The organism is Psychrobacter sp. bablab_jr014 (genome assembly GCF_016464015.1).
In the GTDB taxonomy this organism is placed as follows: Bacteria; Pseudomonadota; Gammaproteobacteria; order Pseudomonadales; family Moraxellaceae; genus Psychrobacter.
The window spans coordinates 57,672-115,342 of sequence record NZ_JACDXT010000048.1 but is presented as its reverse complement, the minus strand read 5'-3'; the positions used below and the strand labels follow the sequence as shown (position 1 = coordinate 115,342).

Here is a 57,671-nt window from a genome sequence, read left to right as displayed (position 1 = left end):
GAATTTATGATAGAGCTAAAAGATGTGAGCGTGCGCCGCGATGGGCGCGAATTGTTTTCGGGCGCAAGTTTTCAGCTGCATCCCAAACAAAAAGTCGGGCTGACAGGCAATAATGGTACAGGCAAATCGACCTTGTTTGCCTTATTGCTTACGCACATGGGCATCAAAGACACTGAGGTGACCACCGACAGCGGGACGCTGAGTATCCCCGACAGCTGGCACGTGGCGCACATGGCGCAGGAAGTAGAAGCCAGCGACCAAACGGCCATTGATTATGTGTTAAGCGGCGATGAAGAGTGGTATAGGATTAATCAGTCATTAAGTCAATTAGATACCCTAAGCGATACTGAGATTGGCACGTTGCACCAGCGCTTTGATGAGATTGATGGCTACCGCACCCCAACCAAAGCGGCGCAAATCATGGCAGGCTTGGGCTTTAATGTGCAGCAGCACGAATTGCCTGTCTCAGGATTTTCGGGTGGCTGGCGCATGCGTCTAAACCTTGCCAAAACCTTGATGAGCCGCGCCGATTTATTACTGCTCGATGAGCCGACCAACCACTTGGACTTGGACGCAATTTTGTGGCTGGAGACGTGGATTAACCAGTTTGATGGTTTGGTCATTGTCATCTCGCACGACCAAGCGTTTTTGGACGCCACGGTTGGACACATTTTGCACGTGGAACAACAAAAAATCACCTTATATACAGGCAACTATCAGCAGTTTGTGCGCACGCGCAGCGAACGCCTTGCCCAGCAGCAACAAGCCTTTGAAAAGCAGCAAGCCACCCGCGCGCATATGGAAGACTTTATTCGCCGTTTCCGTGCCAAAGCCAGTAAAGCCAAGCAAGCACAAAGCCGTATTAAGCAGCTCGAGCGCATGAGCGAGCTGTCACCTGTCATGGCGGACAATCCATTCTCGTTTCAATTTTATGAGCCGACACACATGAGCAGCCCGCTGATTACACTCTCGCAAGCGGCTGTTGGTTACAGTCAAGATACGCCGCTACTGCGCGGTATCAATGTTGAAGTCACGCCCGATACCCGCCTTGGGCTGCTCGGTATGAATGGCGCGGGCAAGTCAACGTTGATCAAGGCACTGGTCGGTGAGCTGCCACTGATATCAGGGCAGCATCGCGTCTCGGACACATTAAAGCTCGGCTATTTTAATCAGCATCAGATGGACAGCCTTGATGCGGACGCAACCCCGATGCAGATGCTGCGCCGCTTGGCAGGCACGACCTCGGACGCGGATTTGCGCGCCTTTTTGGGCAGCTTTGATTTTCGCGGCGAGCGCATTGATACGCCGAGTCGTCTGTTCTCAGGCGGGGAGCGGGCGCGTTTAACCTTAGCATTGATTGTTTGGCAGCGCCCTAATGTCTTAGTACTCGATGAGCCGACCAACCATTTAGACTTACAAATGCGTCAGGCATTGACCTTGGCATTGCAAGGCTTTGAGGGCGCAGTGGTCTTGGTCTCGCACGACCGTGAATTAATCGCCAACGTCTGCGACTCGTTGTATTTGGTGCATGACGGCAAGGTGGATGACTTTGAGGGCGACATCAGTGACTACAGCAAATGGCTGGCCGATAAGCGTAAAGAAGCGAACAGCAGTGACAAACAAATCTCTGTTTCACATGAAACATCAAAAAAAACCAGCAACGCAGACACCCCAACCGTACCCAGCGCCGCACCTGCAGACAACAAGCCTGCACTCAGTAAAGAAGAGCAGCGCAAACGTGCCGCCCAGCAGCGTAAGCAAACCGCGCCGCTACGCCGTCAAATTGAAACGCTAGAGAAAAAGCTGAGCACACTTGAGAGCAAACAAGCAGAAGTCGAAGACAAACTGTCAGACACCACGCTGTATGAAGAGCAAAATAAAAACGCCTTACTCAAGCTGCTCGATGAGCAAAGCCAACTACAAAAACAGCACGACGCGGAAGAAGAGGCGCTGCTGATGGTAATGACGGAGCTTGAGGAGATGGAAGCGGGGTTTTAACAATAAATTTTTGTACGGAGTAAAATATTAAAATTTGTCGAAAAAAGCTTGCTAAAATCTTAAGCTTTTGTAAAATATGCCTGGAAAATAAACATTTTTGAGGAAATTTTATGTTAAAAAAGTTTGCTATCGCGACCGTATGTGCGGCAATGATGCCATTGACTGCTGCCAATGCAGACTTGGGTTCAAATTTTAAAACTGCCGATACTGGTCGCTCTATTGAGCAAATCTACAAAGAGTGTGGTCTTGGTGGCGCGTTATTCGGGAACTCAAGCCCTATTCTAGCCATCATCTCAAACGTGACTTGGGATTTGGGTACAACAGCAGCGACTTCTGACTCAATGTCACCAAATACGTGCCAAGGCGGTAATGTCCGTGCGGCAGTATTGATTAAAGAAGCATTCCCAAGTGTCGAAAAAGACCTAGCCGCAGGTCAAGGCGCGCATTTGTCAGCCCTACAAAACATTGCTGGCTGCCATTCAGTAGCTAACATTCGTAAAGAATACGGCGCATACGCGCAAACTTCAGCGTATAGCAACGCGACACAAGACCAAAATGCTGAAGCCCTATACGGCATCGTATCAAACAGCTGCGCCATCTAAGGATAGCGTACGTTATCACCACGATGGACGCTTAGCGTCAGCATGGCGATAACTGGATGCTAGGGCGTGTCTTCAATGCAAACGTCTGTGACTAAATGGGCTAAAAACGGCTAAATCTTGCCAAACATCGTCAAAAGTTTTGTGAATATATCTATATTCTCTGTAATTTTTTCCTTGTTTGACTACGATTTATCTCACTTTTATCACCATTTTTAAAATGAAGACACGCCCTAAAAAAACACGTAATCTTCGCGTTTACGTGTTTTTTTATGCGGTATATACCGCAGCTTTTATGACGATGGGGCGTTATGTCAATACAACAGGTGGGGTTACGCAGGGCGCGATTGTACGCGGGCGTTATTGTTGCAGTGCATACTTTGGCGGCACATGCAGCCGTGCCTAGAGAGGCGCCGCGTCAAATCAGCGATGCAGCACATACAAAAAATGCGCCAGCGGTTATTCATGAGCGCATTGTGCCTGATGCGCCTACGGTATCCATGATATCCAGCGTTCGCGAGCAAAAGCTACACGCACTGGCGACGCATCCACAGTGGCAGCATCTGTTATTTTATAAACATCATAAAGCAGAGGTCATTTCGGATAATTTCTATCTGACGCAGCCAAAGGCGCAACCAACAAAGTCGCTAAATCCTTATGATGAGCTGGTTGCTACGCTACAGGCGGCAAATGATAAGGCAATCCTCTGCCATTATCCTGCACGCTATCTGTGGCTCAGTCATCAGCTGCCTGATTTTCAGGTTGATTTGGCAGCGTGCCTTGATTTGCCCAATGCAAATCAACAAGTCAGCCTTATGCTGGTCAGCAGCTATCTTAAAAACCCTGCCTCGTCTTTCGGTCATGTGTTGGTCAAAACCCGCGATGCCAAAGCACCCTCTAGCGACAGTCATCAGGCAGCAGTCCAAGGCGGCTTATCGAGTGAAGACTTATTAAACGATACTTACAACTTTGGTGCGCGCATTCCCAGCAATGAAAATGGCGTGATGTACGCCTTAAAAGGGCTGTTTGGGTTTTACGATGCGGGATTTTCTAAGACCGAGTTTTTTAAACAAGATGCCGTATATTCTAAAAACGAGCAGCGCGACATGTGGGAATACGTGCTCAATCTTGATCCCTTTCATACCCAGCTGTTGAATTATCATTTGTATGAAGCCCAGCAAGCGCGGTTTGATTATTACTTTATTAAGCAAAACTGTGGCTACCGCTCAGGCGAGATTTTGGAGCTGGTCAGTGACATCAAAACCACCGAGCGTTTGGGCGCATGGTACGCACCAGATTATGTGTTTGATCAATTGGTCGAATACCAAAGCACTGATGAACCACTAATTGCAGCGGTACGCTATCTGCCATCAGAGCAAACCCAGCTGCGCGCCACATTCGTGCAGCTGCCCAAAAAGGTACAAACGGCAATTAATGCCTTTATTGACAGTGAAGACATCAGCACACTTGCAGCGCTGAGCGAGAAAGAGCAGGCACTGGCGACTGATTTTTTGATTTTGCACCGCAACTATAAAATATCTCAAGACGATACGCCTGAACATCGCGCCGTTAAAAAGGCACTGTTAAGCCAGCGTTTTTTATTGCCTGCCGATAATACTTTGGCGACGATGCCTGTCCCTGACAAACCCTCGCCCGCGCTTAGTAATAAGACCACGCAAACCACCGTCAGCATCGGCAGCGATACTGCCAAGCTTGGCATGTCATTATTCGTCAAAGACCCGCTCAACACCTACACCGACATCGACAAACGCTTTGAGACCATGCAGCTCACGCTCGGCTATGATTACGATGCCAACGATGTGGCAGTGACTGACTTTGTATTTTTAGACATGCAGCAGATAGAGGACGTGGCGCAGCCGCTGCATGGCGAACCCAAATTGTCTTGGCAGCTCAAGACAGGCGCGCGCGAAGATGTGTTTACAGGCGCGCATCACAGCCCGTACGCCACAGTGGGTATTGGCGCAGGGATTAAGTTTGATGATGATATGCTTGGCTATGGCATGTTGAACACCGCCGTACATGACCAAGAGTCGCATGCAGATGTGGGGCTAGAGCTTGGACTGCGCGTCAAAGCACACGACCGCGCCGCTGAGCTGTCGTATCAGCTGACCAAGCGTGCGTCATATCCTGCGGCGCAGCTCACGACGCTGACATTGCGCCAGCAGCTGAGCAAAAACAACGATGCGCGATTGATCGTGATGCATGGCGAAGATACTTATGATTCAGATGGGGTCTCTGCCAGTGCCGCATGGCATCATTACTGGTAAATCGAAAAAAGATCATATCAGTCATAAAAAAAGGGAAAGTCCATCGCTTTCCCTTTTTGCTTGGTGTTTCTACTATTTTCTATATCGACTATTCTCTACGGTATTTGCCATCGCCGTAAGAGAGGATTTTCATGGTCGTGGTGCAGAGCTGACAGTTGATTTTATTCGCGGCTGCTTTTGATAAGTCGAGCACGCGACCATGTGCGTAAGGCCCTCTGTCGGTGATTTTTACAATAACGCTTTCTTTGGTCTTTTGGTTGGTGACTTTCACCTTGGTACCAAAGGGCAGGGTTTTGTGTGCGGCAGTTAACGCATTCATGTTAAAGATGCTTCCGCTGGCGGTACGCTTGCCATGAAACTTGCTGCCGTAATAACTGGTATTGGCGGCAAAAACGCTGGTGCTCATGACGAGCGATAACACGACAGCCATAGATTTAATAAAATAAGACATTAAATACCTTTTGTGATAAACAAAACAGACAAATTGTGTTGTCTATATAAGTGGTACACATCATTGATTAGGAACAGGTATGTATGCTACAAGACTAAGTTTGTTGTATTCTTGCAGCTTTGTAAAAAACAATTAAAATCAAAGTCTTACAGGAAATATTGTGTCTTAGAATCAAACATTGCTTCAATAAAAAACTTACGTTTGCTATTTTTTGTATCACTATCTTACCCATAACGCATGTGTATTTTAGCGACTAAAAGCATAACTTTAGCGTTGATACCTGAGTACGACTTCTCAAACCTACCTTCATCGTATCTCCAGTACATTGTAGCTAGCGCCACGTTTTGCTTTAAAACTCTGAGCTTTAGTATTCCTGTGCAGGGTCTTTGTATAAGCTTCTATAGTGGTGACTACCAAAAGCCAAGCGCGCCTGCTAGGATAAGTTATCAGTCAACAAACGGCGCAAAGGGTAGTATTGATCAGTTTGACAAGTGTCAATTAAAAACAAAGATTCTGACGGACACATGCACCCTTTCACACGTTTAAGGTTGTCTATAAATAGAATAAATCAGTATCTACTTTAAGGAAAAATAACATGGCAGAAAAAAACTACTACGAAATCTTGGGTGTCAGTCGTGACGCCAATGATGGCGATATTAAGAAAAAATACCGCAAGCTGGTGCGCCAATATCATCCCGATGTCAGCGATGCGCCCGATGCCGACGCTAAAATCGCTGAGATTAACAACGCCTATGAAACCTTGCGTGATAAAGACAAACGCGCTGAATATGACGCGATGCTCGATAATCCTTTTGCGCAGCAAGGCGGCTTTGGTGGTCAGGGCGGCTTTGGTGGCAGCGCAGGACAACAAGGCGGTTTTCGCTGGGAAGACATCAAAGACCAGTTTGGTGATGGCGCGGCATTCGGCGGCGGTGACTTCCGCTTTGACGATATTTTTTCAGCCTTTGGGCGTGGCGCACGTGGCGGCAGTACGCAAAATCAAGGCGGCTTTGGTGGTGGGGGTGGTTTTGGTGGTGCGGGCGGTTTCGGCGCGGACACCCAAGGGCAAGACCAGCACGCCAGCATCAATGTGGACTTGGCGTCGGTCTATTCAGGCGATGACTACAGCATTAAACTAAACGTCCCTGTACGCCAGCCCAACGGCAGCATCAGCCACGAAAACAAAACCCTAAAAATCAAAATCCCCAAAGGTATTACGAGTGGCAAGCAAATCCGCTTAAGCGGGCAGGGCGGTGCCAGCATGGGCAATGGCAAAAATGGCGACTTGTTTTTAAAGGTTAACATCACACACGCCGACAATATTCGCCTAGAAGGCGCGGACGTGTATCAGACCATCAACATCACGCCATGGGAAGCAGCGCTCGGCGATACCCTGAACGTCAGCACGCCCGCGGGCACACTTGGGGTGCGTATTCCAGAGAACAGCAAATCAGGCAGCAACTTGCGTCTAAAAGGCAAAGGCATTCCTGCAAAGAGCGCAGGCGATTTGTATTTGACCTTAAACATCGTCAACCCAAAAGTACAGAGCGAGGCGCAAAAACAAGCTTATGAAGCGCTCAAGGCGGCGTTTGCTGACAGCAGTATCAGCCGCTAAACGGACGGTATCACAGACCACACCATAAGGATAAACGCGTCATAACAACAAAAAGAAATAAGGATAACGACTATGAAACACTCTACCGAGTTGACCGACCTTGTCATGACCTTGGACGAGCTGGTTGCCGCCTGCGGGCAAGAGCGTCAATGGGTCTTGGCATTGATTGAAGAAAACATCATCGAGTATGAAGTCCCTGAGCAGCAGCAATTTAGCGGCTATCAGCTCAGCACTGTGCGCCGCGCCTCACGTCTGAGTCGCGATTTTGATGCCAGCGTACCTGCAATTGGCTTGATACTCGATTTGCTCGCTGAGGTTGAGACGCTGCGCGAGTTTAAGCGCCAGCAACTTGCCCAGCAGCATTATATTGAGATTGATATGTCTGATCATTAAACGTATACTTTACGCTATATCAATGTTATCTGGGTTCTGCTAATAGGTCACAGCACTAATAGCCATAAAAAAAGGGTCGGCTTATGATGAGCCAACCCTTTTTTCATTTAAATACCGCAGTCAATAAACGACTTAACGAGAATATTTTGGATCGGCCGCAGCGGTAAATAAGACATCCGTCGATGAGTTCAATGCCGTCTCTGCCGAATCCTGAATCACACTGATAATAAAGCCGATAGCAACGACCTGCATGGCAATGTCGTTGGGAATGCTGAACAAGCTACAAGCGAGTGGAATCAGCAGCAATGAGCCGCCTGCAACACCCGAAGCACCGCATGCACTGACGGTTGCGACTAGGCTTAGTAGTAATGCTGAAGCAAAGCTAACTTCGATACCGAGCGTGTGCGCCGCCGCTAAGGTCAAGACGTTGATGGTGATTGCCGCGCCAGCCATATTGATAGTCGCACCCAGTGGAATGGTTACCGAATACGTGTCTTCGTGCACGCCAAGCTTTGCCGCAAGGTTCATGTTTACAGGAATGTTCGCCGCTGAGCTGCGGGTAAAAAAGGCAGTAATGCCTGATTCGCGCAAGCAAGTGAATACCAGTGGATATGGGTTTTTGCGGGTCTTTGCAAAGACAATCAGCGGATTGGCAATCAAGGCAATAAACAGCATACAGCCAACCAAAATAGCAAGAATACGCGCATAACCTGCCAAAGCGTCAAAGCCCGTTTCGGCGATGGTATTGGCAACCAAACCAAAGATACCAAATGGCGCTAAAGCAATGACCCACTTGACCACTTGTGAGATGGCATCAGAAAAGTCAATAACGACTTTTCTTGCCGTTTCACTGGCACTACGCAAGGCAAAACCAATGACAATCGCCCAGGCTAAGATGCCCATATAGTTGGCATTGGCAATGGCATTGACGGGGTTTGCCACCAAGTTCATAAGCAGCGTGGTCAAGACTTCTTGCACGTTGGCAGGGGGCGCTTGTTCTACAGTGCTGTTGACCAACACCAAGTCAGTTGGGAATAAAAAGCTGGCTGCAACGGCGGTCAATGCCGCCAAAAATGTGCCAAAGATGTACATAATCAGCACGGGCTTAACATACACCTCGCCACCTTTTTGATGCTGACAAATCGCTGCCATCACCAAAATAAACACCAAAATTGGTGCCACCGCCTTTAGCGCGCCGACGAACAGCGTTCCAAGTAGTCCGAGCGCCACGCCGACACTTGGCAACAGCCAGCCCACCAGTACGCCAAGCACCAACCCGATAATAATCAGTGGCACCAGTCCTATTCGTTGGTACATTGCTATTAATGAACGCATCAATCCACCCTCATCCTTATTGATAATCCGATAATGTCAAAACAGCATGATAAATGGGCGGAGATGGTAGCATTTTTTTGCTGCTGCGCCTACTCACGCATGCTTATCGGCAGTAGAATTGTGGGTTTTTGATGAGATACAGCGAGGTAGAAGGAGTATTGATAACGGTTGGTTTTTGCGACATAAAACAAAGGGTTATGAGAAGAAGTGCTATAAGCGAAAATGCTCAAGGGTCGCCCCTTGCTGCTGGTAATGCTTATATTTGTCGCGCCCCGTTGCCACGCTGTTATCATCAGGACGGATAATTTCTAAAATACGGCTGATGCCTTGCGGCGGATGCGTACTGGTATCGCCAATCGGTGAATCATTGAGATTCAGTACCAAGCCTTGAAACTCAGGGGGAAGCGCCTGACACAAATAGGCGATGGGTACTTGCCGCGCCTCAGTTGGTATAGGCGCCTCTTGATTGTCCATCAGCTGATGCGGAATAAAGCTGTCCGCCTGCTGTGTCCACAGTAGGGTATCGAGCTGGGTTAATAAATCGCGATCACTGGCGACAATCGCCAGCGGCGCGCTGCTTTGCTGTAGCACCTTTTGTGTCAATTGACAAACAAAGCCCAAGATATCTTGGGCTTTATTGTCGTTTAATAAGTAAAAACTGACCTGCATAGCAGTTTAGACCGCTTCAGCATGGTTTTTTAGGTACTGCATAAATAGCGGTACAGGACGACCTGTCGCGGCTTTTTGTGCGCCTGAGTTCCACGCGGTGCCTGCGATGTCTAAGTGCGCCCAAGGTTGACCATCTTCGACAAAGCGCGATAGGAAGCACGCAGCAGTGACCGAGCCTGCGGCGCGGCCGCCGATGTTTTGCATGTCCGCGATGGGCGAATCGAGCTGCGTCTGGTACGCGTCATCCATCGGCATGTGCCATACCAAATCGCCCGATTGTTCACTGGCGTTCTCAAGGTCGAACAACACGTCTTCATCGTTGCTGTATACGGCTGAACGGTGATGCCCAAGCGCAATAATACACGCACCTGTTAGTGTTGCCACATCAATGATGGCAGCAGGCTGGTAGTTTTGCTGTACGTAGCATAAGGTATCGGCAAGTACTAAACGACCTTCGGCATCGGTGTTTAGGATTTCAACCGATTTACCATTCATCGCGGTGACAATATCGCCAGGACGGGACGCATCGCCTGAAGGCATGTTTTCTGCGCACGCCAAGGCGCCAACGACATTAATGGGCAAGCGCGCTTCGCACAAGGCTTTGATGGTACCGATAACCGCGGCTGAGCCGCCCATGTCAAATTTCATCTCATCCATGGCTGCACCTGGCTTGATAGAGATACCGCCTGAATCAAAGGTCACGCCCTTACCCACGAGTACAATCGGCGCGTCATCTGAGGTGTCTACGGTTTTGGTGGTGTCTGCGTCTTTGGCTTTTTTGCTCGGTAATTTACCCGCTAAGGTTTTTAGTGCGCCAGTTTTCACCGCGTTGGTGGTGATACCTGATTTGCCGCGATATTCTAAGATGACCAATTTGCCTTCTTTGCTTGAGCCTTGGGCAACGGCTAAGAAACAGTTCATGCCAAGCTCAGCCATGTCGTGCTCGTCCAATACCTTGACGGTTAATAGGTCAGGATAGGCTTTTTCAAGCGCAAGCGCTTGGTCGGCCATATAGGCAGGGAAGCAAATATTACCTGGCTCATTCGCCACGTCACGCGTCAGGCTTTGACCTGCAAACACGGCTTTGGCAAAGTCGACCGCAGGCGCGTAACGCTCATCAGCAAGCAGATAAATTGCAGTGAGACGCGGGGTCGTTTGCTCAGATTTGTATTTGTCAAAGCGGTAGCTGGCTGCCAATAGCTCTAACGCAAACTGCTGCACGCGGGTGCTGTCAAGAGCATCATCGAGCGCGATGGTCAGTGCTTCAACGCGTTTTTGCGTGTTGTCATAAATGGTACGCGCGATTTTTTGTAAGCCTGCTTGGTTGAGTTTGTCGGCATTGCCCACGCCTACGAGTAACAATTGAATGGGATTTTGCTTGGTGGTTTTTTTGTCTCCTGCCAAGGCATAATCGACCACGGTTTCGCCCGCTTTGCCTTTAAAATGAGAGACCTCAATCAATTGCTCAATGCGCGTTTGATAATCGCCAAGCGAGCCGCCCAAGATATTTTGTTCCTCATCGACCAACACCACAAGGCATGAGGCATCTTTTGGCGTGGGTTTTTTCAGTATTTTTTTGGTGTGCGTTAGCGGCAGTTGGTTGGTTAAACTGATATGCATATTGTTATCCTTTTTTATCAACTTTATAAAAAACGCCTTATGTTAAGGTGTTGGCTGCTAATAAGTAGTCTTTGCCTATAAGGCGCGCAAATATGACGAACAGTGTAGCATATCAGATGGCAAAGACGCTGTCTGCAAGGCTTGGGTAATGTTTGCAAACACTTTCGCCCGCCATTTTTTACAAAAACGTGCTAGCATTAGCGGTTATTTTTTGGCCTTTTGCCTTGGTTTAACGTGAGCTTTGTCCGATGATATTACGCCGCTATATGACCCGTCAGGTTGCGTCTACCACCGCCCTTGTTTTGGGATTTTTGGTGGTACTCATGCTGGGTGGGCGTTTGATACGTTATTTTGGTATCGCGGCAGAAGGCGGGCTGGATATCAGCCTGCTGTTTGTGATTATCGGTTATAACTTACCGTATTTTTTAGAGCTGATTTTGCCGCTGTCGTTCTTCATTGGTTTGATGCTGGTGTTTGGACGACTGTATGTTGACCAAGAAATGGCCGTAATTAATGGCAGCGGACTGTCCCGCGGCAAGCTTGCGCGCTTAATGACGCCACTGATTTTGGTGCTTTTTGTGTTTGAGGCAGGCTTGTCAGTCGTTGCGAAACCTTGGGGTGTGGGCGCTTCAGAAGCGGTATGGCAGCAACAAGCGCTGAGCAGTGCCTTTGATTTGATTCGTCCGCGTGAGTTTATTAGCAGCGGCAATTACCATCTGTATGTCGGCAGCTTAAGCGATGATAAAAAACAGCTGCAAGATGTGGTGTTGATTCAAAATAAAGACAACAGTGTAGAGACAGCAAACAACAGCGCCGACGGCGAGCAAACGACGGTTGATGAAGCGACGATTAATGACAATCTACCGCGTGCTCTGACCACCAGTATTGATAACGTGCCCTCGATTCGTAAAGACATCATTACGCTTGCCAAGCGCGCCGAGCAGGTTGAAGGCAGCGAGAATGGGCAGGCGCAGCTCGACTTGTTTCAAGGTCGCCGCTACGAAGTCGCCGCCAACAGTTTAAAATACAACCAAGTCAGCTTTGACCGTTATCGCATCACTTTGAACGAATCTCCCAAAGAAGTAGTAACCGAAGACAATATCGAAACCCAAGCCATCATGCCGCTATGGCAAGCCGCGACCCGTGGCGAGTCGGCACGCGATGATACGGCGGTGATGGCCGCACAAGCTGAGCTGGGCTACCGTTTGGCCTTGCCGTGGTTGATGATTATTGCGTCCATGCTTGCCGTACCGCTTGCCCAAGTCCGTCCGCGGCAAGGGCGCTGGCTACGTTTGTTCCCCTCGATTTTATTGTTCGTCAGCTGTGCGCTCGGCATCATTTCTCTAAAAAATGCCGTAGCAAAAGGCAGTGTCAGTGTGTGGTCGTATGCGTGGCTGGTGGTCAGCTTTATGCTGCTGGCACTATATCTGAATTGGGGCAGCCGTATTCAACATCGTGTACGTTTTCGCACGTCAAAAGACGCGGCGCAGCAAGGAGGAGCACGCTAATGCCATGGTCTGAATTGCCTGCACTGCGCGTATTGTCGCGTTATGTCAAATGGAATGCGCTGGCCTCAATTGTGGCAGCAGTCGCAGGTCTATGGGCGCTGCAAGTGGTGTTTGCTTATTTATCTGAACTCGATTCGCTTAGCGACAGCTATACCATGGGCGATGCTATGCGCTTTATTCTGTATCGTTCGCCGTACTTTTTAGAGCAGTTTATGCCGACAGGGGCGCTGCTCGGTGCGGTGGTTGGCTTGGGTCTGCTGGCCAATAAAAGCGAGCTGGTGGTCATGCGTGCCGCTGGCGTGAGTATTTATCGTATTGTCGGCTGGGTCTTACAGCCTGCGCTGGTATTTGTGGTGCTCGCCTTAGCGCTCAATCAGTTCGTGCTGCCACACAGCAATCAGCTGGCAAATGACATCAATAGTGACGACGGTGACAGCATCACTTCAGTACGCGGTTATTGGAGCGTACAACCACGCGTGGCGGCAACAGCAGAAGATGAAGCGGCGGGTGGCAATGATATTTTATATATCGACTATGCTGATGTCGCGGGCAATCTAGGCACGATTAAGCGCTGGCATTTGGATGACAATGGCAACTTGGTTACCGCGATTCGTGCATCTAGTGGAAACTACGATGGCGAAGTCCAAGTCCCTGATGGCAATGGCGAGCCGCAAAGCCGCTATGTGTGGCGCCTGAACAACATGACCGAGCTGAGCATCGCCCAAGGCTTTGACAGCTCGCAAGTCCAAAGTGCCAGTGACACGCTGGTCTTGCCATTTGCGCCAAAGTCGGTATCGCTATTAACCCGTGATGCCGAAAACTTATCGCTCACCGAGTTGTATGCGCATCGTCAGCTGATGGCGGAACAAAACAAGCGCTCGCTGTCACATGAGCTGGCATTTTGGCAAAAGCTATTATCACCTTTATCTATCTTATCTTTGGTCGTGGTTGCCTGCTCTTTTGTTTTTGGCTCATTGCGCACGCACAGTTTGGGTTTGCGTATTGTGGTGGCGCTACTGTTCGGTCTGCTCTTTAGCTATCTTCAGGACTTGGTCGGGTTTATATCTTTGGCGACAGGATGGTCACCGATGCTGATGGTGTTGCTGCCGATTGTCGCCAGTGCAGGACTGGGACTGCATTTTATTAAGCGGCAAATGTAAAAATCACACTGCAGAACGGCATAAAAAAAGCACCCAAAGTAAGGGTGCTTTTTTGTGATTAAATACTGAAAGACGTCTAGCATTTCGTCTTAGTCTTTGGTCGCCATCGTGATGGTATAGGTTTTGCCTTGTTTCACTTTTGAGGCGTGCCCAAAAACTTCGGTAAAGGCGCGGCGCATAAACTGACGCAAACCATTAATCGTCACCACATAAAAACGCCCACCGCTACGCATACGCGCATGCGCGTCGAGCAAATATAAATAGTGCTGCTCTTTGCCCACTTTGGCAGGCAAGTTGGACATTACAAGGCTAAAGTCCTTGTTTGGGTCAACATGGTTAAAGCCGTTTGATAAGTGCACATCGACATTGTGCAGGCTATTTTTTTCACAGTTTTGGCGGGCATATTCCACCGCCATAAAATCCTTGTCCACCAAGGTATGCTGACCGTTTGGACACTCACGCGCGGCAGTCATACCAAGTACGCCATAGCCGCAGCCCAAATCAATCGAATCATCATCAGGCAAAAAATCCACATAATCGAGCAGCATCAGGCTGCCGTCATCGAGCTTTTGCGGGGAAAAAATGCCCCACGTGGTGGTAAAGTCAAAGGGCTTGCCGAGCACGTCTTGGCGAAAGGCAATGTCCTCACGCCAGTGCTGGGCGTTTCTTAACAAGTCGGCAGGCGGTCGATGGCTCATGGGATTCCCAAACTATTGATATATAAAAAGTGCGAGACATAGGCGCCCGCTAAGATAGCCGCTATTGTAGCGGCAAATAGGGAATTTTGCAGCATCCGATTGACAGAATTGTTGGCGCTGATGATTGTCGATACTGACGCATATCTGGTTTTAATACGCGTCATTAATTGACGACTTTGATACTGCGCGGACTGGGTACAATCATATACACGTTGGGCGTTTCTATCACTTCAAGTGCAGTCAATGAGATGGTATCACCGATATGACCGTCAAACTTTTCACCACGCGAAAAATCCGTCACCGTAGTGTATTCTTGTCCTTTGCTATCGCGTAAAAATAGAATTTGACCATGCTCAGTGGGACGAACCATCTCTACTTGTAGCTGCATTTGCTGGGCACTCGGGGCAGTAGTTGCGCTGCTAGTATCGCTCGCCATCATCGGCGCAGTCGTACTACACGCGGTTAAAACTATTAAGCCTGAGCATAATAAGGTACTTAAAAACGTCTTCATTGAGTCTCCTTTTATGGCTGGTTATGACAATAATAGCAAGATTGATGCGATTGAGGACAAAATTTATTGACCATTAGCAGAGCTGCTGTGCTGATTTTTGTCATTAAATCAGTAACTAACGCCATATCAAATGCTTTTATTATCATTCACCCAAGCGCTTCTTTAACACATAATCAAACACAAACGGACCAAAGGGCAAAAATGAACCAATCACGCCAGCGGGTATTGCCCAAAGCGGTAATTTGATTTTCGCTGCCGTAAAAAACAGCACCACAATATAAGCGATAAATAGCGCGCCATGTGCCATGCCGACATAGCGCACCATCTCAGGCATGCCGAGCATGTATTTGAGCGGCATCGCCACGCACAAAAGGAGTAAAAAAGACGTGCCTTCTAAATAGCCCATGACGGTCAGTTTTTTTAAGGCAAACTGTTGTGATTGGCTTAAAGCAGAGGCAGGGGTTGATGATGCGTAAGACACAATACAATCCTTGGGTCGTCAATAAATAAGATTTGAAAATGGTATTCACCCGCGTGGGTGATGCTCGGCGTGCAGTTGTTGCAGACGCGCAGTCGCCACATGGGTATAAATCTGCGTGGTGGACAAGTCGCTGTGCCCGAGTAGTAGCTGGACGCTGCGTAAGTCCGCGCCATGATTAATCAGGTGCGTGGCAAAGGCATGGCGCAAGGTGTGCGGGGACAACTCTTTGTCAATCGCGGCGGTTTTGGCATAGCGCTTAATTAAATACCAAAAGTTTTGCCGCGTCATATAGCCACCTTGTGCGGTTAAAAACACCGCTTGGCAGTTGCCCGCCTTAAGATGCGCCACCAGCTCGCCGCGCCCGTAGGTTAAGTAATCCTCAAGCGCGCCCAACGCATATTCTCCAAGCGGCACAAGGCGCGTTTTGTTGCCCTTACCCGTAATCTGTAGCCAGCCTGCGTTTAGATTGACCTGCTCCAGCGTGAGATGTATCAGCTCGCTGACGCGCAGCCCGCAGGCGTACAATACCTCAAGCATTGCCTTATCACGCAGTCCGAGCGCAGTGTCCAAATCGGGCGCAGCAAGTAGGCTTTCGACATCGGCTTCGGACAAGTCCTTGGGCAAACTGCGTCCAAGCTTGGGCGTTTTGATACGCGCGCACGGATTGTCTTCGCGCACGTTTTCCGTCACCTGCCAGCCAAAAAACTGACGTAAGCTTGAGAGCACGCGTGCTTGGGTGCGGGCGGTTTTATTGTCGCGGGACAAGGTGGCTAAATAATGCTGCACATCTTCTGCTTGCCAATCAGGCAGCGGTGTGGCGGTACTTTGGATGGCATGATGCAAGTCGCGGATATAGGCATTGCGTGAGCGCGTGGCCAGACCGCGTGCCACGAGGGCGGCGCGAAAGTCGCTTAAATACGGCGGCTCCGCGTCGATGGCGACGGCTTTGGGTTTTCTGGGCTGTAGGGCGCGGTCACGGCTCATAACGGCTCACTTGGCTCATTGAACACTACAGCAATTTTTTCTTAACCAAATAGCGATAGCGTTCAGGGCTCACCGCTTCGGTATCTTGTCCAAGCAGCGTGTGCCCCAAATGGCGACAAAAATTAGGAATATCGCGGGTGGTGGCAGGGTCGGTTGCCAAAATCTCAATTACCTCACCGCCGTCCGCCTTGCGAATCGCTTTGTGCAGCAGCATCACAGGCTCAGGGCAAATCAGCCCTTGGGTGTCCAAGTGATGGTCAATATGAATTTCATTTAATGCAGCATCAGTCATAATCAAGCCCGCTTAGTCATCGTTATCAATATAAAAGGTAAGAAAAAGGTATGCGATTAAAGCGTACTTTATTCAACGGCCGTGCCTTGATGCGCCTCGGTGTCGGCTAAAAATTTAAAAAAGCGTCTAAAGTTGGCACGAAATAAAAACGCCACGCCCAGCCACGATGCCAGCCCAATCCAAATACTTGAGGCGAATAACAAACCGCCAATCAATAACACGGTCGAGATACCAACGCTCAGCGTAATCATTGACGGCTGGCTTAAGCGGTAACGGTACAGTACGAGCGCATCATAAACCGTTAAAGGAATGGTCAGCGCAATCAGCACATACGGCAGATAATAAAACAGCTGATACAGCACATCACTGCTATGAAAGCGCTGCAAACTGGCTATCGTCCCAAAGACAATAAACGCTGCCAGCGCGGCATAGCACAGATAGATGGCGATGGTGTTGGCACGCTTTGCGCCCTCAATACGCGCAATGGCAAGGGGAGAAAAACCATGCCGCAGGGCATCAGAGGATTGGCTCATAACAAACAATACCAGCGGTTAAAAAAAGAGACGCATTATATCAAGACCATGGCGTATAGGTATTATCTCGCGCCTGCCAGCAGACAGCCGCGAGATAATAGATGAATGGTCAACAAGCCCTAGCCTTTTGCCAGTGCGGCAATGGGCACGGCGCTCGTTGGCTCAGAAAAATACGCCGAGAGCAAAATACAAGCGGAGATGTCATCAATCGGGTCGTTTGGCTGCTGAATCCAGCCTTCATCCCATGCCAGCTCGCGCGCAGCAACCGAGGTCAAGCGCTCATCGCACAGCAGTACCTCGACCGCCATACGCCGTTCGCTTAAGCGGTGCGCAAGGCGGCGGGCAAATTTGTGCGCGCGTTTGGAGAGCATGGAGCTGCTGCCGTCCATATTCAGTGGCAAACCGACCACCACTTGGGTCACTTTCCACACATCAATGATGCCGAGCAAATTGTCCCAATCAGGCTGACCGTTGTCCATCGCTAAAATATCAAAGGCACGCGCAGTATTGGTAATACTATTACCGAGCGCCATGCCCATTTTTTTGACCCCATAATCGAGTCCCAATATCAGCTGCGGCTTGTCATGTGTGCGTGCGGGTGCAGCGCTCATCGCCTCAGACAGCGTCATGGTAGCTACCTTTTGTTATCATCAAAAACCCTCAGTATATGGTCTCTGGTTATTGTGCTTAAATTATAACAGCCAGCCATTGCCATCAGGCATGACCAATGTCACTGCTTAAGCGCTCAAAATCGACCCCAATCTTATCCGCGGCCACTTGCCAGCGCTCATCAAACGGGGTATCAAACAATAAGGACAAATCGGCAGGACAAACCAACCAATCGCCACTTTCTAGCTCTTCTTCCAACTGCTTTTTGTTCCAGCTGGCGTGTCCCAAACATAGGTGGTAGTGCCCAACGCCCTGACCTGCCGCGATACGCTTTAAAATATCTTGGCTGGTGGTGATGCAGACATTTTCAGAAATCGCAAACGACGATGCCCACATCGGCTGTCCTGTATGCAGCACAAAGCCGACCTCAGGATACAGCGGACCGCCTGCCAATGCCAAATCGTCCATCACTTCAGGGGTGCTCACTTCAATGCCCAAATCTTCGAGCAGTTTGCCCACGCGCGCGGCGGGTATCGGACGATTGACCATCAGCCCAAGGGCGCCCTTATCGTCATGACGACAGATATAAATGAGCGACTGCGCAAAACGCGGGTCGGGCATTTGCGGCGCGGCAATTAAGAAGTGATGCGTCAAGTTGGTTTTGGACATAAGGGCACATATAAACGGTGAATAGAACCTTACTATATGGCGATATCCCCTAAAAAATCAACACAGTGTCCACTTAGGCATGCACATCTTGTAATAAGCTGCGCGCGTGTTCACGGGTCACCTCAGTGATGTTTACCCCGCCTGACATCCGCGCCAGCTCATCCACTTTGGCATCGCCTTCGAGCACGTCAAGGGCGCTCTCGCTTTGTTCTTCATGGTGTTTTTTGACCAAGATATGCTGATGCGCTTGCGCGGCAACTTGGGCTTGGTGGGTGATGGCGAGCAGCTGCTGTTTGTCGCCAAGCTTACGCAGCATCGCGCCGACCACTTGCGCAGTCGCGCCACTAATACCCACATCGACCTCATCAAATACCAGCATCGGTTTTTGCTCATCCGTGCCTTTGGTGGCTTGTAGCACTTGCATCACTAGCGCCATCCGCGACAGCTCACCGCCCGAGGCAATTTTGTGCAGCGCTTGCATCGGCATACCCACGTTGGCACTAAACTGTAGCTCAATATCATATAAGCCTGTCGCGTTGCCTTGAGTTTTGGGCATAAAGACAAATTCGCAGCGCGCATTGGGCAAGGCCAGCGGCTGTAAATGCGTCACCAGCTGCTCGCACACCATGGGCGCGGCGGCTTGGCGCTCATGGTGCAGCTGCTCGGCAAGGGCTAAGTACGTCTGCCACGCGCTGTCAATTTGTGCAGACATGGCAGCGCTACTGGGCGCATTTTCTAGCGTCTCCAGTTCGTCTTGCCATTCTTTTGCGGTGTCTATCAGCGCCCCTGTCAACACCCCATGTTTACGTGACAAACGGTGCCCAAGGCTGATGAGGTTATCAAGGGTTTGTAAGCGCTCAGGGTCAGGAAGCTGCTGCTCGGCATAGTCGCGCAGTAGTGCCGTGACGTCAATAATGTGCTGCTGCGCCAAATACAGCTGCTCGGAGGCTTGCGCAAAGGTTTGGCTGACACTGCTTTGTCCATCGCACAGCTTGATGGTTTGCCCAATCAAGGTCATCACATCAGGCTCATCGCTGTCGTTGTCGAGCAAATGTAGGCTGTGGCTTGCCTCAACCATCAGTGCTTCGATATTGGACAGCTCTTCGTGCTCGGCTTCAATCGCCGCATAATCGATGTCTAATAAAGGCGCAACATCGCTTAATTGGCTGTTTAATAAAGTGATGCGGTCTTGGCGCTGCGCCTCGTGTGCGGCAATCTCTTTGGCTTCACGCACCAGCGCTTGATGGGCGTAATAGGCCTCTGCGGTTTGTTTGGCAAGTTTGCTGGTCGCCGCCATTTCATCGAGCCATTCAACCACAAATTGCGGCTTTAATAAGGCTTGCTGTGCGTGCTGGCTGTGCATACTGACGAGCAGCGCGCCCAAGCTTTTTAATTCAGCAAGGCTAACGGGCGTACCATTAAGCCATGCTTTTGAACGTCCATTACGGCTAAGCTGTCTGCGAATCATCACCTCAGGCTCATCAAGCGTGCGCTCATGCGCGGCAAACCAATCGGTGACCGCCTGATGATTGGCAACATCAAATTGCGCGTAAATATCCGCGTGCGGCGCGCCGTGTCTGACCATGGCACTGTCCGCGCGCCCGCCAATACACAGCAGCAGCGCGTCAAGCAGCAACGATTTGCCCGCGCCTGTCTCACCCGTAATGACGTTAAAGCCCTCAGACAAGCCAATCTCATGCTCAGCAATCAAGGCAAACTGGTACAGCGTTAAAGATAGTAGCATCAAGTTCTCTCATGACAGACAAAAAAGGCGATACCGCCAGTGTGGACACAGCAATAAGGCAGCTTAAACTGCAGCAAACAGACGCAAAGAAACGCGCCAAAATACGCCATAGATGGTCATTAGCCTAGCCATAACCATGCCCAAAAGCAACCAAATTATGCGTGCTATTGTAGCTTAATTTGTGTCTGATAAAATCAACTTTATGAAACTAAAGTTATTGATAATGATGAATAATTTTTTTAAATCTACGAAAATTCTGTCTTGCCATTCGTACAAATCCCTACGCATTCTACTGCCTTGTAACAAACTTTACAGATATAATGTGGTAGCATTATCTTACCTAATCACAAACTCAGCGCACAATTTGCATAGGCTTTATGTACATAATGGTCATAGCCTGCTTTATGGTGACTGACTACATAAACAGAGTGAACCGATAAGGGAGCGTAGCCGCGTTATACCGTGAATGGTATACAGCTAAAAGGATACGCATCTTGCAGTGACTTATTTTTTAGTTTAGCAATAATTATTTGATAAGGAAGCCACTATGTCAGCGGCACAATATAAGAATGTGACCATCAATGCGCAAGCCAGCATCTCTTATGATGGACGTTGCTCAAGCCATACCATTATGTTCGAAGACGGTCGCCAAAAGACCCTTGGGGTAATTTTGCCTTGCGACAACATGGTCGAGCATTACCAATTTATTACCAATACCTCAGAGCGTATCGACATCATCAGCGGCGAATGCGAAGTGCAGCTACATGGCGAAGAAGACTTCAGCTATTACCGTGCAGGTCAGGGTTTTGTGGTTGAAGGCGACAGCGGCTTTAATTTGCGTACCGAAGAGATTGTACAGTACGTTTGTCATTTAGAAGGCTAATCGCCGATAACGACAGTTGATAGTCTGCCGCCACGTGCGGCAGTTGTTTTTTTAATGGTAGGCTTATTATGGCAAAACCCATTTATTTTTATGGTATCCATGCGATTGACGCATTATTAAACCAGCGTCCTATGGATGCGCTGAGCTTATTTGTGCAGCAAGGTCGTGACAAAGACCCGCATGTGGCACAGATTATCGAAACTGCGAATGCCCATGGCACGAGCGTCCAATACAGCCAAAAAGACAAGTTAAGCCAGTTGTGCGGTAGTCCGCAGCATCAGGGAGTGGTACTGCATGCGCGTCCGCTCAGCTTTGCCGATGAGCGCTGCTTGGATACCCTTATTAATGATGAGCAGTGCTTGTTTTTGATCCTTGATCAAATCACAGACGCGCATAACTTTGGCGCGTGTTTGCGCACGGCTGTGGCAATGGGTGTGGATGCGGTAATTATTCCCAAGCACCACGCTGCCAGCCTCACACCAACCGTTGCCAAAGTCTCTGTTGGTGCAGCAGAATTAATGCCGATTGTTAGCGTGACCAATTTAGCGCGTACCTTAGGGCAGTTAAAACAGGCAGGCGTGTTTGTGTATGGTACCGCGCTTGAAGCCGATGCCAAGCCTATTAGCGCGGTCGATATGCGCGGCAAAACAGCACTCGTTATGGGCTCTGAAGGCGAAGGCATGCGCCGATTGACCATGGAATGCTGTGATGAGCTGGTGTACATTCCCATGTCAGGCAACGCGCAAGGCAACCTACAAAGCCTAAATGTCAGTGTTGCCACAGGCATGGCGCTCTATGAAATCAACCGTCAGCGTCAGTCTGATTAAGCGTTATTCTAAACGCCCGCCAAACTTAAATACTGTGCGTGTAGCGGCTCTAGCTGCGCGTACAATGCCTCAAGGCTTGATTCGTTATACACCACATCATCAGCGTGTTTATTGCGCTCGCTCCGCGCCAACTGATTGGCCATAATGTTTTTGATTTTGGCGACACTTTGATCATCGCGTAGACTGGCACGCGCCAACTGCGCGTCCTCTGGGGCATCAATCACCAAAATACGCTGGCATAAATTGGCCAGCCCTGCTTCTGCTGCCTCAATAAGTAACGGCGCAACCAAGATACTGTAAGGCGAGCGGCTATTGACCAGCTGCTGCTTTGCCGCCTCACGAATGGCGGGATGGGTAATCGCTTCTAGCGTCATCAAGGCGTCAGGATGGTTAAACACATGCGCGCGTACTGCAGGGCGATCCATCTCACCTGAAGGCAAAAGCACCCAATCGCCGAGCTTTCTTTGTATTTTAGCAAGCGTTGGACTGCCTTTTGCCACTACCGCGTGCGCAATGACGTCTGCATCAATCACCTCAATGCCTTGTTTGGCAAACCACGCGCTCGCTGCCGATTTACCGCTACCGATACCGCCTGTCAGACCAATAACGATAGTCGTTGGTGTCTCGTCATTGTTTGTAGATAAAGAAGACGTAATTTGCTGAGTTAATGACATAAAATTGACTTATTCGCTTGGTACTATTAAAAATAAAAAGCGCTCAAAACAAAGAAGCGCCCCATAAAAAAGAACAATAAAGACTAAGGACAGCGTACGTGTTGGGGCGGGGAAAATAGCAATAATAACAGCCCGCCCAGCCCCTCATTATTGCAAATTAAGCATACATACCCAAATACCACGTCACAATATCATTACCATAAAGCAGCGCTACAATGCCCGCGATTGCAATATAAGGGCCAAAGGCAAACGGATGGCTTTCGCCCTCAATCTTCATTAATACAATACCGATAATGGCGCCAAGAAGCGATGATAATAAAATAATCAGTGGCAGCATGGATGCGCCAAGCCATGCGCCGAGTGCTGCTAATAGCTTAAAGTCGCCTTGACCCATACCGTGTTTTTTGGTGAGTAAATAAAAGAGCCACACCACGACCCACAGTGATAAAAAGCCCAACAGCGCTCCCCAAACAGAGGCCGTTGGTGACACAAACCAGCCTTGCGTATTGACTGCAAGACCCAATCCCAATAAAGGAAAGGTCAATCTGTCAGGCAACAGCTGCGTATCAAAATCAATGCCAGTTAACGCAATCAGCACCCATACCAAAACCAGCGCAGACAGCCCTGTCGCCGTCACACCAAAATGATAAATCACGAGCGCCGACAGCAAAGCCGTTACCAGCTCAACAAACGGATAGCGGATACTGATGCGATGCTTACAATCAGAACAGCGACCGCGTAAAAAGAGCCAGCTGATAAGCGGAATATTTTCGTACCAGCGAATACGATGGTCGCAATGGGGACAGCGAGAAGCAGGCGTACTTAATGTAATGGGTGTATCGTTGGTCGCAATATTGACCAAAGGCGCCGTGTGCAGACTGGGCATGTCTGGCTGCGCTGCCAAAAATTGACTCGACTCTTGGCGCCAAGCGTGGTGCATCATCAGCGGCATACGGTGAATGACCACATTTAAAAAACTACCCACACACAGACCAAGCAGCGCAAACAGCACCAAAGCAAGATTCATATTGTCTTGTAATAACGTAAAAAACGACATGACCAACCTATTTTATTTAGCCGACAACCGAACCCATTTGGAAAATAGGCAAGTACATAGCAATCACCAAACCACCGACCAAAACCCCAAGAATCGCCATAATCATCGGCTCCATGAGACTGGTCAAACCATCCACAGCATTATCCACTTCGTTCTCGTAATATACGGCGACTTTATCGAGCATCTCTTCTAGACTACCTGCTTCTTCACCGATACCGACCATCTGAATCGCCATACTGGGGAACAGATTGGTACTGCGCATAGAAAACTGGAGTTGTTGACCAGTGGCTACGTCATTTTTGATTTGCTGCGTGGCGTTATAAAACACCACATTGTTGGTTGCCCCAGCGGTGGAGTCCAGTGCATCAATCAAGGGCACACCTGCTGCAAACGTGGTAGATAAGGTACGCGCAAAACGAGCAATAACCGCTTGATAGGCGATTTTGCCAAAAATAGGCGCTTTTAAGGTAGCGCGGTCTAATAAGTCACGGAACTTTTTACTGCGTTTTCTACCTTCTGAAAAGGCAATCACTGCACCACCGATAAAGACAATTAAGATAAACCACCACGACTGCATCCATTCGGACATACCGACCACCATCTGCGTAAACGCTGGCAATTCTGCGCCAAAAGAGGCAAACAAATCGGCAAATACAGGCACGACTTTTACCAATAGAATAATGGTAACAATAATGGCGACGATAATAACTGCGATTGGGTATTTCAATGCTTTTTTGATTTTGGCTTTGAGCAGTTCGCTTTTTTCTTTATAGGTCGCGACCCGCTCAAGCATGGTCTCAAGTGCCCCTGACTGCTCCCCTGATGCCACAAGCGAGCAAAATAAATCATCAAAATAACGCGGATGCTTGCGCAGGGCAGAGGCAAAGGTACCGCCTGCTTCAACATCGGTTTTGATGGCCAATACCAAATCTTTCATGCTCGGATTGTCTAGAGAGTCAGCAACAATCTCAAACGATTGCGTCAGTGGCACACCTGCTTTCATCATGGTGGCCAACTGACGTGAAAAAATAGCGATATCAACGGGCTTGATGCCCTTTTTCATATTGAACAAGGCTTTGGGTTTTTTCTTGATGCTCTTAACTGTGATACCTTGCTTACGTAACGTGGCTTTGGCCAGCTCCATATTACGGCTGGTCGTCTCGCCTTTAACCTTTTGCCCGCGTCTATTGACACCATCATAGACAAAGTCCAGCAGCATGTCGGTTTTTACCTTCGCTTTTGCCATGTGTTACCCCAATACGGTTTGGCTGGTATACGCAAAATTGGGCACGCAGATGAGTGTCACAACATTGCTGTATTTTTGTTGATTGTCTGTTTATCATAGCGCATTGCATCTTGACTCGCTACGCTTATCAGCGCCCATTTGCATGTCTGTGCGGCTACATGTTTTATTCAGAAGTGACGCGCATCATTTCTTGAATACTGGTCACGCCTTGCAAGACTTTCATGATTCCTGAACGACGTAAATCACGAAAACCACCAGCAACCGCCGCATCTTTAATGTCAATGGCGTTGCCATCCTCCATAATAATGCGTGAGATGTCAGGCGTGACTTTCATGACTTCATAAATACCCACACGACCTTTGTACCCTTCGCGGCACTCACCACAGCCAACAGGCTCATAAATGATATTACCAGCATCGTCCAAGTCGTCATCAGTAAAACCAAGCTCAAGCAGACTGGGACGCGGCAAATTAACAGGTTTTTTACAATTTGAGCACAGACGCCGTGCCAAACGCTGAGCGATAACCAAGTTGACCGAGGTGGCAATGTTAAAAGAGGCGACGCCCATATTACGCAAACGGGTCAAGGTCTCAGGCGCGGAGTTGGTGTGCAAGGTGGAGAGTACCATGTGTCCTGTTTGTGCCGCTTTGATGGCGATTTCTGCAGTTTCTAAATCACGAATCTCACCGACCATGACGATATCAGGATCTTGGCGCAAAAAGGATTTTAGAGCACTGGCAAAGGTCAGACCTACTTTTGCGTTGACATTGACTTGATTGATACCCTCTAAGTTAATCTCTACAGGATCTTCGGCGGTCGAGATGTTGGTCGCGCCTGTGTTCAAAATATTAATCCCCGTATATAAGGATACGGTTTTACCTGAGCCTGTAGGCCCTGTGATAAGCAGCATGCCTTGTGGTTTGTTCAGCGCTTCTAAGAACAGTGCCTTTTGGTCAGGCTCATAACCGAGCGCATCGATACCAAGCATGGCCGATGAGGGGTCGAGGATACGCAAAACAATCTTTTCACCAAATAAAGTTGGCAACGAGTTGACACGAAAGTCGATGGCTTTACTTTTAGAGATTTTAAGTTTAATGCGGCCATCTTGCGGTATGCGGCGCTCAGAGATGTCCATCTGTGACATGACTTTTAAACGCGCAGCGATTTTTCCTGCCAACTGCACAGGTGGGCTGGCCATTTTTTGCATGACCCCATCAACGCGAAAGCGTACCCGATAGGATTTTTCATAAGGTTCAAAATGTAAATCAGACGCGCCCATACGAATGGCGTCAATCAGCATCTTATTGACAAATTTCACCACGGGTGCTTCATCTACACTGTCTGTTAACGTGGTTTCTGCTGTCGCACCCTCATTGACTTCGTCCAAACTGCCATCAAAATCACTGTCGCTAAAATTCGCAAAGCTCTGTACGCCGTCGGAAAAAGATTCGTCAATACAGCGTTTGAGTTTGTCTTCTTCGACCAGTACGGTCTCAATCGACAGACGCGAATTAAAGGCAATGGCATCAATCGCGTCAACGCGTGTGGGATCGCTAAGTGCCACGAACAAACGCTGGCCGCGCTTAAAAATAGGTAGAGCGTTAAACTTGCGTATGATTTTTTCATCAACCAAGTCTTTGGGAATAATGTTTTTATCAATGGTGCTCAAGTCAAACAAGGGGTCGCCAAAAGATTCAGACAGCAGTACTGCAATGGCTTGAGCATTGGCCATTTTATTATCGACCAAATACGACACCACGCTGATTTTTTGTTGCTGCGCTTCGTGTTGTGCCGCCTTCATGGCCTCGTCGCTTACAATACCTGCAGCAACGAATTGCTGTGCCAATCCTCCAAGCGTTCCTGATACGGTTGCCATGTATCTGCCTCCTTGATATGTGCTTTAGTCGTACACGCATGTACCTGTACTGCCGATTATAAGCGACAGCGCTGTCATTGTATCAACCGTGGCATGAATAATGTTGTTGCGTGTTAAAAACACTGATGTCTCGATGTCGCGGCTAAGTATTTACAGTCGTTATAGTTTTCGTGATAAATAAATGATTTGCAATGTATTATGGCATGACCGCGCTATTTTTCGTATATATTTAGTAGACGGCAAATATTTGCTATACTGGCGCCGCTTGCGGCTATCAAACAGACCAGCCGCATCGTTAACTTCTTTATATCAATAGCGCAAACAAGGTAGATACAGCATGCAGTCTTGGGTCATTGGCAATTGGAAACAAAATCCAGCAACGCAGCACGCGGTCAATACATTGATTGATGAGTTGCAAGAGGCAATGTCTGCAAGTCTTGCGCCAAGCTGCCAGCTAATGGTAGCACCAAGTTTTATACATCTTGCTGCGGTCGCCGCGCAATTAAACGAGACAGACATTTTATGCGGTGCTCAAGATGTCAGTGCCCACAGTGCCAGTACAGGCGCGTACACAGGCGATGTGTCTGCTGCGCAAGTACAGGACACGGGTGCACACTGGACGATTTTGGGTCATTCAGAGCGCCGTCAGTATCATCACGAAGATCATGATACGCTTGTGCAAAAAATGAACCATGCCTTACATCAAGGTCTTGGGGTCATTTTTTGTATTGGTGAAAGCCAGCAGCAATATGATGCCAAAGAAACGCTAGATGTGCTGGATACGCAGCTAAAGGTCATCGCTGAAGTCACTCAAAATCTCGATGACACAACTGTCTTGTCCGAAAAGCTGATCGTTGCCTACGAGCCTGTATGGGCGATTGGAACAGGAAAAGTGCCAACGGTAGTTGAAGTCAGCGATACGCATGCGCACATTAAACAAACACTAGCAAGCTATCATCATGCTCTTGGCAGCACCGCAGTGCTTTACGGCGGCAGCGTCAATGCCGATAATGCGCCTGACTTTGCCGCAAGTGACGTGGTTGATGGCGCGCTGGTTGGCGGTGCGTCATTAAAAGCCGCCAGCTTTTTGGCAATCGCTGAAGCGTTTGCGGCAACTAAAGGGAATAAATAAACCTTTTTATACCTTTATAGGGACTGCCTGTCTATTTTTATTGACTGTTAATAGGACAGTTTTTGATACAAAAAAAGCAGGCAAAAGCGTCCGCTGATTTAACAGCGCGACGGTAATCGTGTACAATGCCTCGCATTTGACATTAATTTTATGTGTTATACGGCGCCGTTTTCTGTGCTTTGCTTAAGATTTATAGAGGAGCAGAGGTACGAAACGCCGTCTTTATCTTTGTTACTTGTCGTCGTCGGGCGACAAAAGAGGTGACCATGTTTACATTCATATTGGCCTTACACATTATTGTGGCGATTGGCATGATTGGTTTGATTTTGATACAGCATGGCAAAGGCGCAGATGCAGGCGCTTCTTTTGGTGCAGGCTCTTCGGCCACCGTATTTGGTGCTGCAGGTAGTGCTAATTTTTTGACTCGCGCAACGGGCGTATTGACCGCCATCTTCTTTATCACCAGTATGGCGCTTGCGGTACATGCGCGCAATCAAGCAGAAGACCAGTTTCGTTTAGACGTGCCAGTCTCGGCACCTGAAACGCCGCGTCCGCTCACCCAAAGCCCTGAATAACGTACTTGCAATTTCCAAAAATTCACTTTACAATGCCTGCTTCATTATCGCGTGCTGATGGTTTTATAGACATATCGGTAGATAATGAACATAGAGATATTTTGCGATTGTGGTGGAATTGGTAGACACGCTATCTTGAGGGGGTAGTGGCGCAAGCTGTGGGGGTTCAAGTCCCCCCAATCGCACCAATAAATATCTGTATGAGATGGTTGATAACCAGCGCGGCACAGCGCGAAGTGAAGATAATCAATACGATATTTAAATTTATTTAAAATAAAGTTTGACAGAATGATTATCCTTAACTATAATGTGCATTCTAAATTGATGCGGGGTGGAGCAGTCTGGTAGCTCGTCGGGCTCATAACCCGAAGGTCGTTGGTTCAAATCCAGCCCCCGCTACCACTTTTTATACTGATTAATGTACGACATGTCATCAGTAGCTATTAACCCACCATTATGTTTGTGGGTTTTTTTGTATCTGATTGTCGGTGCTGTCACGGTATCTATTCTACTTATGTTAAGCTCTATGCCATTAGAGTGCGCTAACATCCGTTAGTCATGCTATCTGCATGAACCAAACCCATTTTGCGCTTTTCGGCGACTGTTTTCATTTGTTCTTATGTATTACGCCGATAGTGAGCAGTGGCTTTGTGCTGCCTGTCAGCTTGCTGATGTGCCGCTAAAGGATATGCTACTAAAAAAGCGATACGGCTTACAGAGAGTGAAATCGTGAAAAAGCACAGTAAACAAAAAAGCATAGACAACAAAACATGAATAATGACCGTAAACGATAGTGTTATTCGCGAGCGGTTGGCATCATCTATAGGAAATTAAACAGATATCATGAAACTTTCGACCAAAGTCACTGAATTGACCAGCATTATTGAGCCTGCTGTAGCGGCTTGTGATGTGGCATTGTGGGGCGTAGAATTCGTACCGCAAGGTCGCCGCTCACTGCTACGCATTTATATCGAAGCACTGCCTGAAGACAAAGCCGATGGCAAACAGGTTACTATTGAAGACTGTACGGCCGTGACCCATCAGGTCAGTGGTATTTTAGAAGTACACGACCCGATTGCTGGGGAGTATGTGCTTGAAGTGTCGTCACCTGGTTTTGACCGTGCATTTTTTGTCAGTGAGCAGTTGCTTGACTACATTGGTCAAAGTGTCAGCCTGCGTTTGATTCAAGCCATTGGTCAAGGCAGCGATAAGCGCCGCAAAGTGACAGGTAAGCTTGATGCGATGAAAGATGACAGTCTATTACTTACTACCAATGACGGCGAACAATTTGAAGTTGCCCTAAGCAACATCGATAAAGCCAATTTGGTGTACGAAGATCAGTAAGCTATAGCAATCAGCGTTAAATAGCGTATCATAAGTGCGCCAAGCGAATGCTTGTTTAAATAACTTATATACCCATGATAACAGTAAAGTCAGTATAGGACAGGTATACCATGAGTCGCGAGATTTTAACGGTTGTAGAGACCGTCAGTAATGAAAAAGGCTTAAATCCTGAAGATATCTTTGAAGCCATTGAAGACGCTTTGGTGGTATCGACTAAGAAAAAAGTATATACCGAGCAGCCAGAAGTGGCGATTCGCGTGTCTATTGACCGTGCTACGGGCGATTACGATACCTATCGTTATTGGACTGTGGTGGCGGATGAAGACCACGAGATGCCTGCGTGTCAGCTTGCCATTACTGACCTTGACCAAGATGAATGGTCTATCGGTGATATTAAAGAAGAGCAAATTGAATCGATTGAATTTGGTCGTATTGCCGCCACCCAAGCCAAGCAAGTCATTATCCAAAAAATCCGTGAAGCAGAGCGCGCGCTTGTCGCTGATGCGTTTGAGCCACGTGTTGGCGAGATGATGTTTGGTGAAGTGAAAAAGCAAACCCGTGATGGCTATATCATTGATTTGGGTGATAACGCTGAAGGCTATCTGTCACGTGACCAAATGCTGCCTCGTGAGCAGCTGCGCGTAAAATCACGCATCAATGCGATCTTGTATCATGTGAATCGTGAAAACCGCGGCGCGCAATTACTACTATCACGCACGCACCCTGAAATGCTGTCAGCGCTGATGCAAAAAGAAGTGCCTGAGATTGCTGAGCAAATCATCGAGATTCGTAACGTGGCTCGCTTGCCAGGTACGCGCGCTAAAATCTCAGTTAAGACCAATGACCATCGTATCGATCCCGTCGGTGCGTGTATTGGTATGCGTGGCACACGTATTCAAGCCGTACAACAAGAGCTGGACGGTGAGCGTATTGATGTCGTGGTGTGGTCAGATGATCCCGCACAGTACATCATCAGCGCGCTTGAGCCTGCTGATGTGAGCAGCATTATTCTTGATGAAGATACGCAAACTGCGGACATCATCTTTAGCACCAATGATCAGTTGGCGCGTGCGATTGGCTCACAAGGCCAAAACGTACGTTTGGCGTCAGAGTTGACAGGCTACAAGCTAAATATGATGCTCGAAGAAGAGTATCAGCAGCGTCAAGAAAACGAAACCAAAGCATACGTCAACTTGTTCTACGAGCGTCTAGAAGTGGATCAAGACCTCGCACAAGCCTTGGTTGATATTGGCTTTACCAGTATCGAAGAAGTGGCTTATGTTCCTGTTGAAACCTTTTATGACATCGAAGGTTTGGACGATGAAGCCATCGACATGATTCAAGAGCGCGCCAAAGAAGTGGTCATCTCTGATGAGCTGATGAAGCAACAAAACATGAAAGAGCCGAGCGAAGAGCTGCTTGCCCTTGATGGCATGACGACCAGCTGGGCGTATAAGCTTGCACAAAAAGACATCATTACTCTTGATGACTTGGCTGAGCAAGCGGTATTTGATTTAGAAGACATCGAAGGTTTGGATGCCCAAACGGCAGGCAAGCTGATTATGAAAGCACGGGAATCGTGGTTCAATGAATAGGCGTTGAGGGCATATCACTGTCTTTTGGTGGTATGCTATGCAGCAAACGTGCTTGTCTTGGCAGGCGTGCGTAATTATCAGTTAACCATGCCAAGACAACCCAAACGCAATCATTTGTAGCCAACAATTGAATTGAAATATAGCAAACAATAGACAGTAGGTGATAATCAATGGCAGATAAGACCGTCAAAGAACTGGCAGAAATGGTAGGCAAAACTCCGACCGCTGTACGACAGCAGTTGGTGGATGCTGGACTGCCTGCTCGTGGGGAGGATGACTCAGTCACCGAACTTGAGCAAGAAAAATTGGTGGCGTATTTAAAACAAAGTCATGGTCAGCAAGAAAAGCGCCGTATTAGCCTAAAATCTAAGACCACCAGTACCGCCCGCGTGACTGGCTCTTCGGGCAAATCGAAGAGTGTCAATGTCGAAGTACGTAAGAAAAAAGTATTCGAAAAACCGAATCCAGAACAGTTGGCACAAGAGATGGCGGCACGTGAACAAGCCAAAATCGAAGAACAAAAACGTGCTGAAAAAGAAGCCAAAGAGCGTGCTGAAGCGAAGAAAAAATCTGAAGAGCGCCAAGCAGCAACTTTGGCTGCTATGCGTGCAAGTTTGGGTTCAAGTAAAAGCGCAGATGACAGCAGTGAAAAAAGCGCAGGTTCAACCTCATCAGTCGTTGTCAAAAAAGGCAGCAAAGCGGTTGTAGAAGTTAAAGGTAAAGCGCCAAAAGACAAAGAAAAGAAAAAAGCAGTCGTTACTAAGCCAAAAGTAGAAACGGCAGCTGAGCGTAAAGAACGTGAGGCGCGTGAGAAAGAAGAAGAGCGTCTACGTCAAATCGAAGCAGAAACTCGCCGTAGCCAAGCTGAAGAAGCGCAAAAACGCACGCTTGAGCAAATGCGTAAAATGGCAGGTAAATATAGCGAGCGTGAGCCCACTACAGAAGTACGTAAAGATGAGCCACTTGCTGAAGGTCTGGTTGGAGAAGCGCTAGAAGAGTCGTTCGAAAAAGAACGCCGCGAAATCAAGCGCGGTGCAAACAGCACTACTCCACGTGGTCGTCGCCGTAAAAACCAAGAAGAGCGCGAAATCAAAAACCGTAAGCACGGTTTGCGTTCAAGCCAAGCGCAGCAGCACAAGTTTGAAAAACCAGTCGAAAAAATCGTCTATGACGTTGAAATTAGCGAACAAATCGTTGTTTCAGATTTGGCGCAGCGTATGGCGGTAAAAGCTCGCGAAGTCATCAAGCTGCTTATGAAAATGGGTGAGATTGCGCGTGAGTCAGATACCATTGATCAGACCACAGCCAGCCTAATCGTCGAAGAAATGGGTCACAACCCAGTGCTTATCAGCGACAACAAGGTTGAAACCGATCTGCATGATGCGGTCGATGAGCGCAGCAGTAACGTGCAAGCCCGCCCACCCGTTGTTACCATCATGGGTCACGTTGACCATGGTAAGACCTCACTGCTTGATAAAATCCGTGAAACCAAAGTGGCAAACGGCGAAGCAGGCGGTATTACTCAGCATATTGGTGCTTACCATGTTGAGACGGACCGCGGTGTTATCACATTCCTAGACACCCCAGGTCACGCTGCCTTTAGTGCGATGCGTTCACGTGGTGCTCAGGCGACTGATATTGTGGTCTTGGTCGTGGCAGCTGATGACGGCATGATGCCGCAAACTGAAGAAGCGATTGACCATGCACGCGCTGCAGGTACGCCGCTGATTGTTGCTATCAACAAAATGGACAAGCCAGGTGCGGATCCTGATCGCGTCTTGAACGAATTGACCACCAAAGAAGTCGTCTCAGAAGACTGGGGTGGCGATACCCCCATGGCACGTATCTCAGCCAAAACAGGCGAAGGTATTGATGACTTACTTGAGTATATTAGTTTACAAGCCGAGCTTATGGAGCTAGAAGCCCCACTAGATGGCGCAGCGCAAGGTGTGGTCATCGAGTCGAAGCTAGAAAAAGGCCGCGGCGCTGTGGTGAGTGTACTGGTCAAAAAAGGCACGCTAAAACAAGGCGATCTCGTCTTGGCAGGTGAGCACTATGGCAAAGTCCGTGCGATGAACGATGAAAACGGTCAGCGTATCAAATCTGCGGGTCCATCAATTCCTGTAGAGATTTTGGGCTTACCAGAAACGCCAGCAGCGGGTAGCGAATTCTTAGTCGTGACCGACGAGAAAAAAGCCCGTGAAGTTGCCGACTTTAGAACCAACCGTGAGCGTGAGCGTCAACTTGAGCGTCAGAACAAGATGCGTCTTGAGAGTATGTTTGAGCAGATGGGTCAAGGCGATGTGTCTGTCTTAAACATTATCCTAAAGACCGACGTTCGTGGTTCACTCGAAGCCTTGCTTGCTGCGCTCGAAGAGTTGTCAACAGACGAAGTTAAAGTTCGTGTGATCAGCTCAGGCGTGGGTCCTATCTCTGAGTCAGACGTGACGCTTGCCGAATCAAGCGAAGCGGTTCTACTAGGCTTTAACGTTCGTGCTGATAGTGCTGCACGTCGTAAGGCAGACAGCGCGGGTATCGATATCCGTTACTACAGCGTTATTTATGGTTTGATTGACGATGTCAAAGCGGCTATGAGTGGTATGCTAGCGCCTGAACATCGCGAGAAAATCTTGGGCGTGGCTGAAGTTCGCGAAGTATTCCGCTCAAGTAAGTTCGGTGCGGCGGCAGGTTGTATGGTGGTTGAAGGTACTATTTATCGCAATAAACCCATCCGTGTACTGCGAGAAGACAAAGTTATCTTCACAGGTCAGTTACAGTCACTACGCCGTTACAAAGACGATGTTAACGAAGTGCGTACTGGCATGGAATGTGGTCTTGCGGTTAAAGGCTACGATGTCGAAGCAGGCGATAAGATTGAAGTCTTTGAGATTCAAGAAGTCGAACGTACTATCTAATAGCGCGTTATGACACATCAAAAGGTCTAACAGGGTTTCCTGCTAGACCTTTTTTGTACGATTTAACACAAAGGCACAGCAGAGTGACTTCTGTTAACGCATTCAATCGTGCCTATAATGAATATAGTTGTCGGCATTACTGCCACAGCACACCTAAATCAACAATAATTTGTATAAATAGGATTTTTTATGAATCAACGTTTACAGCGTCTTGCTGACCAAATCCAGCGTGAGCTTGCCGTACTTATTCGTGATGAAGTCAACGACCCGCGTTTGACAGGTTTTGTCACCATCTCTAGCGTTAAAGTCAGTCCTGATCTTGGCTACGCCGATGTGTACGTCACCATCATGGAGCCTGAGCTTAATGATGCCATGACCAAAACCAGCCATGAGCAGAGCCTTGAAGTATTGAATAAGGCCGCGGGCTTTTTGCGTACCGAGCTGAGCCATAGCCTAAAAACCCGCACCACGCCGCGTCTGCGCTTTCACTATGACGAAGTTACTGCACGTGGCAACTATATGATGGACTTGATCAATAAAGCCGTCACCAAAACTGAGCAAAACGAAGCAGAAGAGTAGCGCGTTATGAGTGTCAGTACAGCAGCTACGGAAAAACAAAAAGTGTCAGGCGTCTTATTGATAGACAAGCCTATGGGCATGACCTCACAGCAAGTGGTGTCAAAGGTCAAATACCTGTTTAAGTCGCCGATGCACAATAGCAAAAAGGCAGGGCATACAGGCACGCTCGACCCGATGGCAACGGGACTGCTGCCCGTTTGCTTGGGTGAGGCGACCAAGTTTAGCCACTATCAGCTGGACGCGGACAAAGCCTACATTGCCACCGTGCAACTGGGCGCGCAAAGTGATACAGGCGATGCCGATGGGCAAATCATTGCCACCAAGGCTGTACCTGACATTAACGATGACATGCTCCAAGCCGTCACCGAGCAGTTTTTAGGCGCAAAGCAGCAAGTACCGCCAATGTACTCGGCACTTAAAAAAGACGGCAAAAAGCTCTATGAGTATGCCCGCGAAGGTATCGAGATTGAGCGCCCTGCGCGTGATATTCATATCAAAGCGTTGACGATTACCCAGCAGGCTGATGACCTTCTACAACTGCATGTGACGTGTAGCAAGGGCACCTATATCCGCGTACTTGGCGAAGACATCGCGCAAGCGCTCGGCACACTTGGTCATCTGACAGCGCTACGACGCACGCAAGTGGGTGCATTTGTCATTGACGATGCGATTTCGATAGCAGACCTAGAGGCCACAACCTTGGATGCGCGTTTTGCGCGCCTGTTGCCGCTCGATGCCTGTATTGAGATGGACAGACAGTTGACACTCAGCGACGAGCAGTGCGCAAGGCTTCAGCAGGGACAACGCTTGAATGTTTATGCTCAAATGGATGATGCACTTAAGACTGAGCTGTCTGCGCAAATGGGGATTAACGATAATAACGAGGATAGTGGCAATGACAGCGAACCAACGATGGACATCAAGCTGATGAATAACGCAAAAACCTTTATTGGTTTGGGCACCATCGGCGCATCAGGGCGTTTGCAACCCAAAAAACTGATACAGCGCTAACCAAAGCGGCGTACAACTTACCATCACATTACATTAATCACATACCGATACATTTCATTGCAGGTTTCGCCTACGGCGGAGCCTGTTTTTTTTATATATTAATAAGCGTTGGCGAGGAAGGCTATATATAAAAACAAGAAGAACAATATTTGAAAATAATAACAGTAAACTGAACTATAAAAATAAAAAATATTAGAGAGCTACAAAAAATTTATAATAATAGGATAAAGATAAATAAAAAGATTTAGAAGTTAAAATAATAATAAAATGAATAATTACAAATGATAAGAAATATAAAATATAAAATATAAAATATAAAAAATTGATGACTGTATAGATAAATATATCAAAAGTGCCAAAATATAACTCACGCAAAAATAACCGCATAGGAGTGTTTATGAAGACCATCGCTTTTTTACTGCACAGCAACTTTGAGCAAGCAGAATATGAAGAGGTTAATAACCAACTAAAAGCAAAAGGGTACAATACGCTGCTTATCACCACCAATGATGACAAAGAAGTCCAAGCAATGAAGCAAGATGTTGATAAAGGCGATACCTTCACCGCAGATATCTTCGTTAAAGAAGCCAATCCCGACGATTATGATGCGCTCATACTGCCAGGCGGTACCGTTAACGCCGATACCATTCGTGGTAACAAAGACGCGCACAAGATTATCAACGCAATTAACGACTCAGGTAAGGTCTTAGCAGCGATTTGTCATGCACCTTGGGCACTTATCAATGCAGGTATTGCTAAAGGCAAAACGTTAACTGCTTATGAAACCCTACAGCTGGATCTAGAGAACGCAGGCGCAACCTTTGTAGACAAGACCGTGCAAGTTGATGGCAATTTGATTACTTCACGTAATCCTGATGATATCAGCAATTTTGTTGATGCGATTGACAAAGCCTTAGCTGAATAAAAAGCATTGATTAAATCTATAAAAAATAAAATTAATGATATAACTCGCTAAAAGGATATTATTATGACACAGCCTAATCCAAACAATACTGAATTTGAACAACAAAAATCAGACTCAGAGGTTGCCTCATTAAAAAACCAAGCAGAAGGCAACTACAATAAAGATACCGAAACTGCCGCTGATAACATTGCCAACAATGTTGAAAATACCAAAGACTGATTATTGGCAGTATGCGCAGTAATTACTCAACGATGCAGTGTTAGAGAAAGCGATTGCTGACTTTAATACTGCGTTTTTTATTTTTAAATCAATCATAAGTCATTATTTAAAGCCAAGGAGTGCGCAATGAGTATAGACAAACAAAATATGGATGCCGAAGAGCGCAAGATTGACGCGCTGGCTCAAGACATCAATCCTAGCGAAGATGTCACACCAAAGAGTGAAGCGGAAATGACCACCGCTCTGTTGGATGATGATGCATTGGGCGGTACGGTCAAAGATACTGATGCTGAGCACAAACCTCAGTAGTCGGCTCTATAGTGAATCCATTTGTGCGATAGGTGCAATGCTGCTGACAGCAGAACTAACCGAGTAGACACCCAGTGTCACGAAACTATGAATTCTATTGACAAAATATGCTGTCAGTAAGGCGCTTTTTTGTTATAATACGCCCCAGTTATTCGAACACGTGTATACCACTAGGAACACTCTAGTGATGCAGGGTTTTCCCGAATGGTGTACTTTTTTTATTGTCATACTTTTCCTTTATGATAGGCGAGTGTGACCTTAGCATTGCCGGAGAGAAATATGCTAACCAATACTGACCGTCAACAAATCATTGCTCAATATCAGCGCGACGAAAACGACACAGGTTCTCCTGAAGTTCAAATCGCACTACTAAGCGCACGCATCAACGATTTGCAAGACCACTTTAAAGCGCACAAAGCGGATCACCACAGCCGCCGCGGTCTAATCCGTATGGTTAACCAGCGCCGTAAACTGCTTGACTACCTAAAAGGTAAAGACCTAGGTCGTTACACCACAGTAATCAGCCAGTTGGGTCTACGTCGTTAATAGCTAGATAGCGACCGCGAGGTGGCTGAGCTATTAAATACGGTTGATGCACAATTGGTAATACAGCAAGTGATTGGTGAGTATCAATAAAGTCATCAACAATAAAAACGGTGTGGAATGATTTCACGCCGTTTTTTTTATGCTTACAGTTTTATGCTCTGTTTATTGGTAGTGATTCGGTAGCCGTATACGTTATCCATTGGTCAAGGCGAACAAATCTCTGTAAAATGAGGTGCGTTTGGTATCGAGACTTTATGCATCAATCCGTTTGTTAGTGAGCAGGGATGATAAGTAGGGCAAAGATATTGTATATTTGACAGCGACACCTTAGCGCCGCGTTATTATGCGTGAATACGCACAATAAGGGTGCGCTGATCGTGGGTGCTGTCTGCGTTGAATTACAGTGAACCCGCTTTATAAGTAAAAGCTGTCCGTAATAACAAAGTGCGTTTATGATGGATGGCACTGTGGTAAGACTTACTCAAAGGTTATCGGCAGTGATTGAGTAAGGATAAATTGTCTGTCATTTGCCCATCAGCCTCTGTCAGCGATACAGATGATGGACAGGGCAAAAGGGACATGCACAGCAAAGATACGCGAAAAAATAACGCACCATGACCGCTTGATAGCCGCGTGCCAAAGTCATCATGTACGGCGCGTCAAAGATAGGCAAGGTCATGATTTAATACGTCGTATCGCACACTGCCCCCATATTTTTTACGACAGGTATCAGTAGCGATGGATTACAGATACCCGTTTCGTCATTCAACATTAGGAAATTTATATGACAACATCAACCATGTTCAACACCATTAAGCGTGAATTTCAATATGGTAATCAACAAGTTGTACTAGAGACTGGTCGTGTTGCGCGTCAAGCCAACTCAGTGATGGTACACATGGGCGGCGTATCGGTATTGGTCGCGGCCGTGGTCAAGGCAGACGCTAAAGAAGGTCAAAACTTCTTTCCATTGACCGTCAACTATCAAGAAAAAATGTACGCTGCGGGTAAAATTCCAGGTGGCTACGGTAAGCGTGAAGGTCGTGCAAGCGAGTTTGAAACCCTAACCTCACGTCTGATTGACCGTCCTATCCGTCCGCTGTTCCCAGAAGGTTACGTCAACGAAATCCAAATCACCGCAACCGTCGTGTCATCAGACAAGACCCAGCACGCAGACATCGCTGCGATGATTGGTGCATCAGCGGCATTGGCAATCTCAGATGCGCCTTTTAACGGTCCTATCGCTGGCGCGCGCGTTGGCTTTATCGATGGCGAATACGTACTCAACCCAACGCTTGAGCAATTGGAAACCAGTGACCTTGACCTTGTGGTTGCGGGCACCAAATCAGCAGTATTGATGGTTGAATCAGAAGCGGCAGAGCTGTCAGAAGACCAAATGTTAGGCGCAGTCTTGTACGGTCACGAGCAGCAACAAATCGTCATCGACAACATCGTTGCCCTTGCTGAAGAAGTGGGCACACAAAAGCAAGAATTCACCGCGCCTGCTGCCAATGCTGAGCTAGAGTCTGCGGTAAAAGCGCAGTTCGGCGACAAAATCGCTGAAGCCTACACCATCACTGAAAAGCAAGAGCGTTACGCGGCCCTTGATGAGATTAAGCAAGCCATCATTGAGAGCCTAGCAGGTGATGCTGAAGCGGACGACTACAGTGACAAAGTGTCTGAGCTCAAAGACATCTATGAAGAACAAAAATACCGCACCGTGCGTGACAATATCCTATCAGGTAAGCCACGTATTGACGGTCGCGACCTAGAGACCGTACGTGCGCTAGACGTACAGGTTGGCGTATTGCCATACACGCATGGCTCTGCGCTATTCACGCGCGGCGAGACGCAGGCACTGGTTACCACCACGCTAGGCAACAGCCGTGATGTGAACATGATTGATTCCTTGGCAGGCACGATTCGTGACCATTTCATGCTGCATTACAACTTCCCACACTTCTCAGTAGGTGAGACGGGTCGTGAAGGCGCGCCAAAGCGTCGTGAAATCGGTCATGGTCGCCTAGCACGCCGTGGTGTACAAGCGATGCTACCAGACAGCGAGCGCTTCCCATACGTCATCCGTGTGGTATCAGAAATCACCGAATCAAACGGCTCATCGTCAATGGCGTCAGTCTGTGGTGCGAGCCTTGCGTTGATGGACGCAGGTGTGCCTTTAAAAGCACCAGTAGCAGGTATTGCTATGGGTCTGGTTAAAGAAGGCGAGCGCTTTGCCGTCTTGTCAGACATCTTGGGTGACGAAGATCACCTAGGCGACATGGACTTTAAAGTCGCGGGTTCAAAAGACGGTATCACCGCACTCCAGATGGACATCAAAATCGAAGGCATCACGCCTGACATCATGGAGCAGGCGCTCAAACAAGCGCATGCAGGTCGTATCCACATCCTAAACGCGATGAATGAAGTATTGCCAGCAAGCCGTACTGAAATCAACGCGCACGCCCCGAACTACGCGGTGGTTGAAATCAATCCTGAAAAAATCCGTGACGTGATTGGTAAAGGCGGCGCGACCATCCGTCAATTAACCGAAGACACTGGCGCGGTTATCGACATCGATGACGCAGGCACGATTCGTATCTTTGGTGAAAACAAAGCCGCGACCAAAGCCGCTATCCAGCAAATCGAAGCCTTAACCGCTGAAGTTGAAGTGGGCAAAACGTACGAAGGTACGGTAGCGCGTATTGTTGACTTTGGTGCGTTTGTTACCTTGTTGCCAAACACAGATGGTCTGGTACACATCTCACAAATCGCTGAAGAGCGCGTTGAAAACGTGTCTGACTACCTAAAAGAAGGTCAAACCGTGAAAGTATTGGTACAAGACGTGGACAACCGCGGTCGTATCAAATTGACTATGAAAGGTATTGAGCAAGCGTAATTTGCTGCACTACCTTTGCAATAAAAAAGCCGCGCATTAGATTGCGCGGCTTTTTTTTGTGTGAAAAATAAAAGCTAATTATAAAAAATAGTTATAAAAACCGTCTTCACCAATTAGGCAGATAGCGTCGGTAAACGCGGCAGGTGTATATCAATGCGCAAACGCGGTACGTCTTTTAACTCATCAAATAGTGCTAATACAGCCGCATCAGACACATTTAGTGCCTTACTATCTATTTCGCTATAACCATCTTTTATGGCATCAGCAGTATCAAAGTGGTTGTCAGAACACAACGACAATAACGGACGCGCAAAAACAGCGATGCGCCGGACACCCTCATAACGAATCAGCTTGGTTAGTTGCTGCTTTAAATCCATCAGCGCCGCGTTTAGCCACACTGTTTTTGGGTTGTGATACGGATGGTGGGCGATGGTCAGATTGGCGATATATTGCGGCTGGTTCCCATTGCTGCTCGCGCCCAATCCTGCGTACTCGCGCTGGCGCTTGTGTAGCAGGCAGCTGCCCACCGTCAGCCATGATTCCAGACAAGCGCGGCGATATTGACGGTAATTGTCCGCATACAGCGTTTGCGTACGCATCAAAATAGGGTCAAGTAAAATGCCTGCGGTATTGACAGGCAATACCAGCACTTGGGCGCGCGTGCTTAGAATCGGGGCGCGGGTCAGGCTGAAGACTGCCATCGGTTTTCCTTTACCATGAGTCGCGCTGCGGTGTCCATGCAGCGTGGGTGTTAAGATTTAAACTGCACGATGCCTTGCGTGCCTGTTTGCATGGCGTCTTTAGCAAGATTGTTTTGCTCAAGGTCTTCAGGCTTGGGGCGGCGTTCGATGTGCCCGCACTGACTGCACTCGATATACTCGTCCGCCTCGGGCTCAAAGAGTTGCACCTGCACCACAGCATCCATCGCCGAACACTTTGGGCAGCGCACGCCCGCTAAAAACTGGCGCTTGGGTCGGGTCGATTGATAACGCATTACACCACCTCGGCAGTTGGTGCGCTGTCAGGCTCAGCACTGTCAAAACCGCTATGACGTAATAGCGCGTCAATGGTGGCGCTGCGTCCACGGAAGTTTTCAAAGTTGGTCTTAGCAGGCAAGCTACCACCGACTGACAGCACAGTATCACGAAAGGCTTTGCCTGTTACCGCATTAAAAATCCCTTCTTCTTCAAAACGGCTAAAGGCATCGGCGGACAACAGCTCTGCCCATTTATACGAATAATAACCCGCCGCGTAGCCGCCTGCAAAAATATGACTAAAGCCATTGGCAAAGCGGTTGTCACTTGGGGTATCCATGATGGCAATCTCATCACGCACGCCTTGTAGCGTCGCTAAAATACCTGTGTAATCAGGCGCAGGGCTCGCCGCATGAATGCGCATATCAAAGAGGGCAAACTCAATTTGGCGCAAAGTCTGCATACCGCTTTGGAAGTTTTTGGCAGCAAGCAGCGCGTCTAATTTATCGGTAGGCAGCGGCTCGCCTGTATCGATATGACCGCTGATCAGCGCGATGCCGTCTGCGTGCCATGCCCAGTTTTCCATAAACTGGCTGGGCAGCTCGACCGCGTCCCACTCAACGCCATTGACGCCCGCGACATCGCCGACGGTGACTTGGGTCAATAAGTGATGCAGACCGTGCCCAAACTCATGGAACAAGGTCAATACCTCATCATGTGTCAATAGACTGGGCTTGTCATCGATAGCAGGGGTGAAGTTGCCGACCATAAAGCAGACAGGCAGCTGCGTGTAGTCCGCCGCTTGGTTGTGATAGCGCGACTGAAAGCCATTCATCCACGCGCCGCCGCGCTTGCCACTGCGCGCAAACAAGTCAAAATAAAAGCCGCCGACCAGCGTATCATCGACATCTAGCAGCTGATAAAAACGCACGTCAGGATGCCATACCGAGGCGTTGTCGGTCGCGTCAATCACGCGAATGCCGTACAAGCGCTGAACGATGGCAAACAAACCATCAATCACTTTAGTGACAGGAAAATACGGGCGGATTTCTTCTTGCGATAGGCTAAAGGCTTGCTGCTTGACCTTTTCGGCAAAGTACGCGCTGTCCCACGGCTGCAAATCGGTGACGCCGTGCTCTGCCGCACATTGACTGATTTGCGCCAAGTCTTTTTTGGCGGCGGGGGTCGCCTCATTTGCAAGCGAAGTCAAAAAGTCGCTGACCTCATCCACACGCTCTGCCATCTTGGTCGATAGGGACAGCTCGGCATAATTGTCAAAACCGAGCAGCTGCGCCTTTTGTTCACGCAAGGCTAAAATTTCTTGCATGCTATCGGCGTTGTTTAATGACTCGCCTTTGTCATTGGTATGCGTATCAAATTCTGAAGCGCGGGTCACGTACGCATGGTACAGCGCTTGACGCAGGTCGCGGTCATCGGCATAAGTCATCACTGCCAGATAGCTGGGGATATTCAGCGTCGCTACATAGTATGGCGTGGGTAGTGCGTCCATGTCCGCATCGCTCATCTCGCCTGATTCGCGCAGCTTTGCTTTGTGCTGCTCGCCCGCTTCGGCAAGCAGTGCGCGTCCGCTCTCGGTCATGCCTGCCAGCCTGTCTTCTGTTAAGGGCAGGGCATAAGCTTGGGTGGCATCCAAGATATTGTCCGAGAATTTGGCAGATAAGGCGGCAAGTTTGCTTTGAATATCGGCAAACTTCGCTTGCTTATCTTTTGGCAATGCTACGCCTGACAGCTCAAAGCTCTGCATCGCAAGGGTGATGGCGCGGGCGCGGTCAGTCGGCAGGGCATTAAAAAAGTCGCGGTCATTGACCACTGTTTGGTAACGCGCAAATAACGGCTGATGCTGACCGACACGCGTGCCGTAGGCTGCGACCTCTGGCAACAGTGCATGATGCGCCGTACGAATGTCCTGGTCACTCATCACGCTATTAAGATGTGATACCAAGCCCCAGCTTCTATCGAGTGCCAAATTGACGTGTTCAAAATCAACGATATCCGCAAGCGCCGCCTCAGTATCGGCAGGTGCAGCGCTTAGCGCATCCAAAAAGGTCTGCGCTTCGGTCAATGCTGCCGTGACCTGCTCACTTAGCGCAGTAGGTGTGGTGGCAGCAAAATCAACAAGGTGTAACTCAGAAGCAAGGGTCATAAACACATCCCATGTCGTTATAAAAATAAAAGAATAATGGTAGTAAACCTATCAGCGCTAAATGCGCGCACTGTATTCATCATGGGTGTTCGCGCATGAAAATACAAGTTAGAAATACGCCATGCCTGTAAGCATATAAGCTGACCACAACTTATATGTGATATAAAAAAATGCGATTAAGACCACGTAGATAAGATCAAAAACTTGCTTACAAAGCGTCACCATTTGCTTGCAAAGTCACCATATAGCCTGTGATATGAAGTTGCTAGCATCATAAGGATAGACAAATTAATAAGGACAGCAGTAGCACCACGGATGCACAACGGATAGGAACAACGACGACTGTATCGAGATACTTTTTATATCTTAATATTAATAGCCTTTGTACCGAAGGCGCTGTTTAGGCTTGATTAAGACAGCGCACTTTTAAAACAACAATAGTGAAAATTAAGGAAAATAATTATGAAAGCAACGCTCAAAAGTTTACGTGAAACCAAAGCCAACCCTGCCGTCAGTGTATTTGTTAAAACGCATCGCAACCACCCTGCTAATGAAGCCGATCCCATCGCGCTAAAAAACCAGCTCAAAGTGGTCGAGGAGCGTCTGACAAAAGAGTACGACAAGCAAACGGCAACCACCATTCTCGATAATATTTATGCTAAAACCAATGAGCTGAATCATAATTATAATCTAGACACCCTAGCGATTTTCGCAAGCAGCGACGATGTGCAAATTATTCGTATGCCATTTGATACCAAAGAACGTGTGGTCATCTCAAATCGCTTTGCCACCCGCGACCTTGTCCGCGATATGGCAAGTGCAGTGCATTATTACGCCGTGGTATTAACACAGCACAAAGCGCGTTTGATTGAAGCGGCAAATGACCGCGTGGTCGCTGAATTTGAAAAAGATTCTGACAGACAGAACCATATGGAAAACATTCCTTTTCCGATTGAGAACAACAACCCATATATGACCAGTGACGGCAGTTCTGATCGCTCATCAGGTAACGAAAGCAGCTATCTAAAAGAATACTTTAACCAAGTGGATAAAAGTGTCCAAGAGTTGTGGGGCGAGTACAAACTGCCTATCGTAGTAATTGGTGATACCAAAAATATTGGTTATTACAAAGAAGTGTGCGACCGTCCTGACAATATCATCGCGACCGTTTCAAACGTCACGCAGCTTGAAGAAGGCGGCGCCCAGCACATTATTGATGGCGTACAAACAGCAATTGAAGATTACCGCAGCTCACTGCATCAAGAAGCGCTCGGCGAGATTGACAAGGCGCGCGGCGCAGACATGCTACGTACAGATTTACAAGAAGTTTACCGTGCTGCCTATCAAGGTATTGGCGAGCGTCTGTATGTACGCCGTGGCTATATGCAGCCAGCAATGATTGATGAAGAAGCGCAAACACTAAAAACAGCGGACGATGCCAGCGAAAAAGGTGTCACTGATGATGCGGTTGGCGATATCATCGAGCACGTCATGCATAACGGCGGCGATGTGGTGTTTATGCCTGCTGATATTATGAACGCTGACCAGCCCATTGCGCTTGTGACCCGCTACTAAACCACACCTCGCACAGCAACAGTATAAGGCGCATGGGTTTTGGTAAGCCTGTGCGCCCTTATCGTTTTTAGTCCCTTTTTTACCATAAAAAATACTTTGCCTGCACAACAATCAAAACAATAACCTAGGATAAACCTCATGATACTTCCCAACAATGCTATCGGCCACCATATTAAAAGTTTGCAAGCCACCGCCAGTACATTAATGCGCGGCGGACGCGGTAATATGGGTACGCCAAAGCCCATCATGCCTGAAAAAATGCTGGTGCTGTATGAGCATGAAGCCTGCCCATACTCGCGCCGTGTGCGTGAAGTCATGACGCACCTCAATCTTGACTACGAAAGCCGTCCCAGCCCGCACAAAGGACATGTGTACCGTGATGAATTAAAAGCGCTGGCGGGTAAGGCGCAAGTGCCGTTCTTAGTTGATGACAATACTGAGGATAAGATTTTGGATTCGCAAGCCATCATCGACCATCTGTTCGCCAACTATTCTAAAAATGGCGTGACTCCAGAACGCTACCAAGCACCCAAAGGTGACAAGGCGACTGTGATTAACAAGGGCGCCAGCGTGGTCTCAATGATGCGCGGCGTCAAAGCGGTACATCCTGACAAAAACCAAGCACGTGGTCGTCCTGATGAGCCGCTGCATCTGTATGGCTTTGAAGCCAGTCCATTTTGTCGCCTTGTGCGCGAAAAGCTCAGCGAGCTGGAGATTGGCTTTATCAGTCACAGTGTCGCGCGTGAGCAGATTGAGGACATTGGCGTGTTTGGTGTGCGCTTGGGCTTGGGTGAGTATCATCCTATTAAAGGTGGCAAGCGCGAACACGTGATGAAAGAGGTGATGCATGACAAATTGCAGTTCCCGTATTTGATTGACCCCAATACTGATACCCACATGTTTGAGTCTAAAGACATCATTGAGTATTTGGAAAAGACGTACGGTTAGAAAAAATATACGGTCAATCCGCGTATGCTAAGCTGTAGCGATCTTGTGTTTTATTATTTTTATTGTCATGGCGTTTTTTATGAGTACAAACACATTTGTTTTGACCAGTTACAACATCCACAAAGGCATGTCTATTTTTAATCGGCAAGTCAAAATGCAGGGCATCGCTGAAGCTTTAGATACGGTCGGGTCAGATGTTTTGTGCTTGCAAGAAGTGCAGGGACAAAACCTCAAGCGCACCATGCAATACAACGAATACCCCGATCAGTCGCAGCATGAATGGTTTGGGGAATATCTACAGCTCGAAAACAGCTATGGTAAAAACTGCGAATATGACCATGGTCATCACGGCAATGCGGTGCTTAGTCGTTTTCCTTTAGACCCCAAACACAATGTCAACATCACCGTCAATCGACTTGAGCGGCGCGGCGTACTGCACTGCGAAGTACAGCCTGTGGGGTGGTCGCGTCCACTGGTGGTACTTTGCGCGCATTTAAACTTATTTGAGCGCGACCGTATTAAGCAGTATCAAGCCATCAGCGATTATGTACGTCACGAGATTGCTGCTGATCAGCCGCTGGTGCTGGCAGGTGATTTTAACGACTGGAAAAAACTGTCTTGCGATAAGCTGGCAAGCGATTTGGGTATGAGTGAAGCCTTTAAAGTTTGTCATGGTAGCCTTGAGCCAACCTTTCCTGCCAAGCTGCCTGTATTGAGCCTTGACCGTATTTACGTGCGTAATCTATCAGTCAAACGTGCGTGGGTACACAGCGGTAAACCATGGTCTGACCTCTCCGACCATCTGCCCATCAGTGCAGAGCTGGCATTATTATGATAGGGTGCTAGGGCAGTTTATTAACTTGCCATACCAAACAAAGATAAAATAATAAACCAATAAAAGGATATAACCATGTCAAACGCTTCACTACCAACGACTCAGCACGCTGTTTTGATACGTGAATTTGGCGAGCCTGAAGTCATGCACTACGAAGATGGTGTGGCTGTGCCTGAGCTTGCGGATAAGCAAGTCCTTGTCAAAATTGCTTATACCAGTGTCAACCCTGTGGATTATAAAACCCGCCAAGGTAAAGGCTGGGGCGCAGAAGCGATTCAAGACAATAAATTCTCAAAAAACGAGCCTGCGATTTTGGGCTTTGATATGGCAGGAGAAGTGGTTGCGAGCAACGATGACGCCTATCAAGTGGGCGATAAGGTTGCCGCTTTGTCCTTTAGTGGCAGCTGCTATGCCGAATATGCGGCAGTCGATGGTCATTTATTGGCAAAAGTGCCTGAATCAGTAAGCCTCAAGCAAGCAGGCGCGCTGCCGTGTATCGGACAAACCGCGCTACAGTTTGTCGAATTTGCAGACATCAAAGCGGGCGAGCACGTGGTGATTAATGCGCCAGCGGGTGGCGTTGGGCATTTATTGATTCAATTATTGGCCGAAAAAATCATTAACGATGATATTAAAGTCACTGTCATTTGCTCGCCAGAAAAATATAAAAAACTGGGTGAGCTGATTGATACCAGTACGTTAAACGAATGGATTGACTACACCAAAGACGGCGCGTTTCCTGAGTTGCAGGCTGATGTCTTGCTCGATTTGGTCGGTGGGGATGCAGGCGTGCGCGCCCTTGATACGCTAAAGTCGGGCGCTCGCGTCTATGTCTTGCCAACCATTTGGGTTGATAAACTCAAGGAAGCAGGCGCACAAAAAGATCTGCAAGTCGCAGGTTATAAGGCAGAGCGTAACGGTGAAGATATGGCGCGCGTATTACAAATGGTGGCAGACGGCACATTGACCTTGAAAATTCAGCAAGTGTATCCGCTATCAGAAGCGGTTGCCGCGCATCATGAGATTCAAAAAGGCGATGCCTTTGGCAAGATTGTTTTGCAGGCCTAAATGGCTATTTATAGAGCATAGATTTATCAGGCCGGTCATTTACTGGCCTGATAATGACAAGCAACTGTTAAAACAGAATACGCCGAAAGGTTAAGCTGATACGTCCTGTATCGGCTTTTTTGGTTTTTGGAATGGTGTGTTTCCAATGCGCTTGCGTTGCGCCTGCCATCAGGTTTAGCGCTCCGCTTGGCAGTAGTAGTTCAATACGGCAGCGGGTGCGCTGATGCTTAAAGGCGATTTTGCGAGTAGCGCCTAATGACCATGTGGCAATCAATGGCGCGTCACCGAGCGCGGCTTCGTTGTCCGCGTGATAGCCCATGCCCTCATTGCCTGTTGGGTAGTCGTTTAATAAGCAGGCGTTAAAATAATCGCCTGCGGTTTCTAGAATACCAAGTGCGTGCAATTTGGCTTCAATTTGTCGCTTGATGTCATAGACCAGTGGATGCCACGGGATGCTATGGCGCGTGTGTCCCGAATAGCGATAGCAGATACCGTCATTGCCCATCCACACCACGCGCCGTTTGGTGATGTGCGTCTTGCCAAATAATGTGACCTTGTCCGACTGCCACGGCAACTCAAGCAGCTGCCCATAACAGGCCTCTATGCTGTACTTTGGGTGGGTGAGCAAGCCCAAATCATATAGCGCGCCATCATAAGGCAGCAGATTGTCAGGTAGGGTTTGCGGTAAAGTCTCAGGCATTATTCAGGCCGCTTATCATTATTTTAATCTTCACCCAAAAAGCCGCCGCTTTGACGTTGCCACAGCTTGGCGTATACGCCGTCGAGTTCAAGTAATTCGTCATGGCTGCCTTGTTCAATGATGTGTCCTTTGTCCATTACCACCAATCTGTCGAGCGCGGCGATGGTCGATAAACGGTGGGCAATGGCAATCACGGTTTTGCCCGTCATGATGTCGTTTAGACTTTCGGTAATCGCAAATTCAATCTCAGAATCAAGCGCACTGGTCGCCTCATCAAGCAGTAGAATCGGTGCGTTTTTGAGCATCACGCGGGCGATGGCGATACGTTGGCGCTGACCGCCTGAGAGCTTCACCCCGCGTTCGCCGACTTGGGTATCGAGTCCAGTATTGCCTTTATCATCGCGCAGCCCTTGGATAAAGTCCCACGCCTGTGCCTTTTTGGTGGCGGCGATGATGTCTTCATCGGTGGCATCAGGGCGACCGTAGGCGATGTTTTCACGTACCGTGCGGTGTAGTAGGGAGGTGTCTTGCGTCACCATGCCGATGGTCTGACGCAATGACTCTTGCGTGACCGCGTCAATCGCTTGCCCATCGATACAAATCTTACCGCTATCGACATCATAAAAGCGCAGCAGCAGATTGACCAAGGTCGATTTACCCGCACCCGAACGCCCGACCAAGCCAATTTTTTCACCCGCTTTGATGTCTAAATAAAAGTCATCAAGCAGTTTTACGGTTTGGGTTTTCTTCGCCGCAGTTTTGAGCGTATCAATAATCGCGCCTTCGTTGTCCGCCAGCGCATCGCCTTTGTCTTCGTAACTAAAATCCACGTGGTCAAAGACGATGTGTCCATCGGTGACGGTCAAGTCTTTGGCATCAGGACGGTCGGTAATCGCTTGCGGCGTGGAGAGGGTACGCATGCCATCTTGTACCGTGCCAATACTTTCGAACAGACTGCTGGTCTGCCACATAATCCAGTGCGTCAGACCATTTAGACGCAGCGCCATAGCGGTCGCGGCGGCAATCGCGCCCACGCCGACCGCGCCATCTTGCCACAAATAAATACCGATAACCGCGGTTGAGCCAATCAAGGTTACACTAATAGTGTGATTGGCCACCTCAAGGTAGCTGACCCAACGCATTTGCGCGTGTACTGTGCCCAAAAACTGCCCCATCGCGTGCTTGGCATAGTCCAGCTCACGGCGCGAGTGGCTAAACAATTTGACGGTCATGATGTTGGCATAGGCATCGGTGATGCGCCCTGTCATCAAGGCGCGCGCGTCCGCCTGTGCAATCGCGGTGCGTTTTAGCTTGGGAATGAAATACCACATCGCTGCGCCAAACAGCACCAGCCAAATGGCAAAAGGAATGAGTAATAAGCTGTCAAGATTAAATAAAATCACTCCCGTGGTGATAAAGTACACGGTCACGTACATCATCATGTCGGTGACGGTCATCACCGTATCACGCACCGCAAGCGCGGTTTGCATCACTTTTGCGGACACGCGCCCTGAAAACTCGTCTTGGTAAAATTGCATCGACTGCCCGAGCATACGGCGGTGAAAGCGCCAGCGCATCTGCATCGGGAACACGCCCTGAATCACCTGAAAATGTACCAAGGACGATAAGGCAATCCAAAACGGACTTAAAATCAGTACCGCAAACATCAGAAGCAGCATGTCGCCTTTTTGCAGCCACAAAGTCTCAGGCGTATACATGCCGAGCCAATCGACCAAGTTCCCAATCCACGCAAACAGCATCGCTTCATAGACACCGACGCCCGCTGAGAGCACCATAAACAGCAAGAGCCAGCCGCGCAGACCGTGGGTACACGCCCAAATAAAGCGCAGCAGCCCATGCCGAGGCAGCGGCATAGGCGTCTCTGGAAAGGCGGGCAGGCGAGATTCAAAAAAGCGAAATAAAGTATTCATAGGCAGCACAAAACGCGCGGGAAGACAGACATCCGCGTCGTTACTTTAATAAAAATGATGCGTCATTTTAACAAATTTGCACACTAAAACCTGCACACTAATTGTAATTTGCGTCTATCAAACGCTCGTGTATAGCATTGCTAAAATAAGTGACGCTACTCCCCGCACTAAAAATGGCTAGACGTACGCTTAAGCACTTGCTAATGTCTTGCACGGTTTTATGCTCGCTTGCTAAATAGGTGAGCATCTTTGTTCTTATTGCAGGCCATTTTTATGCTTTATCTTAGTATTGCTGTCTTGTGCAGCGTTAGCGTGTCGGTGCTGTTAAAGCTGCTGCGCCAAGCGGATTTGGACATTCGTCAGACCATCTTGGCAGGCTATCCGATTGCCTTTCTACTGACCTTATTATTGCTCGCGCCTGATACGGCGAGCATTGGCAGCTTAACGGGGACGGCGTGGGCGATTATTGTGGCGCTTGGGGTAATATTGCCGACCGTGTTTGTGATACTGGGTCGCGCCATTGGCGTAGCGGGGATGGTGGCGACCGATGCCGCGCAGCGCTTATCACTCATTATTCCGATTATTGCCGCCTTTGTATGGTTCGGTGATAGCTTATCGGCAACGCGGCTGCTTGGTTTGGCGCTTGGCTTTTTGGCACTTATTGCGCTGGTGTATCGTCCAGCGCAGCCTAAAGACAGCACCGATGCTAAAACACAAAATACGCCGATAGCGAAAGTCAGCACGTTGTCCTTTTGGCTGTTTGCCGTGTGGGCAGGCTATGGCGCGGTAGATATCTTGTTTAAACAAGTCGCCAAACAAGGCGCGGCATTTCCATTGACCTTGTTTGTGAGTTTTGGGTTAGCAGGCATCCTATTGTTCATTTATTTATTGATTCAGCGCCCCAACTGGCAGCCGCGCGCGCTGATGGCAGGCGTGCTGCTCGGTGCGCTGAATATGGGCAACATTTATGCCTATGTTCGCGCGCATCAAGTGCTTGCGGACAGTCCAAGTATTGTCTTTACCGCGATGAATGTCGGGGTGATTGCGCTTGCCAGCATCATCGGTGTGGGCGTGTTTAAAGAGCGCTTAAGCGGTATCAATCTGCTCGGTATCGTGCTCGCCATCAGCTGCGTGCTGGTGCTGTTTTTATTATAAACCCTTTGGCTTGGCTGTATTTGCCGCGCTATCGTCCTCATCCACGTCCTGTTATGTTATGGTGACGGACGGCGTGCGAGCATAGGCAATCTGCGTGCGGTGTGGTAAGGTATTTTGCACACAAGTTGGCTGGCAGTGGCATGGCAGCAACACGATTTTTTCTGATAAGATTGGACTTTTATCAACAATAAATAGGATGAGCACCTCATGGAATATCAACAACAATTACAGCGTATCAAAGACGGCTCTAGCTTTATCGCCGCGCTGGATCAAAGTGGCGGCAGTACGCCAAAAGCGCTTGCCAACTATGGCGTTGAGAGCGATGCATACGACAGCGATGAGGCAATGTTTGAGCAGGTACACGAGATGCGCGCGCGTATCATGACTTGTGATTGCTTTGACAGTGAGCGTGTACTTGGCGCGATTTTGTTTGAAGACACCATGGAGCGTGAAGTCAATGGCAAGCCAACCGCCGATTATCTGTGGCATGATAAAAATATCGTGCCGTTTTTAAAGGTCGATAAAGGGCTGGCAGAGCAAATGAGCGGCGTCCAAGTCATGAAGCCAATGCCAAATCTAGATTTGCTGCTTGATAAAGCCAAAAACTATGCGGTGTTCGGCACTAAAATGCGCTCGGTCATCTATGAGCCAAACGTCGACGGTATCGAGCTGGTGGTACAGCAGCAGTTTGATGTGGCAAAACAAATCCTATCAAAGGGTCTGATGCCTATCGTTGAGCCAGAGGTGGATATCAATAGCGCGGATAAAATCGGCTGCGAGCGACTGCTAAAGGTAAATATCCTAAACAATCTTGAGCGCCTGAACGACGACCAGCAAGTGATGCTCAAGCTGACTTTGCCTGAAGAAGCAGGCTTTTACCAAGAGCTGGTTGACCATCCAAAAGTGCTCAAAGTCGTGGCGCTATCAGGTGGCTATAGCCGAACGGATGCGTGTGCCAAACTTGCCGAAAACCCAGGCATCATCGCGAGCTTCTCACGCGCCTTTACCGAAGGCTTAAGCAAGCAGCAAAGCGATGAAGAATTTGCCGAAACCATTAACGCCTCGATTGATGAGATTTATCAGGCGTCGAAGGTGTAAAAAAAGTGCGCATGATTGGCTAATCGTTTGAGCCAACCGCTGGGAGAGTGATAAGAAAAGCCCCCGCAAGCAGTCGTTTGCGAGGGCTTTATGATGTGCTGCTATATGTTTGAGCCGCTAGGAGGTGTTACACCTCTTTATACAACTGGCGTCCTTCTGCGTTGTACTTTTCGCTCATCTCTGCCATGCCTTGACGCACTTCATCGAGGCTCGCTTCGCCAACTTGTCCGACCAGCTCGGTGTCTACGCGCTTGATGCGGTGCGCTTCATCGCTCAAATCGCCTGTACTGGTATCCACGCCGTGCCCTAGACCTGCCGCGTAATCACGCACGTTTTGGGTGATTTTCATTGAGCAGAACTTTGGCCCACACATTGAGCAAAAGTGTGCCGATTTGTGCGCGTCTTTTGGCAAGGTTTCGTCATGATATTCACGCGCGGTATCTGGGTCGAGTGCCAGATTAAACTGGTCATCCCAGCGGAATTCAAAACGCGCTTTTGATAGCGCATTGTCACGTGCCTGCGCGCCAGGATGTCCTTTGGCAAGGTCGGCGGCGTGCGCGGCGATTTTATAGGTGATGATACCGTCTTTGACGTCCTTTTTATTGGGCAGACCCAAATGCTCTTTTGGCGTCACATAGCACAGCATCGCGGTGCCAAACCAGCCAATCATTGCCGCACCAATCGCGCTGGTTATGTGGTCGTAACCAGGGGCGATGTCGGTGGTTAAGGGACCAAGGGTATAAAATGGTGCATCGGCACAGACTTCCAGTTGCAGCTCCATGTTTTCTTTGATGCGGTTCATCGCCACGTGTCCAGGACCTTCAATCATCACCTGCACGTCATGTTCCCATGCGATTTGCGTCAGCTCGCCCAAGGTTTTTAGCTCGCCAAATTGCGCCTCGTCATTGGCATCTTGGATACAGCCAGGGCGCAGACCATCACCTAGGCTGAACGCCACATCATACGCCTTCATAATCTCGCAAATTTCTTCAAAATGCGTGTAGAGGAAGTTTTCTTTATGATGCGCAAGACACCACTGTGCCATAATCGAGCCGCCGCGTGAGACGATGCCCGTTAAGCGCTGAGCGGTCAAGGGCACATAGCGAAGCAGGACGCCTGCGTGAATGGTGAAATAATCCACGCCTTGCTCGGCTTGCTCAATCAAGGTATCGCGGAAAATCTCCCACGTTAAATCTTCGGCGACGCCGTCCACTTTTTCGAGCGCTTGATAAATTGGCACCGTCCCAATCGGCACAGGCGAGTTACGAATCAGCCATTCGCGGGTTTCGTGAATATGGTTGCCCGTGGACAAGTCCATGATGGTGTCCGCGCCCCAGCGCGTTGCCCACGTCATTTTGGACACTTCTTCATCAATCGATGAGCCCAGCGCCGAGTTGCCGATATTGGCATTAATTTTGACCAAAAAATTACGCCCAATAATCATCGGCTCGCTTTCTGGGTGGTTGATGTTGTTTGGGATAATGGCGCGACCTGCCGCCACTTCATCACGTACAAATTCAGGGGTGATGACGCTTGGCGTGCCTGCGCCAAAGCTCTCGCCCTCGTGCTGGCGCATGTCGGTCAGCTCGTGCTGTTTTTGCGTTTCGCGGATGGCGATGTATTCCATCTCAGGGGTGATGATACCGCGGCGGGCGTAGTACATTTGCGTCACGTTCGCGCCCGCTTTGGCACGGCGCGGCTTGTCAATATGAGCAAAGCGCAAGTTGGCGGTGGTGATGTCCCGTTCGCGCGCTTGACCATAGCTGCTCGACAACTGCTCTAAGCGCTCAGTGTCGCCGCGTTCTTCAATCCACGCTTCGCGCAGTTTGGGCAGACCACGGGTCAAGTCCACGCGGTGATTGGGGTCAGTGTAGACGCCTGAGGTGTCATAAACATAAAACGGCGGGTTCTGTTCGGCTTCTTTTGCGCCCGTACCGCCAACAGGGGTGTCGGTCAAGGTAATCTCGCGCATCGGCACTTGAATATCAGGGCGTGAACCTTGGATATAGACTTTTTTGGAGGCAGGTAAAACGCGTTCTAGGTCGCGCGCTTCTTCTTCAAAGCGGGCATCTTTGGCGTTACGGTGGGCTGGGGTTTTTAAGGCGTCCGCGCGCTTGTCAGCGGGGCGGGTATCGGCTGAAGTCGTCATATGCAATCCTAGCGTGTTGGTTAAAAAACAGCAACACCGCCAGATATGCGGGGGGAGTGATGATGTCAGGTATATAGCGGCGATATCGATACGGTGCGTGCTTGTGTTTACGCCAAGCGGCTGAGTATCAATGAATGCGCTGCATATTGGTGAGCGTCGTTGGTCACTGTTATAAGCGGTTTTGTTTTTACAAGCGCATTATAAAAGCGTTGCCTTTCAGCACGTCACTCACACACGATACATCATCTCAGACTTCCCTGCGTCGGTACTAACCGCATCAGGTTCGGCGGGTGAAATCTCAGCGAATGGGCAATGTTGTTTGGCGTTTTACCAATCACATTAGCCACCGCACCCCGAGTCTGCCAGTGTTGTTCATCTGCCCCATACTAACAAACTTCATGGCACGCGGCTAATACTATTTTGGCAAATGCTTTTTTAAAAAAAAGTCTCGCTTTGATGTCAATTTTTAGTGTTTTTGGACATAAAAAACACATCACGCTTTTGTATTACTTTGATTTGAAATAATTTTTTAATAAAAACGACTGCGCTAAAGTTGTCATAAAACTGTCATTAAATCTTGGCAAAATACAACGCATTCGAGAAACATACTTTTTATAAGCAGTGGTTAAACTTCAGGAGTTTTACATGCGTCTTTCGTTATTAGCCGTCGCCGTCAGTGGTACCCTCATGCTTACGGCATGTAACCAATCAACCGATACTGCAGAGCCTGCGGCGGATAACAGCGCAGCGACTGCCCCTGCAACGAGCGCTGACAGCACTCAGCAGTCAGCCAGTGCAGCACCTGTTGATAGCGACAAAGTTTCGATGAGCATTACTGGCGCGGGCGCATCGTTCCCACAGCCTATCTATGCTAAGTGGTCAGCGGACTACAATGCAGCGACCAAAGGCCAAGTGAACTATCAGTCTATCGGCTCATCAGGCGGCATCAAGCAAATCACTGCAGGTACGGTTGATTTTGGGGCATCGGATGCGCCAATGACGCCAGAAGAGCTAGAAAAAGAAGGCTTGATTCAGTTCCCAACCGTTATCGGTGGCGTGGTACCTGTCGTGAATATCGAAGGCATTGAGCCTGGCGCACTAAAGCTTGACGGTAAAGTATTGGCGGACATCTATCTTGGCAACATCAGCAAGTGGAATGACGCGGCAATCAAGGCGCTAAACCCAGACTTGACGCTACCAGACAGCCCAATTACTACTGTATTCCGTTCAGACGGCTCAGGCACGACCTTTAACTTCACGGACTACTTGGCAAAAGTATCACCAGAGTGGGAAAGCAGTGTCGGTGTGGACAAAACCGTTAAGTGGCCAACCTCTGACCGCGGTGCGGCAGGTAAAGGCAACGAAGGCGTGGCAAGCTACGTGAACCGTATGCAAAACTCTATCGGCTATGTGGAATACGCGTACGCGAAGCAAAACAACATGTCACACGTGACCTTGAAAAACGCAGCGGGTAACTTTGTACAGCCATCAATCGACAGCTTTGCGGCAGCAGGCGACATCGACTGGTCTCAGCAAGAAGGCTTCTATAAAGTCATTACCAACTCAGAAACTGACCAAGCATGGCCAATCGCTGCGGCGACCTTTATCTTGGTTCACAAGCAGCCACAAGATCCAAAACAAGTGGCAGGCGTGCTGAACTTCTTTAACTGGGCGTACGACCAAGGCGACGCGGCAGCAACTGAGCTGGACTACGTGCCATTCTCAGATACCGCCGTGGCACTGTTTAAAGACAGCTGGAAACAAGTGGTTGATAAAGATGGCAACCCTGTCTATACCCCACAGTAAGAACCGTTAACGCATGACGTCTGTGACCAAGCCGAGGGGTGGGTCGCAGGCGTCGTTGCATCGCTTGTATTTAGCGCATCTATTCGAGTAATGAGAGCAACGTTGAGGTGACTATGGCAGGGCACAATCTGCAAACACAATTGGCAAAACAAAAGCGCTGGGATGCTGTCTTTGTAAATACCACCAAAGCAGCGGCGGTGCTTGTGCTGCTCAGCTTAGGGGCAATTTTGGTCTCCTTGATTGTTGGCGCATGGCCAAGTATGCAGACCTTTGGCTTTGACTTTTATACCAGCAACAACTGGGATCCTGTTGCAGGCGAGTACGGGGCGCTGGCACCGATTTACGGTACGGTGATGACCTCGATTATGGCGATTGTGATTGCGGTGCCTATTAGCTTTGGTATTGCCATCTTTTTGACTGAGCTGTGCCCAACCTTTTTAAAGAAGCCTTTGGGCATCGCCATTGAGCTGCTCGCGGGTATTCCCTCTATCATCTATGGTAT

The 57,671-nt window shown here is 48.6% G+C and carries 52 protein-coding genes, 2 tRNA genes and 1 riboswitch (1 of these 55 only partly in view); of the genes, 31 read left to right on the top strand and 23 right to left on the bottom strand.

What is annotated here, in order from left to right:
* Positions 1-6: 6 nt before the first annotated feature.
* The 3 genes from JIE71_RS10860 (at position 7) to JIE71_RS10850 (ending at position 4,885) form a co-directional block, all read left to right on the top strand.
* Positions 7-1,998: an ABC-F family ATP-binding cassette domain-containing protein gene (locus JIE71_RS10860; RefSeq protein WP_199508732.1), complete on the top strand. Its 1,992-nt coding sequence runs from the start codon at positions 7-9 to the stop codon at positions 1,996-1,998.
* Between the two features lie 110 nt (positions 1,999-2,108).
* Entirely contained in the window at positions 2,109-2,600 is a 492-nt protein-coding gene (locus tag JIE71_RS10855) for a DUF3015 family protein (RefSeq protein ID WP_199508731.1), read from the top strand.
* A 308-nt stretch (positions 2,601-2,908) separates the two neighbouring features.
* Positions 2,909-4,885 (top strand): DUF4105 domain-containing protein, encoded by a 1,977-nt coding sequence (locus tag JIE71_RS10850; protein WP_199508730.1) that lies wholly within the window; start codon positions 2,909-2,911, stop codon positions 4,883-4,885.
* An 88-nt stretch (positions 4,886-4,973) separates the two neighbouring features.
* On the opposite strand, the gene JIE71_RS10845 is transcribed toward JIE71_RS10850, so the two are convergent.
* Positions 4,974-5,336, bottom strand: a complete 363-nt coding sequence (locus JIE71_RS10845; RefSeq protein ID WP_199508729.1) for a septal ring lytic transglycosylase RlpA family protein — start codon at positions 5,334-5,336, stop codon at positions 4,974-4,976.
* Positions 5,337-5,931: 595 nt separating this feature from the next.
* On the opposite strand from JIE71_RS10845, the gene JIE71_RS10840 reads away from it, so the two are divergent.
* Both JIE71_RS10840 and JIE71_RS10835 read left to right on the top strand, forming a co-directional pair.
* Entirely contained in the window at positions 5,932-6,951 is a 1,020-nt protein-coding gene (locus tag JIE71_RS10840) for a DnaJ C-terminal domain-containing protein (RefSeq protein WP_199508728.1), read from the top strand.
* A gap of 72 nt (positions 6,952-7,023) precedes the next feature.
* A complete protein-coding gene (locus JIE71_RS10835; protein WP_199508727.1) occupies positions 7,024-7,344 on the top strand; it encodes a chaperone modulator CbpM in 321 nt (106 codons plus the stop codon).
* 132 nt (positions 7,345-7,476) lie between these two features.
* Here the strand turns inward: JIE71_RS10835 and sstT are convergent, their stop codons facing one another.
* From sstT to JIE71_RS10820, 3 genes are all read right to left on the bottom strand, one after another.
* Positions 7,477-8,679, bottom strand: coding sequence for a serine/threonine transporter SstT (gene sstT / locus JIE71_RS10830; protein WP_199508726.1), 1,203 nt, complete (start codon positions 8,677-8,679; stop codon positions 7,477-7,479).
* 210 nt (positions 8,680-8,889) lie between these two features.
* Complete coding sequence (locus tag JIE71_RS10825; RefSeq protein ID WP_199508725.1) at positions 8,890-9,348, bottom strand: DNA polymerase III subunit chi; 459 nt, start codon at positions 9,346-9,348, stop codon at positions 8,890-8,892.
* Positions 9,349-9,354: 6 nt separating this feature from the next.
* Complete coding sequence (locus tag JIE71_RS10820) at positions 9,355-10,968, bottom strand: leucyl aminopeptidase (RefSeq protein ID WP_199508724.1); 1,614 nt, start codon at positions 10,966-10,968, stop codon at positions 9,355-9,357.
* A 266-nt stretch (positions 10,969-11,234) separates the two neighbouring features.
* Between JIE71_RS10820 and JIE71_RS10815 the strand changes: the two genes are divergently transcribed.
* Both JIE71_RS10815 and lptG read left to right on the top strand, forming a co-directional pair.
* Positions 11,235-12,476 carry an LPS export ABC transporter permease LptF gene (locus JIE71_RS10815; protein WP_199508723.1) on the top strand — a complete coding sequence of 414 codons (1,242 nt, stop codon included), beginning with the start codon at positions 11,235-11,237 and terminating at the stop codon, positions 12,474-12,476.
* The gene (gene lptG, locus JIE71_RS10810; RefSeq protein WP_199508722.1) at positions 12,476-13,636 is read left to right on the top strand and encodes an LPS export ABC transporter permease LptG; all 1,161 of its coding nucleotides are present in this window, start codon (positions 12,476-12,478) and stop codon (positions 13,634-13,636) included. Before JIE71_RS10815 ends, lptG begins: the two co-directional genes overlap by 1 nt.
* Before the next feature lie 89 nt (positions 13,637-13,725).
* Here the strand turns inward: lptG and JIE71_RS10805 are convergent, their stop codons facing one another.
* The 9 genes from JIE71_RS10805 to recN form a co-directional block, all read right to left on the bottom strand.
* Entirely contained in the window at positions 13,726-14,334 is a 609-nt protein-coding gene (locus JIE71_RS10805) for a class I SAM-dependent methyltransferase (RefSeq protein ID WP_199508721.1), read from the bottom strand.
* A gap of 163 nt (positions 14,335-14,497) precedes the next feature.
* The gene (locus JIE71_RS10800; RefSeq protein ID WP_199508720.1) at positions 14,498-14,845 is read right to left on the bottom strand and encodes a hypothetical protein; all 348 of its coding nucleotides are present in this window, start codon (positions 14,843-14,845) and stop codon (positions 14,498-14,500) included.
* Between the two features lie 142 nt (positions 14,846-14,987).
* A complete protein-coding gene (locus tag JIE71_RS10795; RefSeq protein WP_323126933.1) occupies positions 14,988-15,326 on the bottom strand; it encodes a DUF3817 domain-containing protein in 339 nt (112 codons plus the stop codon).
* 45 nt (positions 15,327-15,371) lie between these two features.
* Positions 15,372-16,310, bottom strand: a complete 939-nt coding sequence (gene xerD, locus JIE71_RS10790; protein WP_199508719.1) for a site-specific tyrosine recombinase XerD — start codon at positions 16,308-16,310, stop codon at positions 15,372-15,374.
* A 25-nt stretch (positions 16,311-16,335) separates the two neighbouring features.
* The gene (gene tusA / locus JIE71_RS10785) at positions 16,336-16,602 is read right to left on the bottom strand and encodes a sulfurtransferase TusA (protein ID WP_199508718.1); all 267 of its coding nucleotides are present in this window, start codon (positions 16,600-16,602) and stop codon (positions 16,336-16,338) included.
* 68 nt (positions 16,603-16,670) lie between these two features.
* Positions 16,671-17,135 carry a hypothetical protein gene (locus JIE71_RS10780; RefSeq protein WP_199508717.1) on the bottom strand — a complete coding sequence of 155 codons (465 nt, stop codon included), beginning with the start codon at positions 17,133-17,135 and terminating at the stop codon, positions 16,671-16,673.
* 119 nt (positions 17,136-17,254) lie between these two features.
* The gene (gene ruvX, locus JIE71_RS10775) at positions 17,255-17,764 is read right to left on the bottom strand and encodes a Holliday junction resolvase RuvX (RefSeq protein WP_199508716.1); all 510 of its coding nucleotides are present in this window, start codon (positions 17,762-17,764) and stop codon (positions 17,255-17,257) included.
* An 85-nt stretch (positions 17,765-17,849) separates the two neighbouring features.
* On the bottom strand, positions 17,850-18,413 hold the full coding sequence (locus tag JIE71_RS10770; RefSeq protein WP_199508715.1) for a YqgE/AlgH family protein: 564 nt from the start codon (positions 18,411-18,413) through the stop codon (positions 17,850-17,852).
* Between the two features lie 73 nt (positions 18,414-18,486).
* Positions 18,487-20,157, bottom strand: a complete 1,671-nt coding sequence (gene recN, locus JIE71_RS10765; protein ID WP_199508714.1) for a DNA repair protein RecN — start codon at positions 20,155-20,157, stop codon at positions 18,487-18,489.
* Between the two features lie 547 nt (positions 20,158-20,704).
* Between recN and JIE71_RS10760 the strand changes: the two genes are divergently transcribed.
* Both JIE71_RS10760 and rlmB read left to right on the top strand, forming a co-directional pair.
* The gene (locus JIE71_RS10760; RefSeq protein ID WP_199508713.1) at positions 20,705-21,040 is read left to right on the top strand and encodes a pyrimidine/purine nucleoside phosphorylase; all 336 of its coding nucleotides are present in this window, start codon (positions 20,705-20,707) and stop codon (positions 21,038-21,040) included.
* 68 nt (positions 21,041-21,108) lie between these two features.
* Positions 21,109-21,867, top strand: a complete 759-nt coding sequence (gene rlmB / locus JIE71_RS10755) for a 23S rRNA (guanosine(2251)-2'-O)-methyltransferase RlmB (protein ID WP_199508712.1) — start codon at positions 21,109-21,111, stop codon at positions 21,865-21,867.
* Between the two features lie 8 nt (positions 21,868-21,875).
* On the opposite strand, the gene coaE is transcribed toward rlmB, so the two are convergent.
* The 4 genes from coaE to pilB all read right to left on the bottom strand — a co-directional run bounded on the left by coaE (position 21,876) and on the right by pilB (position 26,720).
* Positions 21,876-22,541 (bottom strand): dephospho-CoA kinase, encoded by a 666-nt coding sequence (gene coaE, locus JIE71_RS10750; RefSeq protein WP_199508711.1) that lies wholly within the window; start codon positions 22,539-22,541, stop codon positions 21,876-21,878.
* Positions 22,542-22,698: 157 nt separating this feature from the next.
* Positions 22,699-23,598 carry a prepilin peptidase gene (locus JIE71_RS10745; RefSeq protein WP_199508710.1) on the bottom strand — a complete coding sequence of 300 codons (900 nt, stop codon included), beginning with the start codon at positions 23,596-23,598 and terminating at the stop codon, positions 22,699-22,701.
* A gap of 16 nt (positions 23,599-23,614) precedes the next feature.
* Positions 23,615-24,844 (bottom strand): type II secretion system F family protein, encoded by a 1,230-nt coding sequence (locus JIE71_RS10740; protein ID WP_199508709.1) that lies wholly within the window; start codon positions 24,842-24,844, stop codon positions 23,615-23,617.
* 163 nt (positions 24,845-25,007) lie between these two features.
* Entirely contained in the window at positions 25,008-26,720 is a 1,713-nt protein-coding gene (gene pilB, locus JIE71_RS10735) for a type IV-A pilus assembly ATPase PilB (RefSeq protein ID WP_199508708.1), read from the bottom strand.
* A 337-nt stretch (positions 26,721-27,057) separates the two neighbouring features.
* Here pilB and tpiA point away from each other — a divergent pair, with 337 nt between their 5' ends.
* From tpiA to pnp, 14 genes are all read left to right on the top strand, one after another.
* Positions 27,058-27,852, top strand: a complete 795-nt coding sequence (gene tpiA, locus JIE71_RS10730; RefSeq protein WP_199508707.1) for a triose-phosphate isomerase — start codon at positions 27,058-27,060, stop codon at positions 27,850-27,852.
* 266 nt (positions 27,853-28,118) lie between these two features.
* On the top strand, positions 28,119-28,427 hold the full coding sequence (gene secG / locus JIE71_RS10725) for a preprotein translocase subunit SecG (protein WP_199508706.1): 309 nt from the start codon (positions 28,119-28,121) through the stop codon (positions 28,425-28,427).
* A 103-nt stretch (positions 28,428-28,530) separates the two neighbouring features.
* Positions 28,531-28,615: transfer RNA gene (locus tag JIE71_RS10720), tRNA-Leu, on the top strand.
* 137 nt (positions 28,616-28,752) lie between these two features.
* A tRNA-Met gene (locus JIE71_RS10715) sits at positions 28,753-28,829 on the top strand.
* A 441-nt stretch (positions 28,830-29,270) separates the two neighbouring features.
* Positions 29,271-29,771, top strand: coding sequence for a ribosome maturation factor RimP (gene rimP / locus JIE71_RS10710; RefSeq protein ID WP_199508705.1), 501 nt, complete (start codon positions 29,271-29,273; stop codon positions 29,769-29,771).
* A 110-nt stretch (positions 29,772-29,881) separates the two neighbouring features.
* Positions 29,882-31,366 carry a transcription termination factor NusA gene (gene nusA / locus JIE71_RS10705; protein WP_199508704.1) on the top strand — a complete coding sequence of 495 codons (1,485 nt, stop codon included), beginning with the start codon at positions 29,882-29,884 and terminating at the stop codon, positions 31,364-31,366.
* A 170-nt stretch (positions 31,367-31,536) separates the two neighbouring features.
* On the top strand, positions 31,537-34,281 hold the full coding sequence (gene infB, locus JIE71_RS10700) for a translation initiation factor IF-2 (protein WP_199508703.1): 2,745 nt from the start codon (positions 31,537-31,539) through the stop codon (positions 34,279-34,281).
* A gap of 189 nt (positions 34,282-34,470) precedes the next feature.
* Positions 34,471-34,860 carry a ribosome-binding factor A gene (locus JIE71_RS10695; protein WP_199508702.1) on the top strand — a complete coding sequence of 130 codons (390 nt, stop codon included), beginning with the start codon at positions 34,471-34,473 and terminating at the stop codon, positions 34,858-34,860.
* Positions 34,861-34,866: 6 nt separating this feature from the next.
* Positions 34,867-35,871, top strand: a complete 1,005-nt coding sequence (truB, locus tag JIE71_RS10690; RefSeq protein ID WP_199508701.1) for a tRNA pseudouridine(55) synthase TruB — start codon at positions 34,867-34,869, stop codon at positions 35,869-35,871.
* A 397-nt stretch (positions 35,872-36,268) separates the two neighbouring features.
* Positions 36,269-36,796: a type 1 glutamine amidotransferase domain-containing protein gene (locus tag JIE71_RS10685; protein ID WP_199508700.1), complete on the top strand. Its 528-nt coding sequence runs from the start codon at positions 36,269-36,271 to the stop codon at positions 36,794-36,796.
* A 63-nt stretch (positions 36,797-36,859) separates the two neighbouring features.
* Positions 36,860-37,015, top strand: coding sequence for a hypothetical protein (locus JIE71_RS10680; RefSeq protein WP_199508699.1), 156 nt, complete (start codon positions 36,860-36,862; stop codon positions 37,013-37,015).
* 126 nt (positions 37,016-37,141) lie between these two features.
* On the top strand, positions 37,142-37,324 hold the full coding sequence (locus JIE71_RS10675; protein ID WP_199508698.1) for a hypothetical protein: 183 nt from the start codon (positions 37,142-37,144) through the stop codon (positions 37,322-37,324).
* 279 nt (positions 37,325-37,603) lie between these two features.
* Positions 37,604-37,870, top strand: coding sequence for a 30S ribosomal protein S15 (rpsO, locus tag JIE71_RS10670; RefSeq protein ID WP_199508697.1), 267 nt, complete (start codon positions 37,604-37,606; stop codon positions 37,868-37,870).
* Positions 37,871-38,669: 799 nt separating this feature from the next.
* The gene (gene pnp, locus JIE71_RS10665; RefSeq protein WP_199508744.1) at positions 38,670-40,766 is read left to right on the top strand and encodes a polyribonucleotide nucleotidyltransferase; all 2,097 of its coding nucleotides are present in this window, start codon (positions 38,670-38,672) and stop codon (positions 40,764-40,766) included.
* A gap of 113 nt (positions 40,767-40,879) precedes the next feature.
* Here pnp and JIE71_RS10660 read toward each other — a convergent pair whose 3' ends face one another.
* From JIE71_RS10660 to JIE71_RS10650, 3 genes are read right to left on the bottom strand one after another with little or no spacing between them, the layout of a single operon-like run.
* Entirely contained in the window at positions 40,880-41,467 is a 588-nt protein-coding gene (locus JIE71_RS10660) for a hypothetical protein (RefSeq protein WP_199508696.1), read from the bottom strand.
* A 50-nt stretch (positions 41,468-41,517) separates the two neighbouring features.
* Complete coding sequence (locus JIE71_RS10655; RefSeq protein ID WP_199508695.1) at positions 41,518-41,760, bottom strand: YheV family putative metal-binding protein; 243 nt, start codon at positions 41,758-41,760, stop codon at positions 41,518-41,520.
* Positions 41,760-43,904, bottom strand: a complete 2,145-nt coding sequence (locus JIE71_RS10650) for a M3 family metallopeptidase (RefSeq protein ID WP_199508694.1) — start codon at positions 43,902-43,904, stop codon at positions 41,760-41,762. The genes JIE71_RS10655 and JIE71_RS10650 overlap by 1 nt, the downstream gene beginning before the upstream one ends.
* 462 nt (positions 43,905-44,366) lie before the next feature.
* Between JIE71_RS10650 and JIE71_RS10645 the strand changes: the two genes are divergently transcribed.
* The 4 genes from JIE71_RS10645 (at position 44,367) to JIE71_RS10630 (ending at position 48,330) form a co-directional block, all read left to right on the top strand.
* Entirely contained in the window at positions 44,367-45,479 is a 1,113-nt protein-coding gene (locus tag JIE71_RS10645; protein WP_199508693.1) for a hypothetical protein, read from the top strand.
* Between the two features lie 138 nt (positions 45,480-45,617).
* Positions 45,618-46,427, top strand: a complete 810-nt coding sequence (locus JIE71_RS10640) for a glutathione S-transferase N-terminal domain-containing protein (protein WP_199508692.1) — start codon at positions 45,618-45,620, stop codon at positions 46,425-46,427.
* Positions 46,428-46,506: 79 nt separating this feature from the next.
* The gene (locus JIE71_RS10635) at positions 46,507-47,262 is read left to right on the top strand and encodes an endonuclease/exonuclease/phosphatase family protein (RefSeq protein WP_199508691.1); all 756 of its coding nucleotides are present in this window, start codon (positions 46,507-46,509) and stop codon (positions 47,260-47,262) included.
* Between the two features lie 75 nt (positions 47,263-47,337).
* The gene (locus JIE71_RS10630; protein ID WP_199508690.1) at positions 47,338-48,330 is read left to right on the top strand and encodes an NADP-dependent oxidoreductase; all 993 of its coding nucleotides are present in this window, start codon (positions 47,338-47,340) and stop codon (positions 48,328-48,330) included.
* A 67-nt stretch (positions 48,331-48,397) separates the two neighbouring features.
* Here the strand turns inward: JIE71_RS10630 and JIE71_RS10625 are convergent, their stop codons facing one another.
* Positions 48,398-49,030, bottom strand: coding sequence for an alpha-ketoglutarate-dependent dioxygenase AlkB family protein (locus JIE71_RS10625; protein WP_199508689.1), 633 nt, complete (start codon positions 49,028-49,030; stop codon positions 48,398-48,400).
* Positions 49,031-49,053: 23 nt separating this feature from the next.
* Positions 49,054-50,961: an ABC transporter ATP-binding protein gene (locus tag JIE71_RS10620; RefSeq protein WP_199508688.1), complete on the bottom strand. Its 1,908-nt coding sequence runs from the start codon at positions 50,959-50,961 to the stop codon at positions 49,054-49,056.
* 273 nt (positions 50,962-51,234) lie between these two features.
* Here JIE71_RS10620 and JIE71_RS10615 point away from each other — a divergent pair, with 273 nt between their 5' ends.
* Entirely contained in the window at positions 51,235-52,116 is an 882-nt protein-coding gene (locus JIE71_RS10615) for an EamA/RhaT family transporter (RefSeq protein WP_199508687.1), read from the top strand.
* A gap of 207 nt (positions 52,117-52,323) precedes the next feature.
* Positions 52,324-53,214, top strand: coding sequence for a fructose bisphosphate aldolase (locus JIE71_RS10610; protein WP_199508686.1), 891 nt, complete (start codon positions 52,324-52,326; stop codon positions 53,212-53,214).
* Between the two features lie 127 nt (positions 53,215-53,341).
* Here the strand turns inward: JIE71_RS10610 and thiC are convergent, their stop codons facing one another.
* On the bottom strand, positions 53,342-55,363 hold the full coding sequence (gene thiC, locus JIE71_RS10605) for a phosphomethylpyrimidine synthase ThiC (protein WP_199508685.1): 2,022 nt from the start codon (positions 55,361-55,363) through the stop codon (positions 53,342-53,344).
* A gap of 237 nt (positions 55,364-55,600) precedes the next feature.
* Positions 55,601-55,729, bottom strand: a riboswitch (TPP riboswitch).
* A 279-nt stretch (positions 55,730-56,008) separates the two neighbouring features.
* Here thiC and pstS point away from each other — a divergent pair.
* Together pstS and pstC are read left to right on the top strand one after the other, a co-directional pair.
* Positions 56,009-57,169 carry a phosphate ABC transporter substrate-binding protein PstS gene (pstS, locus tag JIE71_RS10600; protein ID WP_199508684.1) on the top strand — a complete coding sequence of 387 codons (1,161 nt, stop codon included), beginning with the start codon at positions 56,009-56,011 and terminating at the stop codon, positions 57,167-57,169.
* Between the two features lie 113 nt (positions 57,170-57,282).
* On the top strand, positions 57,283-57,671 hold the 5' portion of the coding sequence (gene pstC / locus JIE71_RS10595; RefSeq protein ID WP_199508683.1) for a phosphate ABC transporter permease subunit PstC. 568 nt of this gene lie beyond the right edge of the window; the window shows 389 of its 957 coding nt (coding positions 1-389); the start codon lies at positions 57,283-57,285; its stop codon lies beyond the right edge, outside the window.

What these genes read in the sequence shown, in the direction of transcription:
- JIE71_RS10860 (WP_199508732.1), top strand. Translation starts at nt 7, where the DNA reads ATGATAGAGCTAAAAGATGTGAGCGTGCGCCGCGATGGGCGCGAATTG.
- JIE71_RS10855 (WP_199508731.1), top strand. Translation starts at nt 2,109, where the DNA reads ATGTTAAAAAAGTTTGCTATCGCGACCGTATGTGCGGCAATGATGCCA.
- JIE71_RS10850 (WP_199508730.1), top strand. Translation starts at nt 2,909, where the DNA reads ATGTCAATACAACAGGTGGGGTTACGCAGGGCGCGATTGTACGCGGGC.
- JIE71_RS10845 (WP_199508729.1), bottom strand. Translation starts at nt 5,336, where the DNA reads ATGTCTTATTTTATTAAATCTATGGCTGTCGTGTTATCGCTCGTCATG.
- JIE71_RS10840 (WP_199508728.1), top strand. Translation starts at nt 5,932, where the DNA reads ATGGCAGAAAAAAACTACTACGAAATCTTGGGTGTCAGTCGTGACGCC.
- JIE71_RS10835 (WP_199508727.1), top strand. Translation starts at nt 7,024, where the DNA reads ATGAAACACTCTACCGAGTTGACCGACCTTGTCATGACCTTGGACGAG.
- sstT (WP_199508726.1), bottom strand. Translation starts at nt 8,679, where the DNA reads ATGCGTTCATTAATAGCAATGTACCAACGAATAGGACTGGTGCCACTG.
- JIE71_RS10825 (WP_199508725.1), bottom strand. Translation starts at nt 9,348, where the DNA reads ATGCAGGTCAGTTTTTACTTATTAAACGACAATAAAGCCCAAGATATC.
- JIE71_RS10820 (WP_199508724.1), bottom strand. Translation starts at nt 10,968, where the DNA reads ATGCATATCAGTTTAACCAACCAACTGCCGCTAACGCACACCAAAAAA.
- JIE71_RS10815 (WP_199508723.1), top strand. Translation starts at nt 11,235, where the DNA reads ATGACCCGTCAGGTTGCGTCTACCACCGCCCTTGTTTTGGGATTTTTG.
- lptG (WP_199508722.1), top strand. Translation starts at nt 12,476, where the DNA reads ATGCCATGGTCTGAATTGCCTGCACTGCGCGTATTGTCGCGTTATGTC.
- JIE71_RS10805 (WP_199508721.1), bottom strand. Translation starts at nt 14,334, where the DNA reads ATGAGCCATCGACCGCCTGCCGACTTGTTAAGAAACGCCCAGCACTGG.
- JIE71_RS10800 (WP_199508720.1), bottom strand. Translation starts at nt 14,845, where the DNA reads ATGAAGACGTTTTTAAGTACCTTATTATGCTCAGGCTTAATAGTTTTA.
- xerD (WP_199508719.1), bottom strand. Translation starts at nt 16,310, where the DNA reads ATGAGCCGTGACCGCGCCCTACAGCCCAGAAAACCCAAAGCCGTCGCC.
- tusA (WP_199508718.1), bottom strand. Translation starts at nt 16,602, where the DNA reads ATGACTGATGCTGCATTAAATGAAATTCATATTGACCATCACTTGGAC.
- JIE71_RS10780 (WP_199508717.1), bottom strand. Translation starts at nt 17,135, where the DNA reads ATGAGCCAATCCTCTGATGCCCTGCGGCATGGTTTTTCTCCCCTTGCC.
- ruvX (WP_199508716.1), bottom strand. Translation starts at nt 17,764, where the DNA reads ATGACGCTGTCTGAGGCGATGAGCGCTGCACCCGCACGCACACATGAC.
- JIE71_RS10770 (WP_199508715.1), bottom strand. Translation starts at nt 18,413, where the DNA reads ATGTCCAAAACCAACTTGACGCATCACTTCTTAATTGCCGCGCCGCAA.
- recN (WP_199508714.1), bottom strand. Translation starts at nt 20,157, where the DNA reads ATGCTACTATCTTTAACGCTGTACCAGTTTGCCTTGATTGCTGAGCAT.
- JIE71_RS10760 (WP_199508713.1), top strand. Translation starts at nt 20,705, where the DNA reads ATGTCAGCGGCACAATATAAGAATGTGACCATCAATGCGCAAGCCAGC.
- rlmB (WP_199508712.1), top strand. Translation starts at nt 21,109, where the DNA reads ATGGCAAAACCCATTTATTTTTATGGTATCCATGCGATTGACGCATTA.
- coaE (WP_199508711.1), bottom strand. Translation starts at nt 22,541, where the DNA reads ATGTCATTAACTCAGCAAATTACGTCTTCTTTATCTACAAACAATGAC.
- JIE71_RS10745 (WP_199508710.1), bottom strand. Translation starts at nt 23,598, where the DNA reads ATGTCGTTTTTTACGTTATTACAAGACAATATGAATCTTGCTTTGGTG.
- JIE71_RS10740 (WP_199508709.1), bottom strand. Translation starts at nt 24,844, where the DNA reads ATGGCAAAAGCGAAGGTAAAAACCGACATGCTGCTGGACTTTGTCTAT.
- pilB (WP_199508708.1), bottom strand. Translation starts at nt 26,720, where the DNA reads ATGGCAACCGTATCAGGAACGCTTGGAGGATTGGCACAGCAATTCGTT.
- tpiA (WP_199508707.1), top strand. Translation starts at nt 27,058, where the DNA reads ATGCAGTCTTGGGTCATTGGCAATTGGAAACAAAATCCAGCAACGCAG.
- secG (WP_199508706.1), top strand. Translation starts at nt 28,119, where the DNA reads ATGTTTACATTCATATTGGCCTTACACATTATTGTGGCGATTGGCATG.
- rimP (WP_199508705.1), top strand. Translation starts at nt 29,271, where the DNA reads ATGAAACTTTCGACCAAAGTCACTGAATTGACCAGCATTATTGAGCCT.
- nusA (WP_199508704.1), top strand. Translation starts at nt 29,882, where the DNA reads ATGAGTCGCGAGATTTTAACGGTTGTAGAGACCGTCAGTAATGAAAAA.
- infB (WP_199508703.1), top strand. Translation starts at nt 31,537, where the DNA reads ATGGCAGATAAGACCGTCAAAGAACTGGCAGAAATGGTAGGCAAAACT.
- JIE71_RS10695 (WP_199508702.1), top strand. Translation starts at nt 34,471, where the DNA reads ATGAATCAACGTTTACAGCGTCTTGCTGACCAAATCCAGCGTGAGCTT.
- truB (WP_199508701.1), top strand. Translation starts at nt 34,867, where the DNA reads ATGAGTGTCAGTACAGCAGCTACGGAAAAACAAAAAGTGTCAGGCGTC.
- JIE71_RS10685 (WP_199508700.1), top strand. Translation starts at nt 36,269, where the DNA reads ATGAAGACCATCGCTTTTTTACTGCACAGCAACTTTGAGCAAGCAGAA.
- JIE71_RS10680 (WP_199508699.1), top strand. Translation starts at nt 36,860, where the DNA reads ATGACACAGCCTAATCCAAACAATACTGAATTTGAACAACAAAAATCA.
- JIE71_RS10675 (WP_199508698.1), top strand. Translation starts at nt 37,142, where the DNA reads ATGAGTATAGACAAACAAAATATGGATGCCGAAGAGCGCAAGATTGAC.
- rpsO (WP_199508697.1), top strand. Translation starts at nt 37,604, where the DNA reads ATGCTAACCAATACTGACCGTCAACAAATCATTGCTCAATATCAGCGC.
- pnp (WP_199508744.1), top strand. Translation starts at nt 38,670, where the DNA reads ATGTTCAACACCATTAAGCGTGAATTTCAATATGGTAATCAACAAGTT.
- JIE71_RS10660 (WP_199508696.1), bottom strand. Translation starts at nt 41,467, where the DNA reads ATGGCAGTCTTCAGCCTGACCCGCGCCCCGATTCTAAGCACGCGCGCC.
- JIE71_RS10655 (WP_199508695.1), bottom strand. Translation starts at nt 41,760, where the DNA reads ATGCGTTATCAATCGACCCGACCCAAGCGCCAGTTTTTAGCGGGCGTG.
- JIE71_RS10650 (WP_199508694.1), bottom strand. Translation starts at nt 43,904, where the DNA reads ATGACCCTTGCTTCTGAGTTACACCTTGTTGATTTTGCTGCCACCACA.
- JIE71_RS10645 (WP_199508693.1), top strand. Translation starts at nt 44,367, where the DNA reads ATGAAAGCAACGCTCAAAAGTTTACGTGAAACCAAAGCCAACCCTGCC.
- JIE71_RS10640 (WP_199508692.1), top strand. Translation starts at nt 45,618, where the DNA reads ATGATACTTCCCAACAATGCTATCGGCCACCATATTAAAAGTTTGCAA.
- JIE71_RS10635 (WP_199508691.1), top strand. Translation starts at nt 46,507, where the DNA reads ATGAGTACAAACACATTTGTTTTGACCAGTTACAACATCCACAAAGGC.
- JIE71_RS10630 (WP_199508690.1), top strand. Translation starts at nt 47,338, where the DNA reads ATGTCAAACGCTTCACTACCAACGACTCAGCACGCTGTTTTGATACGT.
- JIE71_RS10625 (WP_199508689.1), bottom strand. Translation starts at nt 49,030, where the DNA reads ATGCCTGAGACTTTACCGCAAACCCTACCTGACAATCTGCTGCCTTAT.
- JIE71_RS10620 (WP_199508688.1), bottom strand. Translation starts at nt 50,961, where the DNA reads ATGAATACTTTATTTCGCTTTTTTGAATCTCGCCTGCCCGCCTTTCCA.
- JIE71_RS10615 (WP_199508687.1), top strand. Translation starts at nt 51,235, where the DNA reads ATGCTTTATCTTAGTATTGCTGTCTTGTGCAGCGTTAGCGTGTCGGTG.
- JIE71_RS10610 (WP_199508686.1), top strand. Translation starts at nt 52,324, where the DNA reads ATGGAATATCAACAACAATTACAGCGTATCAAAGACGGCTCTAGCTTT.
- thiC (WP_199508685.1), bottom strand. Translation starts at nt 55,363, where the DNA reads ATGACGACTTCAGCCGATACCCGCCCCGCTGACAAGCGCGCGGACGCC.
- pstS (WP_199508684.1), top strand. Translation starts at nt 56,009, where the DNA reads ATGCGTCTTTCGTTATTAGCCGTCGCCGTCAGTGGTACCCTCATGCTT.